This is a genomic window from Xylanibacter sp. (genome assembly GCF_057607445.1).
This window is the reverse complement of the sequence record NZ_DBLZAX010000005.1, coordinates 173,014-230,684: the sequence shown is the minus strand read 5'-3', so window position 1 is coordinate 230,684 and position 57,671 is coordinate 173,014. Positions and strand designations below refer to the sequence as shown.

Annotated in this window: 35 protein-coding genes and 2 pseudogenes (2 of these 37 only partly in view); 20 read left to right on the top strand and 17 right to left on the bottom strand. The window is 44.4% G+C overall.

Annotation, left to right across the window (positions count from 1 at the left end; translation table 11 throughout):
- The 12 genes and pseudogenes from ACZMIG_RS06130 to ACZMIG_RS06075 form a co-directional block, all read right to left on the bottom strand.
- Window positions 1–88 (bottom strand): annotated as a pseudogene (locus ACZMIG_RS06130) (hypothetical protein); its annotated part reaches 594 nt to the left of the window's first position; the annotation flags it as partial.
- Complete coding sequence (locus ACZMIG_RS06125; protein ID WP_487889265.1) at window positions 85–1,185, bottom strand: polysaccharide pyruvyl transferase family protein; 1,101 nt, start codon at window positions 1,183–1,185, stop codon at window positions 85–87. The pseudogene ACZMIG_RS06130 and the gene ACZMIG_RS06125, both read right to left, overlap by 4 nt.
- Window positions 1,185–2,375 carry a Coenzyme F420 hydrogenase/dehydrogenase, beta subunit C-terminal domain gene (locus ACZMIG_RS06120; protein ID WP_418873983.1) on the bottom strand — a complete coding sequence of 397 codons (1,191 nt, stop codon included), beginning with the start codon at window positions 2,373–2,375 and terminating at the stop codon, window positions 1,185–1,187. Before ACZMIG_RS06120 ends, ACZMIG_RS06125 begins: the two co-directional genes overlap by 1 nt.
- The gene (locus ACZMIG_RS06115; RefSeq protein ID WP_418873984.1) at window positions 2,359–3,462 is read right to left on the bottom strand and encodes a glycosyltransferase; all 1,104 of its coding nucleotides are present in this window, start codon (window positions 3,460–3,462) and stop codon (window positions 2,359–2,361) included. Before ACZMIG_RS06115 ends, ACZMIG_RS06120 begins: the two co-directional genes overlap by 17 nt.
- A 91-nt stretch (window positions 3,463–3,553) precedes the next feature.
- Entirely contained in the window at window positions 3,554–4,114 is a 561-nt protein-coding gene (locus tag ACZMIG_RS06110; protein WP_418873985.1) for an acyltransferase, read from the bottom strand.
- A 9-nt stretch (window positions 4,115–4,123) separates the two neighbouring features.
- Window positions 4,124–5,278, bottom strand: a complete 1,155-nt coding sequence (locus tag ACZMIG_RS06105) for a glycosyltransferase (RefSeq protein ID WP_418873986.1) — start codon at window positions 5,276–5,278, stop codon at window positions 4,124–4,126.
- A 56-nt stretch (window positions 5,279–5,334) separates the two neighbouring features.
- Entirely contained in the window at window positions 5,335–6,348 is a 1,014-nt protein-coding gene (locus ACZMIG_RS06100) for an acyltransferase family protein (RefSeq protein WP_487889264.1), read from the bottom strand.
- Window positions 6,349–6,375: 27 nt separating this feature from the next.
- On the bottom strand, window positions 6,376–7,698 hold the full coding sequence (locus tag ACZMIG_RS06095; protein WP_487889263.1) for a hypothetical protein: 1,323 nt from the start codon (window positions 7,696–7,698) through the stop codon (window positions 6,376–6,378).
- A 12-nt stretch (window positions 7,699–7,710) separates the two neighbouring features.
- Window positions 7,711–8,949: a lipopolysaccharide biosynthesis protein gene (locus ACZMIG_RS06090; protein WP_418874890.1), complete on the bottom strand. Its 1,239-nt coding sequence runs from the start codon at window positions 8,947–8,949 to the stop codon at window positions 7,711–7,713.
- A 31-nt stretch (window positions 8,950–8,980) separates the two neighbouring features.
- Window positions 8,981–9,715: a sugar phosphate nucleotidyltransferase gene (locus tag ACZMIG_RS06085; RefSeq protein ID WP_487889262.1), complete on the bottom strand. Its 735-nt coding sequence runs from the start codon at window positions 9,713–9,715 to the stop codon at window positions 8,981–8,983.
- Window positions 9,716–9,738: 23 nt separating this feature from the next.
- On the bottom strand, window positions 9,739–10,926 hold the full coding sequence (locus ACZMIG_RS06080; protein WP_487889261.1) for a GHMP family kinase ATP-binding protein: 1,188 nt from the start codon (window positions 10,924–10,926) through the stop codon (window positions 9,739–9,741).
- A 973-nt stretch (window positions 10,927–11,899) separates the two neighbouring features.
- Window positions 11,900–12,631, bottom strand: a complete 732-nt coding sequence (locus ACZMIG_RS06075) for a hypothetical protein (RefSeq protein ID WP_487889260.1) — start codon at window positions 12,629–12,631, stop codon at window positions 11,900–11,902.
- 511 nt (window positions 12,632–13,142) lie between these two features.
- On the opposite strand from ACZMIG_RS06075, the gene ACZMIG_RS06070 reads away from it, so the two are divergent.
- Entirely contained in the window at window positions 13,143–15,278 is a 2,136-nt protein-coding gene (locus ACZMIG_RS06070; RefSeq protein ID WP_487889259.1) for a VapE domain-containing protein, read from the top strand.
- A gap of 984 nt (window positions 15,279–16,262) precedes the next feature.
- On the opposite strand, the gene ACZMIG_RS06065 is transcribed toward ACZMIG_RS06070, so the two are convergent.
- Window positions 16,263–16,481, bottom strand: a complete 219-nt coding sequence (locus ACZMIG_RS06065) for a DUF4248 domain-containing protein (RefSeq protein ID WP_021853817.1) — start codon at window positions 16,479–16,481, stop codon at window positions 16,263–16,265.
- A 703-nt stretch (window positions 16,482–17,184) separates the two neighbouring features.
- Here ACZMIG_RS06065 and ACZMIG_RS06060 point away from each other — a divergent pair.
- The 3 genes from ACZMIG_RS06060 to ACZMIG_RS06050 all read left to right on the top strand — a co-directional run bounded on the left by ACZMIG_RS06060 (window position 17,185) and on the right by ACZMIG_RS06050 (window position 18,418).
- On the top strand, window positions 17,185–17,613 hold the full coding sequence (locus ACZMIG_RS06060; RefSeq protein ID WP_302698970.1) for an HU family DNA-binding protein: 429 nt from the start codon (window positions 17,185–17,187) through the stop codon (window positions 17,611–17,613).
- A gap of 291 nt (window positions 17,614–17,904) precedes the next feature.
- Window positions 17,905–18,006, top strand: a complete 102-nt coding sequence (locus tag ACZMIG_RS06055; protein WP_021853815.1) for a smalltalk protein — start codon at window positions 17,905–17,907, stop codon at window positions 18,004–18,006.
- Between the two features lie 13 nt (window positions 18,007–18,019).
- On the top strand, window positions 18,020–18,418 hold the full coding sequence (locus tag ACZMIG_RS06050) for an N-acetylmuramoyl-L-alanine amidase (RefSeq protein ID WP_021853814.1): 399 nt from the start codon (window positions 18,020–18,022) through the stop codon (window positions 18,416–18,418).
- Between the two features lie 684 nt (window positions 18,419–19,102).
- On the opposite strand, the gene ACZMIG_RS06045 is transcribed toward ACZMIG_RS06050, so the two are convergent.
- Entirely contained in the window at window positions 19,103–19,726 is a 624-nt protein-coding gene (locus ACZMIG_RS06045; protein ID WP_053399322.1) for a UpxY family transcription antiterminator, read from the bottom strand.
- A 1,738-nt stretch (window positions 19,727–21,464) separates the two neighbouring features.
- On the opposite strand from ACZMIG_RS06045, the gene ACZMIG_RS06040 reads away from it, so the two are divergent.
- A complete protein-coding gene (locus ACZMIG_RS06040; protein WP_487889258.1) occupies window positions 21,465–23,297 on the top strand; it encodes a DNA polymerase III subunit gamma/tau in 1,833 nt (610 codons plus the stop codon).
- Window positions 23,298–24,147: 850 nt separating this feature from the next.
- On the opposite strand, the gene asnA is transcribed toward ACZMIG_RS06040, so the two are convergent.
- Both asnA and ACZMIG_RS06030 read right to left on the bottom strand, forming a co-directional pair.
- Window positions 24,148–25,185: an aspartate--ammonia ligase gene (gene asnA / locus ACZMIG_RS06035; protein ID WP_487889257.1), complete on the bottom strand. Its 1,038-nt coding sequence runs from the start codon at window positions 25,183–25,185 to the stop codon at window positions 24,148–24,150.
- Between the two features lie 803 nt (window positions 25,186–25,988).
- Window positions 25,989–28,199, bottom strand: coding sequence for a glycerophosphodiester phosphodiesterase family protein (locus ACZMIG_RS06030; RefSeq protein WP_487889256.1), 2,211 nt, complete (start codon window positions 28,197–28,199; stop codon window positions 25,989–25,991).
- 488 nt (window positions 28,200–28,687) lie between these two features.
- Between ACZMIG_RS06030 and ACZMIG_RS06025 the strand changes: the two are divergent.
- The 11 genes and pseudogenes from ACZMIG_RS06025 to ACZMIG_RS05975 form a co-directional block, all read left to right on the top strand.
- A pseudogene (locus ACZMIG_RS06025) lies at window positions 28,688–29,575 on the top strand (glycoside hydrolase family 43 protein); the annotation flags it as partial.
- Window positions 29,549–32,800, top strand: coding sequence for an MGH1-like glycoside hydrolase domain-containing protein (locus ACZMIG_RS06020; protein WP_482694210.1), 3,252 nt, complete (start codon window positions 29,549–29,551; stop codon window positions 32,798–32,800). The pseudogene ACZMIG_RS06025 and the gene ACZMIG_RS06020, both read left to right, overlap by 27 nt.
- The gene (locus ACZMIG_RS06015; RefSeq protein ID WP_487889255.1) at window positions 32,797–34,089 is read left to right on the top strand and encodes an alpha/beta hydrolase family protein; all 1,293 of its coding nucleotides are present in this window, start codon (window positions 32,797–32,799) and stop codon (window positions 34,087–34,089) included. Before ACZMIG_RS06020 ends, ACZMIG_RS06015 begins: the two co-directional genes overlap by 4 nt.
- A gap of 48 nt (window positions 34,090–34,137) precedes the next feature.
- Window positions 34,138–36,546 carry a glycoside hydrolase family 95 protein gene (locus ACZMIG_RS06010; protein WP_487889275.1) on the top strand — a complete coding sequence of 803 codons (2,409 nt, stop codon included), beginning with the start codon at window positions 34,138–34,140 and terminating at the stop codon, window positions 36,544–36,546.
- 358 nt (window positions 36,547–36,904) lie between these two features.
- The gene (locus ACZMIG_RS06005; RefSeq protein ID WP_125104600.1) at window positions 36,905–38,338 is read left to right on the top strand and encodes a glycoside hydrolase family 140 protein; all 1,434 of its coding nucleotides are present in this window, start codon (window positions 36,905–36,907) and stop codon (window positions 38,336–38,338) included.
- A gap of 402 nt (window positions 38,339–38,740) precedes the next feature.
- Entirely contained in the window at window positions 38,741–42,595 is a 3,855-nt protein-coding gene (locus ACZMIG_RS06000; protein WP_487889274.1) for a family 78 glycoside hydrolase catalytic domain, read from the top strand.
- Window positions 42,596–42,719: 124 nt separating this feature from the next.
- Window positions 42,720–45,299 carry a glycoside hydrolase family 2 protein gene (locus tag ACZMIG_RS05995; protein ID WP_487889254.1) on the top strand — a complete coding sequence of 860 codons (2,580 nt, stop codon included), beginning with the start codon at window positions 42,720–42,722 and terminating at the stop codon, window positions 45,297–45,299.
- A 532-nt stretch (window positions 45,300–45,831) separates the two neighbouring features.
- The gene (locus ACZMIG_RS05990) at window positions 45,832–50,169 is read left to right on the top strand and encodes a CusA/CzcA family heavy metal efflux RND transporter (protein ID WP_418877440.1); all 4,338 of its coding nucleotides are present in this window, start codon (window positions 45,832–45,834) and stop codon (window positions 50,167–50,169) included.
- Between the two features lie 45 nt (window positions 50,170–50,214).
- Entirely contained in the window at window positions 50,215–51,150 is a 936-nt protein-coding gene (locus ACZMIG_RS05985; protein WP_302024259.1) for an efflux RND transporter periplasmic adaptor subunit, read from the top strand.
- Window positions 51,150–52,166, top strand: a complete 1,017-nt coding sequence (locus tag ACZMIG_RS05980) for a sensor histidine kinase (RefSeq protein WP_302024260.1) — start codon at window positions 51,150–51,152, stop codon at window positions 52,164–52,166. The genes ACZMIG_RS05985 and ACZMIG_RS05980 overlap by 1 nt, the downstream gene beginning before the upstream one ends.
- A 12-nt stretch (window positions 52,167–52,178) precedes the next feature.
- The gene (locus ACZMIG_RS05975) at window positions 52,179–52,952 is read left to right on the top strand and encodes a LytR/AlgR family response regulator transcription factor (protein ID WP_487889253.1); all 774 of its coding nucleotides are present in this window, start codon (window positions 52,179–52,181) and stop codon (window positions 52,950–52,952) included.
- Between the two features lie 502 nt (window positions 52,953–53,454).
- On the opposite strand, the gene ACZMIG_RS05970 is transcribed toward ACZMIG_RS05975, so the two are convergent.
- On the bottom strand, window positions 53,455–53,817 hold the full coding sequence (locus tag ACZMIG_RS05970) for a hypothetical protein (RefSeq protein WP_487889252.1): 363 nt from the start codon (window positions 53,815–53,817) through the stop codon (window positions 53,455–53,457).
- Between the two features lie 425 nt (window positions 53,818–54,242).
- Between ACZMIG_RS05970 and ACZMIG_RS05965 the strand changes: the two genes are divergently transcribed.
- The 4 genes in view from ACZMIG_RS05965 to ACZMIG_RS05950 are tightly spaced (at most 4 nt apart) and all read left to right on the top strand, a layout consistent with a single transcriptional unit that may run on beyond the window.
- Complete coding sequence (locus ACZMIG_RS05965) at window positions 54,243–55,496, top strand: DNA cytosine methyltransferase (RefSeq protein WP_487889251.1); 1,254 nt, start codon at window positions 54,243–54,245, stop codon at window positions 55,494–55,496.
- Window positions 55,496–56,467, top strand: coding sequence for a hypothetical protein (locus ACZMIG_RS05960; protein ID WP_487889250.1), 972 nt, complete (start codon window positions 55,496–55,498; stop codon window positions 56,465–56,467). The genes ACZMIG_RS05965 and ACZMIG_RS05960 overlap by 1 nt, the downstream gene beginning before the upstream one ends.
- A 1-nt stretch (window position 56,468) precedes the next feature.
- Window positions 56,469–57,113 (top strand): hypothetical protein, encoded by a 645-nt coding sequence (locus ACZMIG_RS05955; RefSeq protein WP_487889249.1) that lies wholly within the window; start codon window positions 56,469–56,471, stop codon window positions 57,111–57,113.
- Between the two features lie 4 nt (window positions 57,114–57,117).
- Window positions 57,118–57,671: the start of an McrB family protein gene (locus tag ACZMIG_RS05950; protein WP_487889248.1), read on the top strand. The gene runs 1,051 nt beyond the window's last position; only the first 554 of its 1,605 coding nucleotides appear in the window; it begins with the start codon at window positions 57,118–57,120; the stop codon falls past the right edge of the window.

The window sequence follows — 57,671 nt, the reverse complement described above, 5'->3', positions numbered from 1 at the left end:
TTGACATATGGGTAACATAGTTCCATGAAACGGAGAATTCGGACCCTCTGTAAGGCGAACACGGATATGTGATAACTAATATTTTCATTGTAACAAGTTTTTCAATATCTGTATCGACTTTTCCCTTTCGTTTGCGATAATAGAGTTTACGTTGTTGTAATCAATTTTATCATTAACTAATGAGAAGTTATTGAAGTTTTGTATTATCCTGTTTTCTAATCCTGTAAGTCTTAATATACTTTGGTTTCTGCTTCCGGTCTTGTTATTTGGTAATATTTCAATAAATTGTTTATTGAAATTTAATGCGAAAGCAGTTCCATGAAAAGAATCTGTTATAAAATAAGTACAATCTTTTATATATGATAGAAAATCTCCTAAGTCTGGTAAATATAAAAAATTACCGCCTCTTTTTATTTGATGGAGTGTTGGTGATACTCGATATAAGGGAAGGCCTAAACGTGAAGCTAGTTGTATTGCATAATTGTTTAATGCCGGGTTATTATGAAGTTGATATACAAGTATATATTCACCTTTTATTTTATTCTTGTTGACAATTAGATTTTGCCATTCTTGCCCAGTTAATAATAATGTAGGATCTAATACTTGACCTAGGCAATTAATGCCCATATCACTAAGAAGTTGTACAGCCGAGTCTTCTCTTACAGCAATTGCATCATATTTTGAAAGAAGTTTTTTATATTCGTTTTTAGTTTTATCCGTGAACTCTGTCCTTCCGAAACTTGCTGCATACGCGGTTTTTTTTGACTCTTTTACAAAAGAAAGGAAATAAGCTTCGTCATATTTTCCATTTAGAGTTGGTCCCCAAACTTGGTCACTACCGGTCATGAAGACATCTGCTTTCAGTCTTGATAGTTCACTAAGAGTTGTGCAATGTTCAGTTAACTTTAAGTATTTTGAACGCATCTTGTCAAATTTCCTTTCCGCAATGCTTTCTTCAGGATATCTCAGTAATATATATGCAATTCGTTTTATTATATTGCCACTCCACTCTTTTTTATTTTTCAAAGGTGTCGTTATGGCTCTTAAACCTCTTTCATCGTTTCTTATATAGTCAATTATTTCACACTTATGACCAAGCCTTTCTATTATCTTTATTGTTGCTATAGATTGTAACAACGAGCCATAGTTTGAAGGTGCATGGCGAGTAATAACCTTTATATCCATTATTTTAATATTTTGTTTCTTAAATCAGGAAACTTACATAGAACACGATAAAACAAAATTGGCATTCGAGGAAGTTTTTTAGCTATACAGCTTAGTATTTTCCGTTGCCTAAATTCTGCTTTTCCAGCCTTAATAATTTTATCACCACATTCTTCCCCTCTAAAGAAAGGAACCAGTTGCTGTTTTCTCCATACATCTTTTAATGACAATGCCGGCTCTACTTCTGTGTAGCTTTTTGCTTCTAAAACAATATTGGGGATATCTTTTAGAATATCCAATCCTTTTTCTGTATGTACAGTTATTAATGTTTCTCCTAATTCATTACTCTTTCTGATAATCCAAGGATCCATTAATGTTATGTCTGCATTGCTCTCAATACCATAAGAGTCACCGCATACATCACAGCCAGGCACAGTCCATAGCCTCCGACCAAATGGTAGTTGTGCGGCACGATGCCATGGTAATGAAGAGTTGTTTATTTTAACAATACCCGGCCATCCCGTACCTCTATATTGTGCATCGAACTCCTTATCTTTGTTTATCTTTTCTCCAATAATTTTAGCTAAGAAACGTGTTGAGTCTAGAGTTTTCTGTTGCTTACAGAATATGCAAATCTTTATCAATTCATTACATTTATTTTTTGCAAACTTCTCTAAGGCTCTAAGTTGACAAGAAGTGCCGACTATCATTAATCTATTGCATTTTTCTATTCTGTTAACATTAGTACACGCCATAACAGAATGATATATAGAATTTGGCAAGTCGCAATAATCGGGTATATTCTCTTTTGTGTAAAATTCTCCTTCAGCATAAGGATATTTATCTGTCTTTTTTAATGTGTATACACCATCTATATACTCGCTTCTTAATCCTTCTATTATTAATGTTTTGCATACGCCACCAGAAGAAGATTCTCTTCTAATTTTATCGTTTGAATTGAATCCTAAAAAGTATTTTTTATTAGGAAATTCATCAGAATAATCACGATAATTACATTCCTTATTTGCAGGGCATATATTAACACATTTCTTACACAAAATACATTTATCTATATCAATAATAATATCTTGCAGACCATTCTTTCTTAACTTAAAAGAAATAGCTTTTTGAGGACAAGCAGTTTTACAAATACCACATTGTTGACAATGTTCATATGAAAATAATATTAAACCTTTATTTAGAGTCAGCATTTGATTTAAATAAATTAATATATTTATTAACCATGATATCTAATGAAAATTTTTGTTTGACAGTGTCTTTCGAATTATTACTTAAATATTCCCATAATTTATCATTATTAAGTAATATTTCTATTTTATCCACAAGAGCATTTACTGAAAATGGAGGTATGATAAATCCTGTCTTCCCATTTTCTACAATCTCATTTGTTCCACCTCCCGTAGTAGCGATAACAGGTATTCCATAAGCCATAGACTCTAATATCGTATTTGAGACACCTTCTCTGTGAATATTGTTATTGGTACATAAAACAGATATATTAGATATATTTAGTATCGAATCTGTATCATTTCTAAAACCTGTAAATAATATATATTGTTTTTCTGCTTCTGAAAGTTGATTCTGATAAAAATCAATTAATTCCCCTTTTCCTACGCATAGGAATGTAATATCTTTTCTATATGAGATTATTTTTTTTGCTGCATCAATAAATGTTTGATAATCTTTATGTCTATTTATTCTTGCAACCATTGAAACCACATATTTTGTTTTTATATTTAACTCATTTAAAATATCATTTTTTTCTTTTATTTTTTTCTGACGATCGAAATCAAAACCATTATATATTACCAAAGATTTGTTTTTGGGAGCTTTATAAGCAATAAGTCCTGCATAGGAATTTCCAACAACAATATCTGAAATTTTAAATGATATATATTTTACAATATTAGAAATTGAGAAAAATTTTATTGGCATAGCGGCTGTTACTATAGCACTAATATATTTACACTTTATAAAAGGTTTAATAAAGCATAGATAAAAAGAAAATTTCATCAAACTCCAACACATTATATAGTCTGGCTTGATTAATTTTAATGTTTTATACAACTTATAAAATACATTCAAATCGAACCTCCCTTTTCTACCAATAATATGTATTTGCGCATATTTATATAAATCAGTATAATCAACAACGTTATCTATTAATATTACATGAACATCTTTTATATTATGCTCATTTAGCCCTTTAATCATCTGAAGGCATCTTCGTTCCTTTCCACCTCCAGCAAAGACATCTATTAATATTGCTAATCTCATTTTTCACTTTAATTTTCTAGACTTATATTTTTTATAAAATAAGCCTACAAATGCCCAAAATAATTTAATTATAAGCCTGTTAAAAATAATTTTATTTCATATTAAAATTATCAGGAAAAATCATCTTTTTTTTAGTTATAAATTTTTCCTCTGATAATGAAATTAAAAATCTTGCTTTTTCATCTTCAGACATTTTTTTAGAATTTAAATTAAAACGTTCATTTTGTTTTATATACTTTTCAATAGTTGAAATTATTCGAGCAGGATTACCACCTACGACAACTTTTGGTGGAACAGATTTTGTAACAACAGAGCCTGCCGCAATTAATGCGCCATCACCAATTGTAACACCAGGCATTATTAAACTATTAGTTCCAATATATACCCAATCACCAATTGTAACTCTTCCAAATACATCAAAATTAGGCAACACATTTCTTACAACATTTCCACCGCCATGAGTAAAAATTCTGACTCCTGTAGTGATTTGGCAATTACTACCTATAGTTATTAAATATGGTTCTGATGACCAACAATTTTTATCTGGAATGAAATTATTAGTTCCAATTTTAACACCAATGAATTTTGCATACCTTTCTGGCGACATAAAGAATTTAACAATTCGCTTTCTAATATTTGAGATGATTTTCATAATTATAATTTATAAATCCATATAAAATTCAGATAGCCTACGACCTTGATATATTGGGTCAAAAAATTTCATTGCTATTTCTTTTCCTTTTAAACCTATCATACGAGCTTTTTGAGGATCATCTAATATAAACTTCATGTATTTGATAAGTGCATCTTCATCATCCGGATTAAATATCAATGCACTTTTCTTGTCTTCTAAATATAAATTAGCATCACCTATTGTCGTTGTTATCACAGGAGTTCCACAGATAAGCATCTCTCCTAATTTTGTAGGAAAGCAATTTCTCGTTTGTAGATTATCACTTTTATAGATTATGGTCATAGCTGCAAAATACTGTAATGCAGCAACACGTCCTGTTGGAACTAATCCTAATAAATCCACATCTTTTTCAATACCTAATTTCTTTATCAATGGCAAATAACTACATTTTTCTGTTGCCTGAGGACCTGTAAATACTAATTTACAGGTTGTATTTGTTTCTCTTTTCAACCTTGCAAAGGCGTGTAATATTTTAGAAATGCTATCCTTTTGCTCAAGCATTGTTCCTGTATGGATAATATAAGGAACATTGTATTCATTTTTTAGGTTACTCACATCTTTATCGCAAAAAGGATCTTCAACTAATATAGGAACAATAATACTCTTTGCTTTTTTTGACTTATATTTTTCAACAAATTTGTTTAAATCACGAGATATGGCTATAAATCCATCATAATGAGGCATAACGAATCTATATTCAAACCATTTACAGAATTTATGCCACTTTGAATTAACATTCCCTAATGCAGAAGGATGCTCGCATGTTTCTTTTACAACTTTTGCTCCTTTTATTTTTGCAGCTAACAAGATCAATATTTGTAGAAATATAGGATAATAATATACATATACAATTTCTTTTCTGTGTATGTGTTTTAATGCATAAAAGAATGAACGAATATAGTCTATCACTAAATAATCTAATCTTCTAATTATTTTATTTTTCTTGGAGAACTTATACTTTCCACATACATAGATATATGATATTCCTTTATAGATTCCTTCTATTGGCAAACCATCATCATTTTCTTTTTCTAAACACTTTTGACATATAACAACATCTATAATATGTCCTTCGGCTAAAAGACCTTTTGCGTAACAAAGACGTCTTTTGGCTGCAGCCATTCCATAAGGGAAAGTATTATTTATATAAAAATGAATATTCATGTTAATTATAAATATTATATTTTTGTATTTATTATTAATGCAGAAATTTTGTTTATTAATATTGCTATTATTATTCCTAATAATATTATGCACAAATATTCCAAATAATGTCCGTAGAATAGACTGCAATACCCAATTCTATTTACTACATCTTTAATAACTTCACATAAATATCTATTTGCTAAATATGATTCTAATGATAGGATTCCAAGCCAAGATATAAATTTAAAGACCACGCTATCTTTTATATAATCAAAACATGTTGCTATTACAATAAGAATAGCAGGAACAATACACCACCATGCAAAAATGTTTGCATTTATTTGATGAATTATCAAATAAGATGAAATGGATAAAATAAGTATTAATAGAGTATTAATTTTAATGTTTTGTTTGACTAATGAAGCCAATGCCATTCCAATTACGAAACTAGGAACTCTTACAAATGTCCATTGAATATTTTTTAATATTTCATAAAATGGTTTATCATGAACACTTTCAATTGATATATTACATAATATTAATATAAAAATAATAATAAATATCGTCTTAAATAGCTTATATCTACCATTATATAAAATTCTATATATTAAAGGTGTTAATGCATATAATGGAATTAATAATGCAATATACCATGCTCCATGATGCCAAACCCAAAATCCAAATGTGGAATAAATTAAGATTTCATGAAAAAAATTAAAATCACCAATAATAATATAATATAACCAAAAAGGTAATTGTATTAATGTATATGGTACAAATATTCTATAAAAACGCTTTTTATACCATGCTTTTAATTTTTTTGTTTTCGATAAAGAATAATAACAACCTAAGCCTGATAAGAATAAGAATATGTCGACCCCAATATTTCCGTAAGCTAAGATGAAACGTAATAATCCATCAACATTTACTCCATATTTTGGTATATGACATAATATAATCATTATGGTAGCAACCCCCATTAAAAATGTTCTTTGCCTACTTAAAAGACCAAGATTAAAAACATTTAGCTTGTTAATAAGTATCATATTTATTATTTGTATTATAACATAAAATTATGTATTACTATATTTTTTCATATCCAATTTCTCACAACTATGAATATTAAAAAATCCATAAAACCAAAATGATGTAAATACTGGTATTGATAGAATTGGATAAGATATTGCTGATAAGCATAAAATTAATAATAATGCCATTTTCCTTTTTACCACACTATCTTTAGCAATTTTGATTGAAGATATAAATAAAATATAAAAAAATATCACACCTAAAATTAAACCAAATGATGATAACACTTTAACAAGACCGTTTGCTAATACATAATTTGTAGAAATATTAGTTCTAAAATATGAATGGTCTATATTTCTACCATATCCTAAAATAGGATCATTTAGGAGATTTAACCACTCAAAACTCATTGCATCAAAACGATCCAAAGAACCTATATATTCTCCTTCTGCATATTTGTTTGTATTCCATACAAACGATTCTTCTAATCTTGACAAATCTTTGGCATTAGATAATCTTGAAGAAATTTTATCACCCATAAAATCTAATTGCATAAAGCCATAAGTTATTGGAGCTACAACAAATAATAGAAATAATATATTTTTTATATTTAATTTATTTAATAAAAAAACTATGTATAAAACAATTACAGAAAAATATCCTGTTGTAGATTGTGTTGTAAACAACGCTATCAATAGCCACCATATATTTTTATTCCTTTTAAATTTAACACCATATTGACATAAATTACAAAAAATAGCTAAAGAAATCATAATTGCAAAACGCCCAGGTTCCCAAGAGCATCCAGCATTCCTTATAATACCAGAATAAACCTGGCCTTTTGCAGGATCCATCCATGTAAAAAGATACAAAACACTATTTCCATAAGTTGTTTCGGGAAATAACCGAAATATGAATGATGAAGCTGGAACTAAAACTGATATTGCCCATAACCAAACTGCTATTTTACATAAGAAAACCATAATATTCTCATATATTGGAACAATCTTATATCCAAATACTTTATTATGTATATAAGCAATTATAATAGCATATATCATAAAAAAGTGATATGATAGTTCTTCTGTGGTATAAATACCATATTTGACTAAAGAACAAATAGCCCATATTAAATATAAGATAATAACAATAAATAATTTTTTATTGTTAAAAGTGATAGGATTCTTCCTACATAAAATAAATGTTAATACTATTGGCATCAAGAAAGGTATAGGATTTCCTGATAGACTAGCAACCATACGGCTCGTTTCTGGTGTTGCTTGAGCCATATAAATAATCATGACAAACATATAAAATATGCTGTAACGATTGTATTCTTTTTTCCTTTTTGTATTAAAAAAAATCATTATATTTCATCCTTAACAAACTACATTCCGATTCATTCCACGAAATTTTCTATAATAGAATAATAAAGAAAAATAATAAATTGAAGAACTCAAAATTCTTGTTATGATTGCTGCTGTAATTCCATAAAAATATATTCCTATTGTATAACCTACCAACGATATAAATCCACTAATCCATGCTGCATTACGTAAATATGTACCTTTACCATGAGCACCTAAAAAACGATTATATACATCACCCAATCCATGAAGTGTAAATCCAATAGCCATTACACTTGCATAAAATGCTACGTTGGCATAAGAATCATTATATAATATATCCACTATTGGATAAATCAATATTATAAAAGCACATAAACTTGCAATAGACATTAAATATGTTCCCAATAAAAGCTTACGAGGAATAAAAGATTGATGTGCAAATTGCTTAAAATAAGTTGTTCCAATAACATTTGGCAACATCATTAAAGGCGATGTTACTGTTAAAGCTAATGTGTAATACCCAACATTAGTATTATCATTACCAAACACTCCTAAGCTTACTCCTGCAATATATTGAATAGACACATTTGCCAATGAACCATAATATACCTGCAGACCATATTGTTTGTTTTCATCCTTTAATTTATAAAGTGTTTGTTTAAGAGAAGAAAAATTGGGAGAATTCTTAAAAATTAAGAATAATAATATTATTAGCGCAATACCATTTTGCAATAGAAGCATTTTCTCTGCTGATGCGCCACTATATTTATAAACAAGAAATGCAATAATTAAATATATAAATTGTGGCAATAAACGTGCAAAGGCTATTGTTGTTATGCTGTTGTCCCCTTGAGATGAAGTATTAATATAATTAAGTAAAAGAGTTGAACCGCATACAGGTACAACAAGATAAAAAAGATAATAAAACTTTTTGTGGAGACAATAATCATGTATAAAACCGCTTATTAACATCACCACAATCATTAATATTATAGTAATGCCTAATATAAAAACCAATCCTCCTTTTATTTTGTTTGCTTCATCTTTATCCTTTGCCAATGCTAAAAGCCTACTCCCCGAAACAAAATATCCAAATAAAAATATTCCAGAAAAAAAAGCAATTATATTATTAACATAACGTACATCACCATAACTTGAAGGTTCTAGAAATCTTGTATTTACAATAGATACTAAAACTCCTAAGAATATACCAATTATTGTGCACGAATACAATAAAATTACTTGCCGTTTAGATTTATTTAAATTCATTATATAATATATAAACTATCAATCCTATAAATTACAAATTAAACATTTTCTTCGCCTCTTCATAACTATCCAAGCTACCTATATCAAACCTTTTTCCCGGCATTACCCAGGCATGCATATCGGTATTCTCACAAAGATAATGGGCAAGATTACCCGGAGCATCAAATCCACAGCCGTGGCTCATGCAGTCTTTGATAAGCGGCAAGTCCTTTTTGCTGTATATATAGAATGGAGGAACAGCCCAGTTTGATACAGGTTTTTCAGGCTTCTCCTGCATCTGCAGCACTTTCATATTTTCATCAACGGCAATCACTCCTGTACGCTGCAGCTTCTTCAGTTCAGGTTCGTTATGGCACATTATCACAGACGTACCTTTCTCCTTGAAGAAGTCTACAAAGCCCTGCAGCGAGAAGTCGAGTATGTTGTCTGCCGCTACGACCATCATGTCGTCATCCACATTGCAGCTGTCAATGGCCAGCAGCAGATCCTTAACGGCTCCAAGGCGTGTCTCGTTAGTCTCTGTCCCGTCGTCAATAATTCTTACGGGCTTTGACATTTTATGCTCTGCCGCCCACTTCTCAAAATGACCTGCAAACTTATGATTTGTTACAATGATATGCTCGTCAATATCATCAATCTTATCTATATCGTCAAGTAGTCTGCCTAAGATAGTGCTGTTGCCTATTTCCAACAGCGGCTTCGGAAAATTCTCTGTCAACGGATAAAGCCTCGTTGCATATCCGGCTGCTATTACTATATTTTTCATATTTAGCTTATTCTGTTATAATTTTAAAGAAACTCAACACCATTACTCGGGTTGCAGAAGTACACTTCAAAGGTGTCTTTATATTGTGGAAAACGCTTCAAATATTCTTCACTTACATATTGTTTTATCTGTTCCTCCTTCGATGGATCAACCAAGGCTATACATGCTCCTTTAAATCCCGCTCCGCTGAACCGTCCGCCGTATATGCCATCAGTTGTCCGCATTATTTCATATAAGGCAATCAGTTCTTTTGAGCCACATTCATAATTGTTTATCGAACTTTCACAGCTCTCAAATATGAGCTTTCCAAAAGCTTCTATGTCACCACGTTTCCATGCTTCAACACCTTTTCTCACCCTCTCACATTCTGTATAGAAATGCCTTCCACGCTTGGCAAATCTTTCAGGCATCCGGTCGGCATATTTCACGAAGTCAGCTTCAGGTACATCTCTAAGACGTGTATCTTCCAGTTCCTTCAGCGGCTTGTTCATGTATGCTTCTGTAATCCATGCAGCTGTTTTACATTCAGACACACGCAAGTTATAGTCGGTGCCCGTCAGCTTACGTGTCACTCCACTGAAGAATACTCCTATTTTGAACGGCATCTGCACATTGCCGCTACCAAAAGGAATAAGTTCATACTCTGATGTCTCTGTGTCAAGATACAGCAGTTTGTCTGACTCACACAACACCACGCAGGCCTGATCCAATATACCATTTCGCAAGCCTACATATTCGCGCTCTGCCTTGCTTGCATAACTTATCACATGCATTTTGTCAAGGCTTATGTTGTTTACTTTTGCTATAGCCATTACAAATCCGCATAGCAATGCTGCCGACGAGGATACTCCGCCTACCGGCATTGAGCCTTTAACTATTCCGCGCACACCTTTTTCCAGATGATAATCCTGCTGCAAAGCCCATACAGCCCCACGCAGATAGTCGCCCCAATTGTTTTGTTTTTCATCCACAGGCTTCTGAACATTGAAAGTCATCAGTCCTTCAAAACTCAACGAGGCCATTTCTACCTTTCCCGTATCTGTAGCCGAAAACAAGAAATCAATGCCATTGTCAAAAGCAAAACCGCTTACCAATCCGTGCTGATGGTCAACATGCGCGCCTAACGGACAAATGCGGTATGGCGAAAATAACTGATATAAGGCATCACCCTTACCAAAGAAGGTACGATACGCCTGATGTAAATCTTGCATGATTAATTCTATTATTTTCTATTGAAAACTATTTATAAACCATTGATTTTTTAATCAAAACTCAGTGGTTTTCTTTACAAAAACAAATGAGTTATAAGAAGAGTAGGCGCAAAAGCGCAATTAAAAATTAATAGTTAAAAGTGAAAAAACAAAATTCGACGTTAGTCAATCCAAATGCTCTGTTAGTTCTTTTAGTAAGAGTTGGGGTTGCTATTGACTCTAACTTATAGCCAACTTGTTGGCGATAACTTCTATAACTACTTTAACTCCTATCCGGATTCTACATCTGTCCTTCTTTTTTCACCTCTGTTCTTAGTAATTTATCTTTACATATTGAAAGTATAATCACCTTGTAGTAAGGTTGTATATATTTTGTTCGTTATGCAACATTTATTGTCCCATATCAGAAAATCTTTTTCCAGTTTTGAAAAAGATTTTGAAAATAAATATTTACATTTTATTTTTCGGTTTTATTTTTTTATTTCAAAAAAGATTTGGACTTTTTCGCGTTTTTTGCTACAGGTAGTGATTAAAGCCTGCAGTGCTCTGTTAAAGGGTAACCACACAGATGTAAGTCGCTGTATATATGCGTGTTACATTCGTTTCTTATGCCATTTTCAACCTTCAAGAGCACTGTAAGAGTGATAGGGTGGTAAGCTGTTTTCAAAACTTTTTATATATATGCAATAAAATAAATTATCGGCATGTATATATATTCATTTTATTTTTTTTGCGCGTATATAATATAAAAAGTTTATAAAGTAGGTGGTAACCCTGTCACTGTGTGAATTAAAAAGCCCCACCAAACCTCCCCCGTGGGGAGGCTTTTGTTTAGCCATATGCCTTTATTGCTTCTTGTCAGCATCTGGACTAACTTTCTTAATTTTTAATTGCTCAAGCCTGCTCTTCACTTAATAATGCTTCTTTAACTCCTAATTCTTTGTTTTCTTCTCATTTTCGCCCGAACTGCCATTCACTTTATTTCCTCTTCCGTCTTGAAGTTGCCGCGCCAGGCGATGGAGCCTTTGGTGATGAGGCGCTCCATGGGGAGGCACTCGTAATAGACGAAACTTCTGAGGAAGGCCAGTATGCTGTTGTCGTTAGACTTTCTGGTACCGGTAGTGAGGTCCATAGTGTATGACTCAATGAGATGGCCGTGATCCCATACTTCATAGTCGATGCGGCACTCCGGTGTATGCGAAAGATCCATGGTCCATGTGCCGTCGGGACGGCCTTCGGCATCACAGCGGCCGGTGAAGATCTCGCCGGAGAAATGACCGTTTATGGCACCACAGGGATGACCGTCGCTCATTTCCACAAAGAGAAGATTGTCAACGCCATTTCTGCCGTTCTTGCCGGATGACTTATACTTATAGATGCCATTGTGACGGCCCTCGAAATAGTCGACGTAGAGCAGCTTGTTGGAACCATGGCGCTTATGGTGGAACTTCCAGCGGCCATGTTTGCTGCTGTGCAGATAGGTGCCGCTGACATAGTCTGTCGTCTTGCCGTGAGGGTGGTAGTAATATTTGCCCAGATAATAGAAGCTGCCTTCGTAAATGCGGCCGTCGGCACGCTCGTCGTAGTAATAATAGGCCTTTCCGTCGAGATAGCGGCCGGCATAGTGCTTGCTGCCGTTACGTATTTTGTGGATAAAGGGAAATTTAAGTAGTTCCTTAAACTGCCTGGACAGTGTGTCAAACATATTTTTTCTTTTTGTTTTATTTGTGCCCTCCCGGCTGTGGAGAGCATTAAACATCTACGATGGCGTCAGCCGCAACGGGTCAGCAGAAAATAGTCAGTAAGAATGAATTAACCGATGTCGATGATTGATATTAAGAGTTAGTCGGTTTTATATTATATGATGTATTTGTTTTTCTGTACTGCTGACACGTCATTACGCCAGATTTATCATTATTGCAATATTGTTATTTGTATATTGTTGAAGGCAAGACCTTAGCATCAGGACAAACTTTCTTAATTATTAATTGCTCAAGCCTGCTTTTCGTTCTTCACTTAGAAAAATCGAAATATAAGCCTCCACACGGGGGAGGTTTGGTGGGGCTCTTTAGTTGCGCTTTTGCGCTCTCGTACTATAGTTTTAAAACTTTTTGTCCCCGTGGGGACAATTTTGTTAATGCTACAAAATGTTGTTATATATTTGTGGCCATCGCAGACAGTCTGCGTGGCAAAAAAACTAAATCTAAAAGAATAATATGCAATCTACTATCTTCAAAAACATGTACAGCCAAGACTGCCGGAGCATTGAGTGGCAGGAGATATTTAACATCATTACCGGAAACACTCTTGCCGGAGATACTGCAAAATACAGATATTACTTAAGCTGCAAACTGGACGATGACGCACAAAAGCTGAAAAAGCGCATGCCGGCATTTACGCCTGCCGTGGTGTGCAACGGCGGCAGAAAGCCAGAAAACTTTGTAAGCCTGACAGGCGTGGGTATGTGCGACTTTGACCATGTGGACGATGTCGAGAAAGCCATGGCTGCTGTCGCAGACGACATTCACACGATGATGACTTACAGGACTATATCGGGCAATGGTGTAAGAGTGCTGTTTCGCTATGAGCCTTCAAACGGTGAAGCATGGCCGGCCAACGGCGACGCCAGAGGCATGGCAGAGATGTATGACAGGGCCTTTGCCGAAGGTAATGCATATTTTGCGCGTCTGCTGGGATGCGAAGCCGACGGACAGTGTAAGAACCTTGGGCGGCTGTCGGTGTTATGTCATGACGAAAAAGCAGTCATGAAGCCTGACTGTGTGCCTTTTGTGATAAGCCGCAGCAAGGACGGCACGAAAAAGGAAAACAGAAAGGCCCAGGGACGGCGCCCCGTGTTGGGCAACGCCATATATGCCATAGAGCAAAGACTCGATGCCGACGGAGTAAGGTATATTAAAGGCTCATACAACAGATATGTGTCGCGCACAGGATATTATCTCAACATGCTCGGCATAGACGAGAACGAGGCTACACAATGGGCGGTAAGCAACTTCAGCGACTATGACGAAAAGGACGTGAGAAGTATATTCAGATCGTGCTACTCACACACTGACGAGTTTGGCTCGCTGTCTATCAATGCCTTAAAACGCCATGACCAGACCGACGGCAAGCGCAGGCGCAAGGCTGACGCTAAAAGCGGCAGGCCGAAGGCAGACTATGCGTCGGTGGACGATATTGAGAGTTTTCTTGACAGTCAGGCAAAATTCAGATTTAACATCATCACGAGAAAGATAGAGACTAACTTCAACGACAACGGCGACAGAGCCGGACGCTTCAGAGAGCTTACTGACCGCGACGAGAACACGCTGTGGTCAAGGATGTGCAAAAGCGGCATAAAAGCCAAGAGCTGCGATGTGCACAGTGTGCTGGGGTCTGAATTTGTGGCTGAATGGAACCCGTTTAAAGAGTATTTTGACAATCTGCCCGAATGGGACGGCACCACTGACCATATAGGCACGCTGACGGCTATGGTGCACGTCAGGAAGGGCGACTTATGGGATGACACCGAAGACCCGCAGGGCCTGTTTGACATGTGTTTCAGAAAATGGCTCGTGGCCATGGTGGCGTCGCTGCTCGACAAGGAGGTGGTGAACAACGTGATAATGGTGCTGATAGGCCGTCAGGGCATATACAAGACCACGTTTTTCAACTATCTGCTGCCGGAGGAGCTGCGCCCGTATTTTTATACTAAGACCAACAGCGACACGATGACGAAGGACGACAGGCTGTCGCTGGCGGAATATGCTATCATTTGTCTTGAAGAGATCGACTCGATGCGCACGCCGGAACTGAACCAGCTGAAGGCTCTCGTAACGACGAAGACGATAAACGAGAGGGCGGCTTACAGCAGGTATAAGGAGAACAGGGCGCACATAGCCTCGTTCTGCGGCACGGGCAACAACATGCAGTTTCTGACGGATCAGACGGGCAACCGCCGCTGGCTGCCCTTTGAGGCTGACTATATAGACGACCCGCGCACCGTGAGGTATGACTACCAGGGCATATACAGTCAGGCGCTGGCACTATGGCGCAGCGGCATGGCTTACTGGTTTAACGGGTCGGAGATTAACACCATGGCGCGCCACATAAAGTCGTTCGAGGTGCCTAACGTTGAAGAGGAACTGATAGTGACCTACTACAGGCTGCCGCTGGAGAACGAGCCGTATAAGCTGGTGAACGCCACGAATATCATTGAGCATATCAACATCTTCATCAAACGTGCCCTCTCGACCATCAAAGTGGGCGTAGCCATGAAAAAACTTGGCTTTAAACAGAAAACAACCAGTCGCGGACGGATGTATATGGTGGTAGAGAGGGAAAGGGCGAATTAAAAGCCCCACCAAACCTCCCCCGTGGGGAGGCTTTTGTTTCGCCAATTGTATTGTGCCAGCGGATCTGTGCTCCATGAGTTTCTTCTCAGTAGTTAGAGTAGTTATAGGAGTTATCGCCAACGGAGTTGGCTAGGAGTTAAAGTCATATGCAAACGTAGTACGTGTGAAACAGACCAACAAAGCAATTGGATTTTTCACTCTTCGTTCTTCACTCTTCACTTTCGTAAGACGCACTACGTTTGCTAATGTGCCGGCTGATTTGCAATCTGCCGGAATTAAATATAAGGATCTGTGATCCGATTACTTCCTATTTTGTCATTATCATGTTGTTTTAAACTCCGATTACTTCCTATTTTGTCTTTATCATGTTGTATTAAACCTGCTTAGACATTTTGATTTTTCACTTTTAGTTGCGCTTTTGCGCCTACTTTTCGTTCCTTATTTTCGTAAAACAGCGGTATTTTAAGCGGATCAGGAGATCCTCCAAATGCATTGTAGCTATCAGTCTTTTACGCCAGACATTTTCACTTTTAATTTTTAATTGCTCAAGCCTGATTGAGCTCAGCGCCTACTTTTCGTTCCTTACTTTCGTAAAAACAGCGGTATTTTAAGCGGATCACAGATCCTTATATTCAATTCCGGCCGATTGCAAATCAGCCGGCACATTAGCCTTGTTGGTTATTTTCAATTGCAATGCATTGGCAATAGCCTCCGTTCCTTACTTTCGTAAAACAGCGGTATTTTAAGCGGATTGAAAATCCTTATATTTAATTCCGGCGGAGCGCAGATCCGCCGGCACAATAGCCTTGTCGTTTATTATCAATTCTATTACAAAGAAAAGAATCAACAAGGCATATGACTTTAACTACTAGCCAACTCCGTTGGCGATAACTCCTCTAACTACTTTAACTACTAATTACAATATCCAACAAAGCAATTGAATTTTTAATTCTTAATTTTTAATTGCGCAAGCCTGCTTGCGCACTACGGTTCCCCTAATGCCTCTACGATCAGTTTTACCTGTGCGGGCGTATAGGTGCGCGACTTTGGCGATGCGCCTATGGCTGCGAGTTGTTCACGAAGGTTAGGATAGCGGTCTATCCATAACGAGAGCTTATGATAGGCGGCACGGGGATTCATGTCGGGGCAGTAAGCCTGGGCAAGTTCCATGCGGCCGTATGTGCGTATCTTGAAACATTCCATATCTGCTTTGACTTAAAGACTCCGTCGCTCCGTAGAAAGGCGTGAGATGCCTACGGCAACGGGGACTGTTATTATGTAGCTAAGATACGAAAAATTTGCAAGATAAGCAAAGGTTTATGTAACTTTAAGTCACTGTAACTCATCATTTTACACATTATCTCATTTCTGACTTTTGCTGCTTTGTATCTTTGCAAAAGAAAGTTCAGTAAATTGATAATTATGAAACGTAGTTCAGCGTAAGCTAAAAGAAGTTCAGCATAAGCTAAATGGTGAAACAGGAAGTAAGCGGATTGAAAATCCTGATACTCCTTTCCGGCGGAGCATAGATCCGCCAGCACAATAGCCAACGTAGTGATTGCGAGAAGAATCAATAATGCATTTGATTCTAACTACTAGCTCACCTTAGTGAGCGATAACTACTCTAACTCCTGACAAGAAACGGAGTTCGGCGCAGCTAATTTGTGAAATAGGAAGTAAGCGGATTAATAAATTCTGATACTCCTTTCCGGCGGAGCACAGATCCGCCGGCACATTAGCAAACGTAGTAGTTGCAAGAAGAATCAACAATGCATTTGACTTTAACTACTAGCCTGCTCCGCTGGCGATAACTCCTATAACTACTTTAACTCCTGACAAGAACGGGTAAATTAATTATGAATTGTGAATTATAATCGTATTATTAATCTTTAAAACTTAAAAAACTATGATTCGTTACAAATTGTACCAGAACAAGATGGAAGGCAACACGGGGTATAACCTATGGTACGCCCGCGCCGTGTGCGACGAGACTTACGACACGGAGATGCTTGCCAAGCACATGTCTACTCACAACACTCCCTACTCGCCCGGAGTTATACACGGTGTGCTGAAAGACATGATTGCATGTATCAAGGAACTGCTGCTCGACGGCAAGAACGTTAAGCTGGACGACCTGGCTATATTCTCCGTTGGTATAAGGAGCAAGGGTGCCGCCTCTGTTGCCGCCTTCAACGTGGCCGAATATGTCAGCGGTCTGAAACTCCGCGCACGTGCCACCGGTAACCTCTCGACCTCTACCCTGAAACAGGACGCCGTGGTGAAACAGCTCACGAAATACTCGGTAAGCGACACCGGCGAAGGAGGAGGAATTTAAGTGAAAAGTGAAAAAACAGAGTTTGACGTTAGTCTATCCAATTGTATTGTAGGTCCTTTTCGCAAGCATTATGTTTGCCGTTGACTCTAACTTTAACTCATGGTTGAATTGAACCCACAAGACATATGGATTTTCATTCTTAAGTTTTCACTTTCGTAATACTGCGATAGTTTAAGCGGATTGAAAACAGCCCTACGCAGAGTGACGAAAAGAAGCCACTTTGAAGCCTCCCCACGGGGGAGGTTTGGAGGGGCTCTTTTTCTTTAACTTAATATTAAATTTATAATAAATATGAACGACCAGAAGAAAACTATCTTTAAGATTATTATTCAGACTGTAATCAGTGTGCTGTCGGCCGTAGCTGCAGCTTTCGGCTTACAGAGTTGTATGTAAACTTACATGACCGATGAGAACAATTACTCTTATCATCATTCACTGCTCGGCGACTCCCGAAGGGAGGAGCCTGAGCTTTGAGGAGTGCCGGCGCGACCATATAATGCACAGACACTTCAGGGATATCGGATACCACTTCTATATCACGCGCGACGGCACCGTGCACGACGGACGGCCCATAGAAAAGGTCGGGGCGCACTGCGAAGGCCATAACTCCCACTCTATCGGCATCTGCTACGAAGGCGGACTTGACGCCAACGGCAAGCCGGCCGACACCAGGACTGAAGCCCAGCGCAAAGCCTTGAAATCTTTAGTAGAGAGAATGCACCGTCTGTTTCCTAAAGCCCTTATCGTAGGGCATCATGACCTAAACCCACGCAAAGCATGCCCGTGCTTTAAAGTGGAGCCATAATTGGGTTGGAACGAGGATTCCGTAATGTCTATGTCAGGAGTTAAAGTAGTTATCGCCAACGGAGTTGGCTAGGAGTTAAAGTCATATGCAAACGTAGTACGTGTTTAAGTGAAGAATGAAAAGTTAAGAGTGAAAAATCCAAATGCTTTGTTGTCTTTCTTCGCAAGCACTACGTTGCTTATGTTCCGGCGGATCTGCGCTCCGCCGGAATGGAATATCAGGATCTGAGATCCGATTTCTTCCTATTTTGCATTATCATGCTGTTTTAAACTCGCTTAGACATTTTAATTTTTAACTTTTAATTTTCTCTTCGTTCTTCACTCTTCACTTTCGTAAGATGCACTACGTTTGCTAATGTGCCGGCTGATTTGCACGAGTTGTTGAGCACAGCGAAAAATCTGCCGGAATTTAGTATCAGGATCTGAGAGCCGATTACTTCCGCCGGAACATTAGTTAAAGCCATGTGCCTTTATTGCTTCACGTCAACTGCAAGACTAACTTCCTTAATTTTTAATTGCGCAAGGCCTGATTGCGCTTTTGCATCTGCTTTTCCTTACTTACTTTCGTAAAACAGCGGTAGTTTGAGCGGATCAGGAGATCCTTATATTCAATTCCGGCGGAGCGCAGATCCGCCGGCACATTAATTAGCTAACCCAATTGTGAATTATGAATTATAAATTATTTTCATATTTTCTCCAGATCCGTTGGCGATATGTTCATGCGGGCACAGCCGAGGATGTCGAGCTGCACTACGATGTCGAGGTTGGCGGCATCGGCTGAGTCGTGGCTTTCGCATCTTACGATGTTGCCTTCTAGTCCAAGGAGTTTGCCGCGCACGACACGCACCTTGTCGCCAAGACGCAGCGGCAGGGGCTCGATAGTGATGGCGGCATCGGAGTTGTAGAGGATAAAGCGGAGCTTCTCTATTTCACGGTCGGGCACGATGGCTACGGGATGCCAGCCGTATTGATTGGTGGCAGCGGCGCGATTGACCATAAAGCGCTTTACGAAAGGAAGGTTGACAACATGATGGCGGCGGTCGGCCTCGGTGCAGCGCACAAAGACGGCAGCAGGAATAACAATACGGTCGATGATTTTACGGCGCCCGTTCTTCCAGCGGCGCAGCTCTTTTTGTGTAGGAACGTATGTGTCGTAGCCCAATGCAGCTATCTTTTCGGCACACACTTTTTCGGTGTTATTGCTGACTATCGCGACGTACCATCTGAAAGGTTGAGATACGCCTACGGCGTCGCCAGCGTCATTATTAGCCGTCGCAAGATTGTCGTTCGAATTTACATTTCCGTCCATGAAAGTCCGGTTTATGTTTGCTCTTTTATGATGCCCCACGTTATTATATAATATGTGAAACACCGGTGCAAAAGTAATATTTTTTATATAAATAAGTAAACAAAAGCAGCATTTTTTTTGAAGCCGTACTGTAGGCGGAACAAACAAAACGAAAAAACAGACAGCAACGCATGCACGTAAGTATCTGACATAAAAGAATTTACAGGCACAAGCATCCAGCAACCAACCGCCTTGGTGCATAATGGTTCATTTGCATCGTGAGAAAACAAAGGTGCTGAGAGCCACAGACAATAATGGTATTGTAATTGGGAGTTAAAGGAGCATTTTCTAAGTGAAGAGTGAAGAATCCAAATGCCTTGCTGGGTATTGTAATTAGTAGTTAAAGTAGTTAGAGGAGTTATCGCCAACGGAGTTGGCTAGGAGCATATTTAAGTGAAGAGTGAAGAATTAAGAGTGAAGAATCCAAATGCCTTGTTGGGTATTGTCATTGGGAGTTAAAGAAGTTAAAGGAGTTATCGCCAACGAAGTTGGCTAGGAGTTAAAGTCATATGCCTTGTTGATTCTTTTCTTTGTAATAGAATTGATAATAAACGACAAAGCTAATGTGCCGGCGGATCTGCGCTCCGCCGGAATTGAATATAAGGATCTCCTGATCCGCTTAAAATACCGCTGTTTTTACGAAAGTAAGTAAGGCACGAAAAAAATTAAAAGTGAAAATAAGAATGCTAAGCTAGCATAAGACAACATGATAATGACAGAATTGGAAGTAATCGGACAGTTCTGGCGAAAATTAAAAATTAAAAGTTAAAAATCTAAATGTCTAAGCAGGTTTAATACAACATGACAATACAAAATAGGAAGTAATCGGATCACAGATCCTTATACTTTATTCCGGCAGATTGCAAATCAGCCGGCACAATAGCAAACGTAGTGCATCTTACGAGTTAAAGTCATATGCCTTGTTGATTCTTTTCTTTGTAACAGAATTGATAATAAACGACAAGGCTATTGTGCCGGCGGATCTGCGCTCCGCCGGAATTGAATATAAGGATTTATTTAATCCGCTTAAAATACCGCTTGTTTAAGTGAAGAGCAAATGCAAAAGCGTAACTAAAAGTGAAAAATCTAAATGTCTAAGCGAGTTTAAAACAACATGATAACGCAAAATAGGAAGTAATCGGACAGTTCTGGCGAAAATTAAAAATTAAAAGTTAAAAGTTAAAAATCTAAATGTCTAAGCGAGTTTAAAACAACATGATAACGCAAAATAGGAAGTAATCGGATCGCAGATCCTGATATTTCATTCCGGCGGAGCACAGATCCGCCGGCACATTAGCAAACGTAGTGCTTGCGAAAAAAGACGACAATGCATTTGGATTTTTCACTCTTCACTTTTCATTCTTCACTTAAACACGTACTACGTTTGCATATGACTTTAACTCCTAGCCAACTCCGTTGGCGATAACTTCTTTAACTACTCTAACTACCGATGATAACCATCAAAGCTCATGGAGCGCAGATCCGCAGAAATAACACCAAACGTTGTGCTTATTTAATTTCTAACAAGAACCACAAAAACGTCAGACATAAATCAAAACATTTGATAAGATTTTGTTTTTCGTACGATTTGAAGTATCTTTGCATAAGATATACTGCATCTCTGCATAACATTCAAGCATGGCTTGAAGATTACGCACACGCAATGAGGACGTTATCTTCGCTTTGATTTTTTTGTATTATGAAAGAATATATTGTTTCTGCGCGCAAATACAGACCTATGACCTTCGACTCGGTTGTGGGACAGGCGGCTCTTACAACAACGCTGAAAAACGCGGTGAAGAGCGGAAAGCTGGCTCATGCCTACCTGTTCTGCGGACCAAGAGGCGTGGGCAAAACAACATGCGCACGTATCTTTGCCAAGGCCATCAACTGCCAGAACCCTACTGCTGAAGGTGAGGCCTGCAACGAATGCGAAAGCTGCAAGGCGTTCAACGAACAGCGCTCGTATAACATCTTTGAGCTCGACGCTGCCAGCAACAACTCGGTGGAAAACATCAAGGTTCTGATGGAACAGACAAGAATACCGCCGCAGGTGGGTAAGTATAAGGTGTTTATCATCGACGAGGTGCACATGCTGTCGACAGCGGCATTCAACGCCTTTCTGAAGACTCTTGAGGAACCGCCTGCACACGTGATATTCATCCTGGCGACAACAGAGAAGCACAAGATTCTGCCTACCATCATATCACGCTGTCAGATTTATGACTTTGAGCGCATGACGGTGCCCAACATCATCAACCACCTGAAGATGGTGGCCGACAAGGAAGGCATAACTTATGAGGAAGAGGCGCTGAACGTGATAGCGGAGAAGGCCGACGGCGGAATGAGAGACGCGCTGTCGGTGTTCGACCAGGCGGCAAGTTTCTGTCAGGGCAACATCACATATAAAAAGGTGATTGAGGACCTGAACGTGCTCGACGCCGATAACTACTTTAACATCATCGACCTGTGCCTGGAGAACAAGGCGGCAGACGTGATGGTGCTGCTAAACAACATAATAAACAAGGGCTTCGACGGCGGACACCTGATAAACGGACTGGCGGTGCACGTGCGCAACGTGATGATGGCAAAGGACGAACAGACGCTGCCGCTGCTGCAGGCGAGTGCATCGCAGACGGAGAAATACAAGGCGCAGGCTGCCAAATGCAGTTCGGCGTTTCTGTATAAGGCGCTGCGTATTATCAACGACTGCGACATAAACTACCGCCAGAGCAGCAACAAGAGACTGCTGGTGGAGCTGACACTGATAGAGATAGCGCAGATAACTCAGCCTGACGACGAAGGGGCAGCCTCGGGGCGTTGCCCTAAGAGACTGAAATCCCTGTTTAAAAGACTTATGGGCGAAAGGCCAAAGGCGGCTATGCAGGTGGCCGCGGCCGAGCCCAGCGTTAACCGCCATACGGCCATTGCCAAGCACAATGCCGAGAAGGCGGCAGAGAGCGTCGTGTCTGCAAGCGAAGGCAGCAGCACCGACAACAGCATGAGCAACGGCGACGGAGCAAAGGCAGCACAGCCGGCTATAACGACGAATCTGCGAAAACTAAAACTGGGCAGCATCGGCAAGACGTTTGCCAACCTGAGACGTCAAGGCGAAGAGCCGCAGATGGTGGCGGAGCAGGACGTAGAGGTGGTGGACAACGGTGAGCACAACACATTCACCGAGGACGAGATGCTGACGCAATGGGTAGGCATGTGCAACCGTATGCCGCAGCAGATGACGGGAATAGCGGCACGCATGAAGAACATGATGCCGACAATAAAGGAGTTTCCGAACATCGAGGTGGTGGTTGACAACGAGATTCTGCTGGAAGAGATAAACAAGATTAAGGGCAGAATACGCAACACGCTGATAAAGGCCCTCAGAAACAGCGACATAACACTGACGCTAAGACTGGCAAAGCCTGAAGAGATAAAGCGCATACCGACAAACCGCGAACGCTTTGACGAACTGAAAAATACAAACAAGGCCTTCGAACGACTAAGCGAAATACTCGGACTGGAAGTAAGCTAGAATTTCATAATTACGTTCTTGTCAGGAGTTAAAGGAGTTGGATTAGGAGTTAAAGGAGTTATAGTAATTATCGCCAACGGAGTTGGCTAGGAGTTAAAGTCATATGCAAACGCAGTGCGTGTTTAAGTGAAAAATGAAAAGCGAAAAACGAAAAATCCAATTGCTTTGTTGGTCCTTTTCGCAAGCACTACTTTAGCACATGGATTTTTCACTCTTAGTTCTTCACTCTTCATTTAAATATGCTCTTCACTTCCGTAAGACTCACTACGTTTGCTAATGTGCCGGCGGATCTGTGCTCCGCCGGAATAAAGTATAAGAACCGAAGGTCAGCGTAGCTAATTTGTGATCCGATTACTTCCTATTTTACGTTATCATGTAGTCTTATGCTATCTTGGCATTCATATTTTCACTTTTATTTTTTTAAATGCTCAGGCCTGATTGCGCTTTTGTACCTGCTTCACATAAATAATCGGTATTTTAAGCGGATCACAGATCCTTATATTTAATTCCGGCAGATTGCAAATCAGCCGGCACATTAGCATTGTTGGTTATTATCAATTGCAATGCATTGACAATAGCCACAGGACATTTGGATTTTTCACTCTTCGTTCTTCACTCTTCACTTAAATATGCTCTTCACTTCCGTAAGACGCACTACGTTGCTAATGTGCCGGCGGATCTGCGCTCCGCCGGAATGGAATATCAGGATCTGTGATCCGATTACTTCCTATTTTGCGTTATCATGTAGTCTTATGCTAGCTCGGCATTCATATTTTCACTTTTAATTCTTAATTTTTAATTGCTCAAGCCTGCTTGCGCTTTGCGCCTGCTCTTCGTTCTTCACTTAAAATTATATTATCGTCATTCCCAATTCTTCACACTCTTTTCTCATCTCTTCGGGCCATATGCTGGCCTGTATCTCGCCTAAATGGGCTTTGTGGAGCAGCACCATGCACAGGCGGCTCTGCCCTATTCCGCCGCCGATGCTCAACGGAAGTTCACCGGCAAGGAGCTTTTTGTGGAAATACAGACTCGAACGATGTTCCTGACCAGTGAGCTTCAACTGGTGCAGCAGTGCTTCTTTGTCAACACGTATGCCCATTGACGACAGCTCGACGGCACGGGCGAGCGTGGGATACCAGATAAGGATGTCGCCGTTGAGACCGTTGCGGCCGTCGCTGTTGGGCGTGGTCCAGTCGTCATAGTCGGGAGCACGACCGTCGTGCGGCTTGCCGTCAGACAGGTTGCCGCCGATGCCAATGATGAACACGGCGCCATACTTCTTGCATATCAGGTCTTCACGTTCTTTCACGCTCTTGTCGGGATACATCTGCAGCAGGTCTTCGCTGTGGATGAAATGGATGTCGGAAGGCAGAAACGGCTTAAGGGCCGAATAATGCTCGCACACAAGATACTCGGTGCGGAGGATGGCGGCATAGATGCGGCGGACAACGCTTTTAAGGAAATCGAGATTGCGTTCGGCGCGCGTCATAACCATCTCCCAGTCCCACTGATCGACATAGAGCGAATGAAGATTGTCAAGCTCCTCGTCGGCCCTGATGGCGTTCATGTCGGTGTAGATGCCATAGCCCGGCTCAACAGCATACTCTGCCAGGGTGAGCCGCTTCCACTTGGCAAGCGAGTGGACCACCTCTGCCTGAGCGTCGCCAAGATCCTTAATGGGAAACGTCACGGGGCGTTCCGTGCCGTTGAGGTCGTCGTTTATGCCAAGACCTTTAAGCACAAACAGCGGTGCTGTTACACGGCGGAGGCGAAGCTCCGTTGAAAGATTCTGCTGAAAAAAGTCTTTTATCATTTTTATGCCCTGCTCCGTCTGCCTAACGTTCAGCAGCGGCATATAGTCTACAGGCCTTATCAATTTGCTCATATTCTCTCTCATTAATCATAAAATACGGCAGCAAAGATAATAATTTATTACCAATATGCAATAATAATGGATAATTTATTGTCATTACTTCAATAAATACACAAACAAAGCAACACAAAGACTACAGAAAAGACACAAAGAAAGCATAACCGTAATTTATCTTACATATTGATTTAGCAAAATGACATTAAACGGCGACAGAATAAGATTTAGGTGAAACAGTGCCATTTTTTGCGCAAAATTGTGTGCAAAAATAAAATGCAGTACATCAGAAAGATATAGATATATAACGCCTGGATGTGCAACAAGAGGAATGACGACGCCGTGCAAAAAGGCACAAACGGGAAGCCGAAAGACCGCAAATCAGAAGGCGAAAGACGGCATAACGCAAAGCGAAATGTATAGTAATAAAACGGCAAAAGCATGCCTTTTGCAGACCGACGGCCATAAACCGGCACTCAAAACGCATGAAAACAGGCAGCAAAAGGCACAAAGCAGACTTACCAGAAGACTAATACGGCAACAAAAGCGCGCATACGCAACATGTCATTATGAAAGAACAACGCGCCATTTACTTACATTTTAACATCACACAAATCATCAGAAAACAGCCCCCGACAGCCTGACCCGCATACACAAGGCACGAACCAGGCGCAAAGACACGAAAAAGGGCCGGGGGCTGAAAGCCCGGCCCTGTCATCACAAGAAGAAAATTCAGCAACGCTTTGCTTATATTATGCAAAAAAAATATATGTTCATAGCATTAAACCTTGGTGCAAGCCACATGACGGCAGAGCCGCTGTCTACTTGCCTATCCATCCGAACATCCTGTCGGGATAGTTGGTTATGATGGCATTCACGCCCGCCTTAACCATCTTCTGCGCATCGGCCTTGGTGTCTACGGTGTAAGGAATGACGCGCATTCCGGCAGACTTTGCCTTTGCTACGAAGGCTGCGTTGACCATGGGATAGTCGGGACCGACGGCATAAGGCACGAAGCCGAGCTTGGTCATGGCAGCATCATAGCCGCCCGACGTATTGTCTATCAGGTAGAGCAGGCGCATCTGCGGATACTTGGCATGAAGATACTTCAGCGTGCGCACGTCGAAGCTCTGCACAAGCAGGCGCGAACCGAGGTTGCGGGTGCTGAGAGCCTTTACACACTGGTCGGCAAAGGTCTTGTATTCGGGCGTGAGTTTGCCGTCGAGAGCGGCGTCAGACTTGATTTCTATGGTGTATCTTACAGGCGCAAGGCGGTGCTGATGGCAGTAAGTTTCAACAGAATCTATGAGCGCCGTCACCATAGGCACATGGGTGTAAAGGCGCTTGCTGTCGGGTAAGGCAGGGTCTTTTACGTTGCCGATGACCTTTGCCGAAAGCTGTTTCCATGTGAGCGAATAGATGGGATACTTCTGTCCGTAGCCTTTGACATAGGGATCGTGCGAAACCACCACTACCCCGTCCTTGGTTACATGCAGGTCCATCTCAAGGTCGGTTACGCCGAGCTTCACGGCATTGAGCATTGCCTCGATGGTGTTCTCGGGATAAAGTCCGGCACCTCCGCGGTGAGCTATGACAGAAACGCGAGGTCTGATGACGTCAGAGACGGTGCGACCGAAGCGGTTGGTCATAACCACCTTTATCTCCTTATAGTTGCCCACGGGCTTGCATCTGAACAGGTGCGACGTGTTGGCGGGGCGTCCGGCAGCAAGCGTGCGCGAGCCAAACTCAAAGTCGACGCCAGTGAAGCGCTGCATGGTGCCCATCAGTTTGCCGTCCTGATACCATTCAACCTTGCATGCAGGGTCGTAGTCCCAGATGTTGGCAACGACATATCCGGGCTGCGTGCCGAAGTCGCCCTTGTCGTAGAGCGTCATCTGGCGCGAGAAGGGGAAGCCCGTGGCCTTATACTGCCACTCGACAGTGTTGCCGTTGACATCTACCACCATATATCCGTTAGGCGCTCCGCAACGGTTTAGCCATCCGTTCCACCATGCTCCGCTGGCAGCTCCTATGTTGTGCTGATAGAGGTTGCTGTTGACCACCACGTTCTGAAAGTAATGTGTATGGCCGCAGAACACATGCACCTTGTAGCCCTCGAGCAACTTCTGCAGCGAGGCAGCCCCGCGCATGTTCTGGGCAGGGTCGTCCTTGTTCCATGCGGCAGCGTGCATGTTGAGGATGACGAGCGAGCCCTTGGGCACAAACTTCAGGTCGTTGGCGAGCCAGCGCAGCTGATTCTCCGTGAGCGTCTCAACATACGCCTTGTTGCCCTTATAGTTGATGTTCTTCAGCGTAACGACGTGAGCCTTGCCTATGTTGAACGAATAGTCGGCAGGTCCGAACATAGCCGCATAGGCCATCTCGCCGTAGACTCCGGCACCAAGGCGCGAGTTGTTGAGTCCCTTGTAGCGCTTGTCGAAGTCGTGGTTGCCGATACACTGAAACATGGTTATCTTCATGTTCTTGAACGACGCGGCATAGCTGCGCAGCAGCGGCAGGTTGTCGAACACGATGTCGCCCACGGTGATGCCCACCACCTCGCGCGTCTTGCTCAGCGAGTCGACCACGGCACGCATGTCGGGCACCAGTTCGGTGTTCCATCTCTTCATGTCGGCAGCATCGAGCATCTGAGGGTCGGATATGGCTATGTAGCTGAACCTGTCGGCAGGCTTGGTGCGCTTTTCGAGCACAAAGTTGCAGCTCTTAGAGCTTACGGCCGTCCTGACGGGCACGTAGAAGCCGGAGGCTATGCCGTTCTTAGAAGGCAGCTTGTAGGCGGCCGGCGTGGAGATGCTTATAAACTTGCTGACAAACGTGTCGGTGCGCAGCGTCCAGTAGCCATTGGCGTCGGTACGGGTGAAGGCCATGCCGTTGTTGACCACCACTCCGCTGATGCCCCTGCCCGCCTTGTCGGTAACGCGGCCCTTTACGGTAAACACGTTCACACTGGCCTGACCATTGCTCAGAAGCATCATGGTGGCCATAAGGAATAAACATATTCTCAACTTCATAGGCTTTATGTTTTTGTTTTTATACGTTCGCTCTCTGTTATGCCGCACCCGTCATCGGCAGACAACGCCCTGCGACGTGCCGCTGCATAGGCAAAACACGCACACGCCATACTGCAAAACTGCGACTGCTGGCGGCGCAAATCCGGCGGCTTGTAAATTTTTGTACAAAATTACCAAAATATGTTTACATTGATGATGCATAAAAGGTTCAATTGCTTTAAAAAAGTATAACAAAAACATTTCTGCCGTGAAAAAGCCGTCAGAATGACCGATTTTTAAGTCTGCCAGGCACATAGGGGCACTGACGGCACGGCACAATAAGGAGCGGAGAAGATGAAAACAGGCTACGGAGGAGAAGAAAAGCACGCATTGTTACAATAAAAAATTTAAAGTTACATTAATTAATATGATTACAAACCTAAAATCTGAGCGTCATAACATAAACAAGAAAAACTGAAATGAGAAAACTTTTTTTGTCTGCCATCGTTATGTTGACAACGACGGCACCAAATCTTTCTTACGCGAAAGACATTTACGTTTCCACATCATTCCATGAGCCGGCCAACGAAGGCCTGCGCTTTATCTACAGCTATGACGGACTGAGATGGGACACCATACAGGGCACATTCCTGCGCCCGGCGGTAGGAGAACAGAAGGTGATGCGCGACCCTTCGATAGTGAAAGGACCCGACGGCACGTTCCATCTGGTATGGACATCGAGCTGGAAGGGCGACAAGGGTTTTGGTTATGCATCATCAAAAGATCTTATCCACTGGAGCAAGCCAAGACTGATAAACGTCATGACAGACCCTACAACGGTGAACGTATGGGCACCGGAACTGTTCTACGACGACGTGAAGAAGCAGTACATGATTATATGGGCATCATGCATACCGGGCAAGTTTCCCGACTATAAGGAAGACCACTACAACAATCACCGTCTGTACTACGTTACAACAAAGGACTTCAAGAAGTTCAGCAAGGCCAAGGTGCTTATCGACCCTGACTTCAGCAGCATTGACGCCACTCTCGTAAAGAGAGGCAAGGACGACTACGTGATGGTGCTGAAAGACAACTCGAGAGACCAGCGCAACATCAAGGTGGCTTTTGCCAAGTCGCCCTACGGCCCATGGAGCAAGGCGTCGGAGCCGTTCACAGAGAGCTTCTGCGAAGGTCCGTCAACGGCAATGGTCAACGGATGGTATTACATCTACTACGACTCTTACCGCCACGGCATATACGGCGCGGCAAGGACAAAGGACTTCAAGAACTTCCAGGACCAGACAGGTGCCGTAAAGTTCCCTGTAGGACACAAGCACGGAACGGTGTTCATGGCCGACGAGGAGATTGTGAAGAACCTGATAAAGGAGAACCGCGATGCCGTGCACTACACCGGAACAACCGTGGCAACGCCTGCACGCCATGACGGCGGACTGTCGCCCGTGGTTGGCGTACACAGCATTCAGACTATGAGAGGAGAACAGGGATGGCTCTATAACCATCAGCCCATGATGGCATACTGGAAAGGCAAGTTCTACATGCACTACCTGACCGACCCGAGAAGCGAGCATGAGCCGCCCGGAAAGACCATGCTGCAGACTTCTGTAGACGGATACAAATGGACTAAGCCCGTTGAGCTGTTCCCTGAATACAACGTGCCCGACGGATACACCAAGCCGACATGGCCGGGCGTTGTGGCAAAAGACCTGAAGGCCATCATGCACCAGCGCGTGGGCTTCTATGTGTCTAAGAGCAACCGCCTAATTGCAATGGGCAACTACGGCGTAGCCCTCACTCCGAAAGACGACCCCAACGACGGCAACGGAATAGGCCGCGTGGTAAGAGAGATAAAGGCCGACGGCACATTCGGTCCTATATACTTTATATATTATAACCACGGATTTAACGAAAAGAACACCGACTATCCTTACTACAAGAAAGCAAAGGACAAGGAGTTTGTTAAGGCCTGCGACGAGATTCTGGCTAACCCGATGTACAGAATGCAGTGGGTTGAAGAGGCAGACAGAAACGACGACATACTGCCGCTGAAGACTCCCTACAAGGCGTTCAGCGGATACACTCTGCCCGACGGACGCAAGGTGGGACTGTGGAAGCACGCGCTGACAAGCATAAGCAGCGACGGCGGAAACACATGGAGAGAACCGGCAAAGAGAGCTCACGGCTTTGTGAACTCTAACGCGAAGATATGGGGACAGCGCCTTTCTGACGGCACTTATGCCACTGTGTACAACCCGGCTGAGTATCGCTGGCCGCTGGCTATATCGCTGAGCAACGACGGACTGGAATACACAACGCTCAACCTGGTGAACGGCGAGGTTACGCCTGAACGCCACTGGGGCAACTACAAGAGCTACGGACCGCAGTATACACGAGGCATACTGGAAGGCAACGGAACACCGCCGGACAAGAACCTGTGGGTTACTTACAGCAACAACAAGGAAGACATGTGGGTGTCGTGCATACCCGTGCCTGTAAAGATAAAGGCTACGGAACATGCAGGAGGCAGCTTCAGCAAATATGCCAAACTGCAGGACATGAAAGACTGGAACATCTACTCGCCGCTGTGGGCGCCCGTAACGCTCAACGGCGAATGGCTGACACTGAGCGACAAGGATCCGTATGACTACGCCAAGGTGGAGAAACTGATACCGGCTACGAAGGAACTTACTGTAGACTTCGACGTTAAGCCCGCACAGAACGACCACGGACAGCTCAACATAGAGTTCCTTGACGACAAGGGCAACATGTGCGCCCGCATCGTGCTCGACTCTGCCGCAACAATGAAGGTAAAGGGCGGAGCGCGCTATGGCGGCATGCTGAAGCACTATGACGCCGGACAGACATATCATATCACGGCCAAGCTGTCGGTAGACGGACACGTGGGAACATACTTTGTGAACGGCAAGAAAGCAACGGCACGTATGTTCGACACACCCGTTGACGCCATAACACGAATAGTATTCCGCACAGGCGACCTGTTCACTGAGCCGAGCATTGAGACTCCTGCCGACCAGTATGTTGACATGCCACGTGCCGACGAGCAGGACAAGTTGGCATCATTCTCTATTGCAAACGTGAAGACTGCATCGGCAGACGCCGATTCAGCATCAACAGTGCTGAAATATGACGACTTTGCACACTATGCCGAATACTTCAACAACATGGAGGACGAGAACATCGTTACGGACATACCCAACAGCAAGTCGTCTGAATGGATGAGCAAGAACATACCTCTGTTTGAATGTCCCGACAAGGACATGGAAGAGATCTACTACTTCCGCTGGTGGTCGCTGCGCAAGCACATCAAGCGCACTCCTGTAGGACTGGGTATGACCGAATTCCTCGTTCAGCGCTCTTATGCCGACAAATACAACCTCATTGCCTGCGCAATAGGACATCACGTGATGGAGACACGCTGGCTGCGCGACTCGACATATCTGCACCAGATACTGAACACATGGTATCGCGGCAACAACGGCAAGGCAATGCAGAAGATGAACAAGTTCAGTTCATGGAACCCTGCTGCCATATATGAGGCTTACAAGGTGCTTGGCGACACATCATTCGTAATGGCACTGAAGCCGTCGCTCGAAGAGGAATACGCACGCTGGAAGAGCACCAACCGACTGAAGAGCGGACTCTACTGGCAGGGCGACGTGCAGGACGGAATGGAAGAGAGCATCAGCGGCGGAAGACGCAAGCAGTATGCACGTCCGACAATAAACAGCTACATGTACGGCAACGCCATGGCTCTGGCAGAACTGAACAAGCTGGCAGGCGACACAAAGAAGGCGAAGGAATACACAATGGAGGCCGACACGATAAAGAGCCTGATACAGACAAACCTCTGGAGCGAGAAGCAGTCGTTCTTCGAAACTATGAGAGGCGACACTCTGGCTGCCGTGCGCGAGGCTATAGGATTTATTCCATGGTATTTCAACCTGCCTGACGCAAAGAAATATGACGAGGCATGGAAACAGGTGGAGGACGAGGAAGGATTCTCAGCTCCCTACGGACTTACAACGGCAGAGAGAAGACATCCTGAATTCCGCTCGCACGGAGTGGGACGCTGCGAATGGGACGGCGCCGTATGGCCTTTCGCAACAAGCCAGACGCTTACAGCCATGGCAAACTACATAAACACATATCCCGAGCCTGTTGTTGGCGACTCTACATTCTTCAAACAGATGAAACTGTATGTTGAGAGCCAGCACCACAGAGGACGCCCGTATATCGGCGAATATCTCGACGAGAAGAACGGAGCATGGCTGATGGGCGACCGCGAGCGCAGCAGATACTACAACCACTCTACATTTGCCGACCTCGTGATAACCGGTATAGCAGGACTAAGACCGCAGGCCGACGGCAGCATAGTTGTCAATCCGCTCATACCGGAAGGCACATGGAACTACTTCTGCCTGGACAACATAAGCTATCGCGGCAACAACATAGCCATCGTCTACGACAAGGACGGACAGCGCTATCACCAGGGCAAGGGCCTCATGCTCTTCGTTAACGGCAAACTGGCCGCCAAGAGGGACGGTCTGGGTAAACTGACTTATAAAATAAACAAGAAATGAAACGTGTTATAATTCCGGCACTTATGCTACTGAGCATGAGTGCCGGAGCTCAAACTTTTGAAAACAAATTTACAAGACCGCTGAGCGATGTGCTCAACGACGTGTCGGCGAGATTCGGAATAAGACTGAAATACAACGTTGACACAACAGGACTGAAACTGGCGTATGCCGACTTCCGCGTGCGTCCCTACTCTCTCGAAGAGACTCTCAACAACATATTGTCGCCCTTCGACTTCAAGGCTGTTAAGCAGAACGACAAGCTGTATAAGATAAAGCCTTACGAATATCCGCGCAGACAGCCTGAGGACGGACAGAAGATGATAAGCTGGCTGACATCGCTTTACAGCAATAAAACAGAATGGGAAGCACGACGCGACACGCTGCGCAAGGAAGTGAGAGAGCGCCTCGGCATAGACAAGCTGCTGCCGCTCTGCTCAAAGGAGAAACCCGAATACTCGAAGATAAGAAAGTTTGACGGATATACCGTGCAGAACTTCAGACTGAAGACAACGAACGGCCACACTGTGTGCGGCTCTATCTATGCACCGACGAGCAAGGGAAAGCATCCGCTGATAATATGCCCCAACGGACACTTCAGCAACGGACGCTACGGCAAGGTGCAGCAGCTGAGACTGGGCACGCTGGCACGCATGGGCGCGATATGTGTAGACTATGACCTGTGGGGATGGGGCGAATCAGCCGACGAAGTTGGCAGCAAGGCACACCAGACACCTGAGGCTCACGTGATGCAGGCATTAAACGGTATAAGGATACTCGACTGGATGATACAGCGCAAGGACGTAGACACCAAGCGCATAGGCGTAAACGGAGGCTCGGGCGGCGGCACTCAGACCGTGCTGCTGACGGTGCTCGACGACAGATTTACGGCTGCCAACCCTGTGGTGAGCGTTTCGTCGTGGTTCGACGGCGGATGTCCGTGTGAGAGCGGAATGCCGATACAGCTGGCAGGAGGAGGCACATGCAACGCCGAACTGGCTGCAATGTTTGCCCCGAAGCCGATGATGCTGGTGAGCGACGGCGGCGACTGGACATCGACAACGCCCGAACTGGAATATCCTTACCTGCAGCGCATATACGGATTTTATGGTGCTACCGACAAGGTGAGCAACATCCACCTGCCGAAAGAGCGCCACGACTTTGGCGACAACAAGCGCAACGCTGTTTACAAATTCTTTATTGACACCTTCAACCTCGACGCATCAAAGCTCGACGAGAGCAAGGTTACGATTGAAGACGAGAACGCACTAAGATTTACACCTAAGAAATAAATGAAAAAAACACTACTAAAGACAACATTGCTGGCGGCCGTATGCCTGATGACAACAACAGAGGGAATGGCCGAAAACAAGCATGTGCTGTGGTATGCCAGACCGGCATACACATGGACAGAGGCTCTGCCGATAGGCAACAGCCGCCTGGGCGCCATGATATACGGCACGCCGGGCTCTGAGCGTCTGCAGCTCAACGAGGAGACAATATGGGCAGGAAGGCCCAACAACAACGCCAACCCGGAGGCAAAGGAGTATCTGCCGAAGGTGAGACAGCTGGTGTGGGAAGGCAAATACAAGGAAGCGCAGGACCTGGCCACGGCACACGTGCAGGCAAACACCAACAGCGGTATGCCTTATCAGCCGTTTGGCGACCTGTATATCAACTTCCCGGGCAACGGCGAGTACACCAACTACTACCGCGAACTGAGCCTTGACTCTGCCCGCGCCATAACAAGATACACAAGCAACGGCGTAACATATCAGAGAGAATACATTTCGTCGTTCGACGGAAACGTAATAGCCATACACCTCACTGCAAGCAAGAAGGGCATGATAACCTGCAACGCGCAGATGACATCGCCGCAGCAGGACGTAACCATTAAGTCGGAAGGCAACGAGATTGTGCTGAGCGGCATAAGCGGATGGCACGAAGGACAGAAAGGCAAGGTAACATTTACCGGCAGGGCTACGGCAACCGTAAAGGGCGGAAGTATGTGCAGCCGCGACGGCGTATTGCAGATAAGCGGTGCCGACGAGGCTACAATATATCTGACAATAGCCACAAACTTCAACAGCTATAAGGATATCAGCGGCAACGACACGCTGCGCTCTGAGACGGCCCTGAAAGAGGCACTGGCTAAGGACTTCAACACGATGAAGGCCGCACACGTAAAGAAATACAAGGCTCTGTATGACCGCGTGAAGCTCGACCTCGGCAAAGACGCATTTGCGTCAACCACAACCGACAAGCGCGTGGAGCTGTTCAAGAAGCAGACCGACCTGCATCTGGTTGAGACCTACTTCCAGTTTGGCCGCTATCTGCTGATATGCACATCTCAGCCGGGCACACAGCCGCCCACGCTGCAGGGTATATGGAACGACAAGATGCTGCCGTCGTGGGACAGCAAATATACATGTAACATCAATCTTGAGATGAACTACTGGCCGGCAGAGTCGACCAACCTGACCGAACTCAACGGTCCGCTGTTCAGTCTTATCAAGGACGTGAGCGAGACAGGACACAAGTCGGCCGACATAATGTATGGTGCCGACGGATGGGTGCTGCACCACAACACCGACATCTGGCGCGTAACGGGAGCCATAGACAAGGCTCCGTCGGGTCTGTGGCCTACGGGCGGCGCATGGATGTGCCAGCATCTGTGGGAGCATTATCTCTACACAGGCGACGTGAAGTTCCTCGAGAGCGTATATCCGATAATGGAGAACGCGGCACGCTTCTTCAATCAGATTATGGTGCGCGAGCCTAAGAACAACTGGTGGGTTATCTGCCCCAGTCTGTCGCCCGAGAACCAGCACCCCTACAAGGCTACAACGGCAGCCGGCGTAACGATGGACAACCAGCTGCTATACGACCTGTTCAACCACGTAATTGACGCTGCCGACATACTGGGCAAGACCAAGACGGCTACAATAATCGACAGTCTGAAGCAGAAGCTCACGGAGATGGTGCCCATGCAGACAGGCCGCTGGGGGCAGCTGCAGGAATGGATGGACGACTGGGACAATCCGGAGGACGTGCACAGACACGTGTCTCATCTGTACGGACTCTTCCCGAGCAATCAGATTTCTCCGTTCCGCACACCCGAACTCACTGCCGCTGCACGCAAGTCGCTCATACACCGCGGCGACCCGTCTACGGGATGGAGCATGGGCTGGAAGGTGTGTCTGTGGTCACGACTGCTCGACGGCAACCACGCATGGAAGCTAATCGGCGACCAGCTGACACTGGTGCGCAACGAGAAGAAGAAGGGCGGAACTTATCCTAACCTCTTTGACGCTCACCCGCCATTCCAGATTGACGGCAACTTTGGCTGCACGGCCGGCATAGCAGAGATGCTCATGCAGAGCCACGACGGCTTTGTCTATCTGCTGCCTGCCCTGCCCGACGCATGGAAAGACGGCTCCGTAAGCGGACTGAAGGCGCGCGGAGGCTTTGAGGTGAGCATGACATGGAAGGACAACAAGATAACAAAGACAACTGTTAAGTCGGAACTTGGCGGCAACCTGCGCATACGTTCGGCTGTGCCTCTGAAGGGCAAGGGCCTGAAGGCTGCAAAGGGCGAGAACAAGAACAGACTGTTTGAAACTCCAACGGACATCCGTCAGAAGATAAACTATCCTGACGCCATCGAGAAGATGCCGGAGGCTGAGAAGACATATCTGTATGACATAAGCACCAAGAAGGGCGCTGTGTACACATTTGAAGCAGAATAATATATGTGGCGGAATATGGGAAAAACAGAACAAAGCCCATATTTCCGCCACTTTACGTATATAAGCCGGGCATGGCCAAGCGGCACAAAATCGGCCATGAAGCAACCGGCTCTGCAACCTACTGATATTCAACGGGTTGCAAAAGGCTACCTTTAACATCGCAAAAGGCGGCCTTTTGGCGTGTAAAAGACCATGTTTCGCAACGCGATATGCCGTCTTTCACAACGCAACGGCGATAAGCTGGAACATAAAGAGGCAAAAGCAACTTTACAAAACTAATTGAAAAGTGATTGCAAACCTTATGAATTAACCGAGAAAAAGAATAATATTAACTAACAAAAATCAATAAAAAAGTAGTATGAATAAAAGCAGAATACTATTTATCGCAACCCTGCTGCTCAGCACTTTGGCTATAAATGCGGCAGGCAAAATCTACAAGCCGTGGAGCAACGGACGGCTCGTAGTGTCTGAGAACAACCGTTACATAGTGCACGAAAACGGACAGCCGTTTTTCTGGATGGGCAACACGGCATGGCTGCTGCCCGAACGTCTTAACCGCGAGGAGGCCGAATATTTCCTCGAGAAAGACCGCCTGGCAGGATATAACGTAGAGCAGATACAGGTGCTCAACGCCATCCCTACGTTCAACGTGTATGGTCATGCTGCCAACAACGCCGAGTTCGACTTCAGCAAGGTGTCTAAGCCGGGTGTTTACGGCTACTGGGAGCATCTCGACTATATCGTAGACGTGGCTGCCAACAACGGCATCTACATCGCCATGGACTGCATCTGGGGCTCTATGATCGACAAGATGGACGTAAAGAAGGCTGCCGCTCTTGGCAAATTCCTGGGCGAGAGATACAAGGACAAGCCTAACATTATATGGATGATCGGCGGCGACATCATGGGCGACAAGAAGCCTGAGGTGTGGGACGCTATGGCAAGAGCCATAAAGAAGGTGGACAAGAACCACATCATGACCTTCCACCCGAGAGGACGCACAACGTCGGCATGGTGGTATAACGACCGCGAGTGGATGGACTTCAACATGTTCCAGAGCGGACATCGCCGCTACGGACAGCGCAACGGCGACGGCGACTACACTATTAAGGAGAACACCGAAGAGGACAACTGGCGCTATGTTGACATGAGCTTTGAGAAGAAACCGCTGCGCCCTGTTATCGACGGCGAGCCTTCATACGAGGACATTCCGCAGGGACTTCACGACTTCTCGGCTCCGCGCTGGATGGACTACGACGTACGCCGCTATGCTTACTGGGCTGTGTTCGGCGGAGCTTTCGGCCACACCTACGGCCACAACTCTGTGATGCAGTTTATACGTCCGGGCCTGAAGGCATCGTTCGGCGCTGAGAAACCTTGGTGGGAGGCTATGGAAGATCCGGGCTACAACCAGATGAAGTATCTCAAATGGCTCATGCTTAGCTTCCCGTTCACTGAGCGCGTGGCTGACCAGAGCATCATCTCAGGACAGAACGGCGAGCGCTACGACCGCATAATAGCTACCCGCGGCAACGACTATCTGCTCGTATACAACTACAGCGGCAAGCCCATGAGCATCGACCTGACAAAGATAAGCGGCGCAAAGAAGAACGTATGGTGGATGAATCCGGCCGACGGCAAGCTGACTTATCTCGGCGAATACGACAGCAAGGTCGTTGAGTTTACTTACGATGCAGCCTATCTGCGCGGCAGCGACCGTGTGCTTATTGCCGTTGATTCAAGCAAGAATTATATCGGCAAGACAGACGTAATGCTGAAGGAAAAGAACTAAGAAATTAAGAAGTAAGAGTTAAAAAATAAGAAACGATGTTCAGCGCAAGCTGATTAAGTAGTAAGGAAATTACTTTTGAGGAGAAGAAAAGAGGAAGTTAGCGGATTGAAAATCCTTATACTTAATTCCGGCGGATTACAAATCCGCCGGCACATTAGCTAACGTAGTACGTGCGAGAATAATTTAATTAACAATGCAGTTGGCGGATTAATTCTATTGATTGTCGGCTGCGCTCGGCATAATCAAATAAGATTTGCTTCCGCTCTCACTTGCACGGCAATTGCAAATCCGCCGGCACATTAGCTGACGTAGTGCTCGCGAGAAAAAGCTACAAGGCATTTGGATTTTTCACTCTTCACTTTTCGTTCTTCACTTAAAAATGCTACTTTAACTACAATATATATAAATATTATGTTTAGAAAAATATTATTGGCGGCCCTGGCCTTGTGTCTCTGCATGACGGCTCCCGCGGCAAAGAAGAAGAACGGACGTAAGGCGTCGTTCCCCGTTGCCGTGACCGGACTGAAGACAGAGCGCATGGTCAACCCGATGAGTATCGACACATCTACGCCGCGGCTGGGATGGATGATAACATCGGACGAGAACGACGTGATGCAGACGTCGTGCCGCATAATAGTGGCCTCAACACCTGAAAAGGCCGCAAAGCTTGAGGGCGACCTCTGGGACGCAACGCTCGAGGGCGACCAGTCGCAATGGATAAGATATGCGGGCAAGGAGCTGCGCAGCAACACACCATGCTACTGGCGCGTGAAGGTTACAACGACAAAAGGCGAGTCTGACTGGAGCGAGACGGCAATGTGGAACGTCGGACTGCTCAACGAAGCCGACTGGAGCGGACAGTGGATTGGTCTGGAGAAGGCCATGCCGTGGGACGTAGAAGACGTGCACAGCAAGCTCAGCTCGCGTTATCTGCGCACCGAATTCGACCTTGACAAGCCCGTAAAGCGTGCTACGCTCTACATCAGCGGACTGGGCATGTATGAGGCATACATCAACGGACAGAAGGTGGGCGACCAGGTTCTTGCACCTGCTCCTACCGACTATCGTAAGACTGTGCTGTATAACGCGTTCGACGTTACACAGATGCTGACCGCCAAGAACGCCATTGGCGTAACTCTTGGCAATGGCCGCTTCTACACCATGCAGCAGAAGAAGAAGCCTTACAAGATAGCCAACTTCGGCTATCCCAAGCTCCGTCTTAACCTCGTCATTGAGTTTGCAGACGGCAAGAAGAAGGTTATCTCGTCGAGCAACAAATGGAAACTGAATCCCGACGGTGCGATACGCTCCAACAACGAGTACGACGGCGAGATATATGACGCCCGCAAAGAACTGGGCGCATGGACCTCTGTGGGTTACGATGACTCTAAATGGATGGCGGCAGAGCGCGTGGGCATACCTACGGGAACACTGCGCGGAGCGATGAGTCCCAACATGAAGGTGGTGAAGACCATGAAGCCCGTGAGCGTAACTAAGCGCGGCAAGGGCTACATCATAGACATGGGACAGAACATGGCGGGCTGGATTAAGCTGCGCATCGGCGGCGTAAATGCCGGCGACAGCGTGAAGATTCAGTATGCCGAGAAGCTCAACGAGGACGGAAGTCTGTTCACAAAGAACCTGCGCAACGCATTTACAACCGACTATTATGTTGCTGCCGGCAATGAGGACGGCCGCTGGTGGGCTCCTACTTTTGTATATCACGGCTTCCGTTATGCCGAGATTACAGGTCTTGACAACGTAACTGCTGACGGCATCGTGGGCGAAGTGGTAAGCGACGAGATGGAGTTGACAGGCTCATTTGAATGTGCCGACACCATACTCAACAAGGTTTACAATAACGCCATGTGGGGCATCCTGGGCAACTATAAGGGCATGCCCGTCGACTGTCCGCAGCGCGACGAGCGTCAGCCGTGGCTTGGCGACCGTGTTCGCGGATGTTTCGGCGAGGCTTTCATATTCAACAACAACGCTCTCTATGCCAAGTGGGCACGCGACATAACCGAGGCTCAGCGTGAAGACGGCTGCATACCCGACGTGGCTCCTGCCTACTGGAACTATTATTCTGACAACATAACATGGCCTTCAGCCCTGCCCTTCTCGCTCGAGATGATGTATAACCAGTATGGCGACGCCGAACCTATGAGCCGCTACTACGGCAACGTGAAGCGCTGGCTCGGCCACATGAAGTATCAGTATGGCAAGGACGGACTGATGCCGCGCGACAAATACGGCGACTGGTGCGTGCCGCCTGAGGACATAAAGCTGATACACAGCCGTGACCCCAAGCGCGTAACCGACGGCACTCTCATTGCTACGGCCTACTATTACAGACTGAATAAGATGATGGAGAGGTTTGCCACGATTCTTGACAAGCCGGCCGACGCTGCTGAGTTCAGCGCAGAGGCAGCACGCGTGAAGGATGCTTTCAACAAGAAGTTCCTCACCATAAACCGCAACACGGCTGAGGTGCCGGGACTTATGCTCTATCCCGACAGCACGTTCTATGGCAACAACACGGTAACGGCCAACCTTCTTCCACTGGCGTTCGGCATGATTGACGACGACTATGTGCGCGGTGAGGTTGAGAAGAACATCATACACAACATCATCACCCTTAACAAGGGAGCCATATCTTGCGGCGTGATAGGCGTGCAGTGGCTTATGCACGGACTAACCGACATGGGCCGCGGCGACATGGCATGGCTGCTGGCAACCAACAAGAAGTATCCGAGCTGGGGCTACATGGCCGAGAACGGAGCCACAACGATATGGGAACTGTGGAACGGCGACACTGCCAATCCGTGGATGAACAGCGGCAACCACGTGATGCTGCTTGGCGACCTCGTGTCGTGGATCTATGAGGATGTGGCAGGCATTAACTCTGACGAGAACAAGCCGGGCTTTAAGCATATCGTGATGAAGCCTGCGTTCAACGTTGACGAGATTGACGACATCAACGCGTCTTACAAGTCAATCTACGGCACAATAGTAAGCCGCTGGCACAAGAAGTCAGGCAAACTGATATGGCACGTTGAGATTCCGGCCAACACCACTGCCGAACTGCACATGCCCGACGGCAGCATCAGGAACATCGGTTCGGGCAAATACGACATTACTGCCGACATGCCCATGACCGGCAAGGCTGTAGTTTCTGACGAGTTTCTGTATAAGTCGGCATCATTCCCCGAGTGCCATTCTGCCACGATAGCCGAGACAAGCAAGGGCGACCTTGTGGCAACTTACTTCGGCGGAACAAAGGAGCGCAACCCTGATGTGTGCATCTGGGTGAGCCGTAAGCCTAAAGGCTCTACAGAATGGCTGGCGCCTCAGCTCGTGGCCGACGGCGTGTTCAAGACAGGAAGTGAGGAAGCTAAGCTGGCTGGTCTGTCAGGACTCGACAGCACCAACGCCCCGGCTGCCAAAGGACCAATACTCGACAAGAAGATAAGAAAGAATCCTGAGGGCTATCAGCGCAAGGCCTGCTGGAATCCGGTGATATATCAGATTCCCGGAGGCGACCTTGTTATCTACTTCAAGATTGGCAACAAGGTGGCCGACTGGACAGGCTGGATGGTGCGCTCTAAGGACGGCGGCAAGACATGGAGCAAGCGCGAGCCGCTGCAGGAGAGCTATCTCGGTCCGATAAAGAACAAGCCCATAATGAGCAAGGGCCGCATCATTGCGCCTACAAGTATTGAGGAAGGCGGATGGCGTCTGTATTTTGAATACTCTGACGACATGGGCAAGACATGGAAACGCACCGACTTTGTTAAGGCCGACGAGGGCGTAAAGGCCATTCAGCCGGCTGTAATGGTGCTCAGCGACGGCCGACTGGCAGCCGTCGCACGCACACGCAGCGAGCACATAGGCATAACCTACAGTTCAGACAACGGACTGACATGGAGCAAGCTGCAGCTTATTGACACTCCAAACAATAATAGTGGCCTTGATGCCGTTACACTTAAAGACGGCTCTCATGTGCTTATCTGCAACGACCGCCCGATACCAAAGGGCATAAAGAACGGCAAGGGAGCGCGCACTCCGCTGTCGGTGATGAAGGCTGACAACGGCACCGACTGGAAGCACTGGATAACGCTCGAAGAGTCGCCCGTAAGCCAGTATTCTTATCCTTCGATAATCCAGACATCCGACGGTAAGATTCACTGCATCTACACATGGCGCCGCCAGCGCATCAAGCATGTGGTGATAGACCCAAAGGTGTCTGCCGAATAACTTTAAAGACATACCCGCAACCGCGAGCCATGGGAATGTACACGAGGCAGACGGCCGCAGTGATATTGCACCATGCCCGGTGCGGGTTTTCTTTTTATCAAAGCATCAATTTAATCAGCATAGCATGAAAAAGATTTTTCTTTTATTATTGTTGTTCGTCTCGCTGACGGCCGGAGCCTACAAAGGCTCTTCTGTGGCAGGGCTATTTCCCCTGCAGGGCAGCGGACGTGTTATCTACAACTTCAACCAGGGCTGGCGCTTTCATCTTGGCGACGCCCAGGGTGCCGCTGCTGCCGACTTTGACGACAGCCGTTGGCAGGTGGTGTGCGCCCCTCACAGCGTAAGACTCGAGCCTGCCGAGGCAAGCGGATGCCGCAACTATCAGGGCATTGCCTGGTATCGCAAGCATTTCACCGTGCCTGCCGACATGAAGGGCAAGGACATCACGCTGCACTTTGAGGCCATTATGGGCAAGCAGGAGGTGTATGTCAACGGCAGAAAAGTGAAAGAGCATCTGGGCGGATATCTGCCCATAACCGTCAACCTGACAGAACTGGGCGTAAAAGCCGGCGACAAGTGCGTCGTGGCGGTGAAGGCCGACAACAGCGACGACAAGACTTATCCGCCGGGAAAGAAGCAGACGGCTCTCGACTTCTGCTATCATGGCGGTATGTATCGCGACGTGTGGCTCATAGGCAAGTCGCCCCTGGCAATAACCGACGCGCTCGAGGCCAACAAGGTGGCCGGCGGCGGCATTTTCCTTCACTACGACAATATATCTGAAAAGAGCGCCGACGTGTTTGTCAACGTCGAAGTGGGCAACACATCAGCCTCAGCGGCTCAGCCTACAGTGGCCGTGGTGGTGAAAGACAAGAGCGGAAAGCGCATCAAGTCGGTTACAAAGAAGATTAAGGTTGGCGCCAAGTCGAGCGCTACGGCATATCTTGCCATGAAACTGAAAGACCCTGAGCTGTGGTCGCCCGAGTCGCCCTATCTCTACAACGTCGAGATAAGCGTCATGCAGGGCGGCAAGAGTGTAGACGGCGGCATGGTGCGCATGGGCATCCGCAAGGCCGAGTTCCGCGGAAAGGACGGCTTCTGGCTCAACGGCAAGCCTTATCATCAGCTTGTCGGCGGCAACCGTCATCAAGACTTTGCCTACGTAGGCAACGCCATGCCAAACAGTCAGCAGTGGCGCGACGCCAAGCGCCTGCGCAAGGCCGGCATGGTGATTGTGCGCTGTGCCCACTACCCCATGGACCCTGCCTTTATGGATGCATGCGACGAGCTTGGATTGTTTGTCATCGTGCCCACTCCGGGCTGGCAGTACTGGAACAAGGACCCGCACTTTGGCGAGCTTGTTCATGAGAACACGCGCAACATAATACGCCGCGACCGCAACCACACATGCGTACTGATGTGGGAGCCCATACTCAACGAGACGCGCTATCCCGAAGACTTCGCCATCAAGGCGCTGCAGATAACCAAAGACGAGTTTCCTTATCCCGGCCGTCCTGCTGCCGTGGCCGATGTGCAGTCGGCAGGAGTGAGAGACAACTACGACGTGGTGTACGACTGGGCCGACAACATTGGCAAGGGCAACTGGCCCGAAGACAAGTGTGTATTCACCCGAGAGTTTGGCGAGATGGTAGACGACTGGTATGCTCACAACAACATCAACCGCGCGGCGCGCTCATGGGGCGAGCGTCCTATGCTCATGGCAGCCCTCTCGCTCTGCGACACCTACGGCGAGATGTACCACGGCCAGCGCCAGTTTATAGGCGGTTGCCAGTGGCATCCGTTCGACCATCAGCGCGGCTATCATCCTGACACTTACTACGGAGGCATATACGACGCCTTCCGTCAGAAGAAATACGCCTTCGAGATGTTCCGCTCGCAAGACCGCAACGCCGAGCCTATGGTGTTCATCGCCAACGAGATGACTCAGTTCTCCGACAACGACGTTACGGTGTTCTCCAACTGCGACAGTGTGCGCCTTACGATGTTCGAGGGCGACAAGGTGATGACTCTTCCTGTTGTTCACAACGACAACGATAAGCCCTGCGCCCCTGTGGTGTTTAAAGACTTCTGGAACTTCTGGGCAGCACGCGAATACAGCTACAAGCAGCGCAACTGGCAGCGCGTGTCGCTCCTGGCAGAAGGTATCAAGGACGGCAAGGTGGTTGCCGTACAGAAGAAGATGCCGTCGCGCCGCTCTACCAAGCTGCGTCTCTATGCCGACGACATGGGCCGCAAGCTCAACGCCGACGGCAGCGACTTCATTGTGGTTGTGGCCGAAGTTACCGACGACAACGGCAACGTGAAGCGTCTGGCCAAGGACAACATCTACTTCACCGTTGAGGGCGAAGGCCGCATAATAGGCGACGGCGAAAACATCATGGCCAACCCGCGCATCGTTGAATGGGGAACGGCTCCCGTGCTGATACAGGCCACCGACAAGCCGGGCAAGATAACCATAAAGGCACGCTCATACTACGACGGCGTGTATGCTCCGGCTGCAGCCGAGCTGACAATAGAGAGCGTAGCCCCCACTCTGCCGGCATGCTATACCGACAAGCCCACGGCAACCGTAAGCAAGCCCGTGCGCACAACAGGCGAGACAAAGCAGACGATGACCGACGAGGAGCGTCAGCGCACTCTCGAAGAGGTGAACAAGCAACAGGCTGAGTTCGGCGTACAGTAAGATAAGAACCACAGGCATCCCGCACAGGGATACTTCTGTAAAGAAATTTATTTCAAGAATTATCCCGTCAACATCCCCAAGAGGACGTTGGCGGGATTTTTATTTTATAGTCTGCCGACACCCCACCATACACTCGCCTGCCCTATCGTCCGCAGCATAATTGTCCGTCAGCAGCCATTTCAACCACCAGTCCATTTTTCAATACAAATCAGATATTAGAATTCGGTCTGCATTTTTGCAGTTTTATCAAGAAAACAGGCAAGCCGGCTATATCATAAGAAAAACAGACAACAAGATACGGACAGACAGCTGACGGTATCAATATTTTTATAAAAGCAAGCAATAGGCAACACAATGATTAACTTGGATTAAACACATATAAACAATAAAGAATAATATTCACCGCGAACATTTCATTCTGGAAAATAGACCATTCACCCGTTTATTTATACGGCTCAACACAAATAGGGCAATATTAACCATAATGATTTTTAACTTTGTAAATCAAAAATCACATAATATAATTAATAATATGTTTAGAAATATCGTACGTTTTTCTATCAGAAAAAAGCTATTTGTGGTGATAACCACAATTTTTCTGCTTGCAGGTGGAATTTATTCTATGCTCACCCTGCCCATTGATGCGGTTCCGGACATAACAAACAATCAGGTGCAAATAGTAACCGTATCTCCAACTCTTGCTCCTCAGGAAGTGGAACAGCTTATCACGTTCCCGATAGAAACAGCAATGAGCAACATAATGAATGTAAAAGAAATACGTTCAGTATCTAGATTCGGTCTCTCACTAGTAACTGTAGTATTCGACGACAAGGTGCCAACGCTTAATGCCAGGCAGCTTATTAACGAGCAGATACAGTCTGTTGCAGGAGAAATACCTCCCGAGCTGGGCACTCCCGAGATGATGCCTGTTACAACTGGTTTAGGAGAAATATATCAATATGTTCTAAAGGTAGAGCCTGGATATGAAGACAAATACGATGCCATGAGCCTCAGAACTATACAGGACTGGATTGTCAAGCGCCAGCTCTCAGGCATCCCCGGAATAGTTGAGATAAACAGTTTCGGCGGTTATCTTAAACAATATGAAGTGGCGGTTAATCCTGAAGCGCTTTACTCGTTGAATATCACAATAGGCGAAGTGTTTGAAGCATTAAGCAAGAACAACCAGAACACCGGAGGAAGCTACATTGAAACTGTCAACCATGCATACTATATCCGCTCTGAAGGAATGATAAGCGACTTGTCGGATATAGAAAAAACAGTTATAACCAACAGAGACGGTGTTCCTGTACACATTTCAGACATCGGAAAAGTCAGGTTTGGAGCTCCCAAACGCTTTGGTGCGATGACTAAAGACGGCGAAGGCGAGTGCGTCGGGGGTATTGCCATGATGCTCAAAGGCGCAAATGCCAACGTTGTAACCAAAGAGCTGCAGGGGCGAATAGACAAGGTGCAGAAAATGCTCCCTGAGGGAGTAAAGATAGAACCGTATCTTAACCGCTCAGAACTCGTAAACCGCAACATTTCAACGGTTATAAAGAATCTTATCGAAGGAGCCATCATCGTGTTCCTTGTCCTCATTATCTTTCTCGGAAATATCCGGGCAGGTCTCATTGTGGCATCCGTCATACCGCTGGCCATGCTGTTCGGCTTTATTATGATGAGAATTTTCGGTGTGTCGGCCAACCTTATGAGTCTTGGTGCGATAGACTTCGGTATCGTGGTCGACGGCTCCATAGTCATCCTTGAAGGTATTCTTGCCCATATATACAGCAAGAAAATGATGGGCCGTAAATTCACAATAGACGAGATGAACCATGAGGTGGAAGTAGGCGCAACCAAGGTTGTAAGAAGCGCAACATTTGCCGTACTCATCATCCTGATAGTGTTCTTCCCTATTCTGACTCTTACTGGCATTGAGGGCAAATACTTCACCCCGATGGCTAAGACTCTTATATTCTGTATTATCGGAGCGCTCATTCTTTCGCTCACCTACGTGCCTATGATGGCGTCTCTGTTCCTTAAGAAAGAGGTGGCCATAAAGCCTACTCTGACCGACAAATTCTTCGACCGCCTCAACAAGGCATATATCAAGACGCTAAATTTCTGTCTTAACCATGTGTGGACGACATTGGCAACAGCCTTTGCGGCATTAATAGTTTCATTGCTTTTGTTCACAAAGATTGGAGCCGAATTTATACCAACCCTCGACGAGGGAGATTTTGCCATGCAGATGACCTTGCCTGCCGGAAGTTCGTTAACCAAGAGTATTGAGACATCTCTAAAGGCTGAAAAGATTCTGAAAGAAAAGTTCCCTGAAATCAAGCACGTTGTCGCTAAGATTGGTACGGCTGAAGTGCCTACCGACCCGATGGCTGTTGAGGATGCCGACATTATGATCGTAATGAAGCCCTTCAGCGAGTGGACCTCGGCACGTAGTCGCGACGAGATGGTTGAAAAGATGAAGGCTGCCTTGGCTGACATAAAGGATGTTGAGTTCAACTTCAGTCAGCCAATCCAGCTGCGTTTCAATGAGCTTATGACAGGTGCCAAGGCCGACATAGCCATCAAGCTGTATGGTGAGAACATGCAAGAACTTTACTCAAAGGCCAAGGAGGCAGCACAATATATCGAAAAGATTCCGGGTGCCTCTGATGTGATTGTTGAGCAGGCTATGGGTCTGCCACAGTTACTGGTTAAATACGACAGAGACAAGATTGCGCGCTACGGCATAAACATTGAAGATCTTAACACAATAATCAGAACGGCTTATGCCGGCGAGACAGCAGGAGTTGTCTTTGAGAACGAAAGAAGATTCGACCTCGTTGTGCGTCTTGACAAAGACATTGTTAAGGACTTCGACATTGACCGCCTGTTTGTCCGCACAGCCGACGGTGCAAAGGTACCTGTAAGCGAAGTTGCCGACATCACTCTACAGACTGGTCCGCTGCAGATAAACCGTGATGCTACAAAGCGCCGTATCGTAATTGGCGTGAATGTCAGAAACGCAGACATCAAGCAAGTGGTGTCAGACATACAGGACACTCTCGACAAGAACATAAAGCTGAAGCCCGGATACTATTTTGAATACGGCGGTCAGTTCCAGAATCTGCAGAATGCCATCAACACTCTCATCATTGTCATTCCGCTGGCATTAGGCCTTATCATGCTGCTGCTCTTCTTTGCGTTCCGCAGCATTAAGTATGCCATTGTGGTGTTTTCAACGGTTCCGTTGTCGCTTATAGGCGGAATAGTGGCCCTGTGGCTGCGTGGTCTTCCCTTCAGTATTTCTGCCGGTGTAGGCTTCATAGCACTCTTCGGTGTGGCTGTGCTCAACGGTATTCTTATGATCAACCATTTCAACGACCTCAGGACAAGTGGAAAATATCACATGTGTACCAACAGAATTATCCAGAACGGATGTCCGCATCTGTTGCGCCCTGTGTTCCTTACAGGTCTTGTAGCCTCTCTCGGCTTTGTGCCCATGGCTGTGGCCACATCTGCCGGAGCCGAGGTTCAGCGTCCGTTGGCAACAGTGGTTATCGGCGGTCTTATCGTGTCTACAATCCTTACACTGGTGATAATTCCTGTTTTCTATAAACTTGTAAATTCAATAACACGCTTTGTTATGAGAAAGAGACATATAACGATGATACTTGTCGCTCTGCTGACATTTGCCGGCACTGACCTGTATGCACAAACGCCCGACACTGTTTCACTGAACGAGGCTGTAAACATAGCCATACAAAACCATCCGCGACTGAAGATGGCCAATGCCGACATAGAGCGCATAAAGGCCAGCAAAGGCGAGATATGGGACGGCGGAAGCACTAACGTTCAATATTCGTGGGGACAGCTCAACAGCGACTATAAGAAAGACTACGAACTGAGCATCGAACAGTCGCTGGGCTCTTTCCTTACGCCGGTATACAAGAACGCGCTTGTAAAATCGCAGATTGCCACAGGCCGGAGCTATATGGAGATGGTTAAGAAGGAGATTACGGCAGAAGTGACGCGTGCATGGGCTTACTACCAGTATGCAAGATCTGCCTACGACCTTTACAACGAGCAGGAAGAAATAGCAAACAAACTGAAAGCAAGTGCCGAACTGCGCTATGAGCAAGGCGACATCGACAAGGTGCAGAAGGACATGATTTCAACGATGGCAGCCAACATACACGCCTCCGCACTGCAATGGCGTGAGGAAGTGGCTCTGGCTGAAAAAAGATTTACATGGGTGTGCTATTCTGACACTAAGATTGTGCCTGAGTATGAAACAGGACGCGCCCCCGGTCTGCTCAGGAGCATCAACGAGCTTGACGCTGAGTCGGCCATCCCGTCTCTTGCCCACATGAGCTATTTTGCAGGTCAGGTAAACGAGAAGAAAGACATGCTGAAGATAGAGAAGAGCAAGTTCTTCCCCGAATTCTCCATAGGCTACAGCCGACAGAAGATTATGCCGCTGAAGAATCTTAACGCATGGACGGTGGGCGTTTCGTTCCCTATCCTGTTCTTCCCGCAGAGCAGTAGAAACAAGCAGGCCAAGATGGAGCTGCAGAAGGCACAGTGGGAGGAGCTTGACAACAAGAAACAAATAAACAACAAGATAGAGGAGCTGAAGACAAAGATAAGACAACAGAACGAGACTCTTGACTTCTATCATAAAGCGGCACTCAAAGAGGCCGAGTCGCTGCAAAGCAGTTCGCTGCTGAAATTCAATGCCAACGACATTGACATCACCGAATTTGTGCAGGGCATCAACTCTGCCGTCGACATAAAGAAGCAGTATCTCGAAGCCGTCTACAACTATAACGTGTCTGTTCTGGAGTTTGACCTCTACACAGAATAAAAACTTTATTAAACAAATGACAAACAAAAAACATATAACAGGAATATGAAACAGATATTATCTTTAATCGCCTTTTCATCAGCATTAATAATTGCATGCACAGGAATCACATCATGCTCCAATAAAGCCAATGCACCTGAAAAGCAGGCACCTGCACAGGCAAAGGCAAAGGAAGACACCACTGATACGGCCGGACAGCCTGAAGATATATTCAGCAACAAAAATCAGATAGGCCTGAACGGAATGATAACCACGTCGCCGCAGAACAACGTAACCATAACGCCTACCATGGCAGGCTCGATACAAAACATATATGTCTTTACAGGCGACTATGTAAAGAAGGGCCAGACGATTGTAACGCTAAAGAATCCTGAGTTTATCAGTCTGCAGCAAGAGTATCTTACGGCTTCTGCCCAGGTTGAATATCTTCAGCAGGAGTATCTGCGCCAGAAGACGCTTGCATCACGCGAAGCTGCATCACAGAAAAAATTGCAGCAGTGTAAGGCTGAATATCTGTCGCAGAAGAGCACACTCGAAGGCGCAAGGGCACAGCTCCGACTGCTCAACGTAAACACTGCCCGACTCAGAAAGAGCGGCATAAGTCCGTATCTTAACATAACGGCTCCGGCAAGCGGATATGTCACTAACATGAACATCAACAAGGGACAGTATATCAATACGGGAGAAACAATATGCAACATCCTCAACAAGGCTGAAACCATGATTCAGCTGACGGCATACGAAAAGGATCTGCCATACATCAAGAAGGGCGACCTGATAACGTTTACCGTCAACGGCATTTCTGACAGAACTTTCTCTGCCGTAATTTATGCCATCGACCAGATGGTCGACCAGAAGAAAGGCTCTATCAGCGTGTATGCCAAGGCGAAAGAGTCAGACAAGTTGTTCAGACAAGGTATGTATGTCAACGCAATAATCAAAAAAAATAGTAACTTTGCAGAGCATACAACTGACAAGTAATGATCAAAAGCAAATACATACTCTTTAAGAATGCCATCAGCCTGCTGGTGGCATTCGCCACTAACCTTCCAGAACTCATCGCACCTAATAATGTAAAATGGACATACGTGGCAAACGAAATACTGTTCACTTACATATCAATACTGATTCTGTTTATCATCAACGAAAAGATATTCAGGCCCAACAGCTCTGCTACAAATCTAAGCAAGACTAAGATTTTAGCATCGTTCGTCGTCGCATGGATATGCAACGACATTCTCGGACAATGCTTTGTCTTTATAAACAAGTATTATGGTCTGCCTGCGCTCGAATCAACGATGCATGTGTACACTCACCCGATAAGAGACTTTATCATTTCGAGCATCGTGGTGACTGCGGGATATCTTATCAACCAGAATCTGAAAAACCAGAAGATAATGGTTGAGAACCAGCAACTAAAGACTGAAAACCTGAAAAACCAGTATGAGACCCTGAAAAACCAGCTTAACCCGCACATGCTGTTCAACTCTCTTAACACGCTCTATGCCCTGGTGAGAGAGAATCCCGACAAGGCGCAAGACTATATCAGTCAGCTGTCCAAGGTGATGAGATACACCCTGAAACAGGACTCTGACTTTGAGCGGAGTACGATAAGTCTGCAGGAGGAGCTAAACTTCATCAACTCTTACATCTACTTGCTGAAGATGAGATTTGAAGACAACATCTCTTTCATGTTCGACATCGACAATTCGCTCTTAATGAAAAAAATACCGCGCATGGCCATACAGCTGCTGGTTGAAAACGCGGTGAAGCACAACGAGATAAGCAACAGAAATCCGCTGCACATAACGATCAGGACAATTGACGACGAGACTCTTGAAGTGGCCAACAACCTGCAGCCGCGCAGAGGGGCAACCACAAGCACCGGCATTGGTCTCAGCAACCTGAGAAAAAGATACCGGCTGCTCTTCAACAAGGACATCGAGATACAGGAAAAAGAGAATAATCTCTTCAGCGTAAAAATACCCCTAACATAAAACATCACGCAAATGAAAATATTCATCGTAGAAGACGAGAAAGCTGCACTGAACAACCTGAAGGCCTTAATATCTGAAATAAATCCGAAGGCTGAAATCATTGGCGAGTCGGACACTGTATGCAACACCATAGAGTGGTTTAAGGGCAACGCCATGCCCGACCTTGTCATCATGGACATACATCTGGCTGACGGATCGGCTTTTGAGATTTTTGATTATGTCGACATCACCTGCCCCATAATATTTACCACTGCCTATGACGAATACGCCCTGAGGGCATTTAAGGTTAGCAGCATCGACTATCTGCTGAAGCCAATCAACAAGGATGAACTCAGAAATGCCTTTGCCAAATACGAACTGCTCTTTAACGGCAACAAGACTACTAAAGATGAAGACGACTCACTGATAAAAAAGATTATCAAAGAGATAAAGAAGGAAAACAACTACAAGACACATTTCCTCATACCCGTAAAGGGCGACAAGTTCATTCCGCTTGAAGTAGAGTCAATCATGCTGATATACATATCCGAGGGAGTTGTAAAGGCCGTAGACAACGACAACAATCAGTATGCATTCTCGCAAACGCTCGACGAGCTGACCGAAATGCTCAACCCCAAACTGTTCTTCAGGGCCAACAGGCAGTTTCTCGTCTCTAAGAAAGCCATAAGGGATGTCAGCATATGGTTCAACGGACGCCTCGTGCTGAACCTGAAAAACAAGGGTCTGGTAGACGAAAGGATTATAGTGAGCAAGGCCAGAGCCGCTGACTTTAAGGAATGGTTCTGAACACATCATAATCTTAATAATTTGTTATCTTTTCTATCTGTTCCTCCCGTCGACATCCCCAAGCGGACGTTGGCGGGATTTTTATTTTATAGTCTGCCGACACACTGCCATGCACTCGCCTGCCCTACCGTCCGCGGCATAATTGTCCGTAAGCAGCCAACCGTTTCAACAACCCGTCCATTTCTCAAAAAAAACTCTATTGTTTACGCATAAAAACTCGGCCACTTTTGATGCAAAAGTGGCCCATTTACGGGTCGTAAACAGGCCATTAACAGTTTGAAAGCAGTAAGACTGATTTTGCTTAATAAACAGCTCTATTGCAGATAATTTTAATGCGAACTATAAGAAAAACAGCATAAAAATGTTTCAGATTTTCGAGATATCTTCATCATGGCTGCATTTTGTGGATAAAAAACATTGGACGCACCTTGAAACTGTGCCGTTCCGAGGTGCGTCCAACATCAAGATTATTATTTCTTCAATTATTCTTCTGAACAGATTTTTACATCAATACAGCAATGATATTTTTCAGTTCGCTGTCGATACCTTCAAGATACGACACCACATATTTATCTTCGCCAAATCCCTTGTATTGCTGCCACGGGTCTTCATCAATATAGGCATCCATGTTTTCGTATGCATTAGGGTGTTTGGCATAATATTCATCAAGTAATGCTGAAGCCTCATCCATCATCATATAAGCCATTTCCCTTGTAATTTCGTCATGGCCACATTCGTCCATTTTCCATTTGAAATAAGGCTCAAAGACAGATGAATGTGGTATCGCTCCATTCTTATAATCCTCAATCATGCGATTATAAAACAAATCTTGTTTTTCAAACGTGTCGGTTGCTGTCATTTCCATACTTTTGTCGTTTTTGCAAATATACATATTTTTATCTTTACTTTGAAAAATATTGATGAATATTTTTGCTAAATATTTGATTTTCAGACAGAAGCATAAGATAATACACAAGATTACGGATAAAACACTTTGGAGTATTACTCTCGCCATGCCGCATTGTCAGCACAATTTTATCAATCAATTTTTAATGCGTATTTATTAAATATTGTTTTTACCAAACAAATATATCTGATAAAATGATTACCTTTGTATCCGCAGAAAATAAAAATGGCGTATCTGAAACCATAAAATTTGAGTGAACAACTTAAACATAATATACAACTGTGTCCCAATTAAAATTTGAGACACTGTTAAATAATGCCTAAATTTCAACCGGATAAAAGTTTCTTGATACAAGTAAATTTCAAACAAGGGATAATCCAATAATGACAAAAAAAAACAAATATACATTTATTGATCTATTTGCTGGATGTGGGGGGCTAAGTGAAGGATTTCTTCAAACAGGAAAGTTTGAAGGAATCGCTCACGTTGAATGGGAAACTCCGATGATAAATACTTTACGTCAACGATTAATAGACAAGTGGCATCACACTGAAGATGACGCAAAAAAACGTGTTATTAAATTTGATGTTCAAAAAACAGAAGAACTTATTCATGGTAATTGGAGCGACGAAACAAAGAAAATATATGAAAAGGAAAACCATATAGACATAGTGAACGGAGGTTTAGAAGCTTTGGTTAATGGTCATAAAGTAGATTTAATAATTGGCGGGCCTCCATGCCAAGCTTATTCTATTGCAGGACGTGCACAGGACCCAAATTCTATGAAATATGACTACAGAAACTATTTATTTGAAAGCTTTGTAAAGATTGTTGACCACTTCAAGCCAACAGCTTTTGTCTTTGAGAATGTTCCTGGCCTACTAAGTGCTTGTCCTGGTAACATACCTGTAAGAATTAGAATATATGAAGCATTCAAAGCTATAGGCTATGATATACGCACTCCAGAATTATTAAAAGATTCAGTATATTGCGCAGAAGATTTTGATGTTCCACAAAAACGCAATCGTATTATTATTTTTGGAACCAAGCACAATACAAAATTTAATACGGAAGATTTCTATGATTCGCTAACACGTCATAAGAGCAAGTTGCCTCATAAAACAGTCCGCGATGCCATTGGGGATATGCCCAAACTAACCCCAAAAGCTCAAATTGAAAAAATTGGCAGAAGTAATGTTTCGCATGAACAACTAACAGGTGAACATATAAATCTTCATATTCCACGTTATCATGGTGAACGTGATCAAAAATTATTTGTAGAGTGGCTTGCAAACAATATGAATAAATCTTCTCAGAAAGAGAAAATGGATTTCTACACCAAAATAACAGGACATACATCAAATCATGTTAAATATAGAAACTTAGAATGGGACAAGCCATCACCAACAATTGTTGCCCATTTAAATAAAGATGGATATATGTTTATACATCCTGATATCGAACAATTAAGGAGTATTACTATTAGAGAAGCTGCTTTATTACAATCATTCCCTATGGACTACAAATTTATAGGATCAAATTCGTATTGTTTCAAAATGATTGGAAATGCCGTACCCGTACTATTTGCAAAAAGTATTGCAGAAGCAATGTATGATGTCTTAAATGAAAAAAGTTAATGAAAAGAAAACTTAATATATTAATTGCATGTGAGGAAAGTCAGGCATGTTGTCGTGCATTTCGTAAACTAGGACACAATGCATATAGCTGTGACCTATTTCAGTGTAGCGGTACTATATTTGGAACTAACAAAGAAGATCCTCATCCTGAATGGCACTTCAACCATGATGTGACAACTGTACTCAATAAAACAGACCTTACATTACAAAATGGTGAGCAAGCTATAATTGACGGAAATTGGGATTTAATGATAGGACATCCTCCATGTACATATCTTGCTGTCAGCGGCGCTCAATGGTATTATCACCCAGACGACAAGGACCTCCCTATAGAAAAAAGGAGACCACATCCTCGTTATCCCAATCGCGTACAGGATAGAGAAGACGGTGTAAATTTTTTCCTTTTTCTAGCAAGAGCAGATGTAAAACGCATTGCCATAGAAAATCCTGTTGGCATCATGAGTACTCGTTGGAGAAAACCTGATCAGTCTATACAACCTTATATGTTTGGAGATCCATATTCAAAAAATACATGTCTTTGGATAAAAAATCTTCGTCCTATTCATCCTTCAAAAGAAACTGAAGATCATGGGGAGCGCATTTACTTTGGCAGTGGTAAATCTCAACCAAAATGGTATTCTGATGGTTTTACTAAAACCAAAAGTGCGGTTGAACGACAAAAATGGAGAAGCAAAACATTCCCTAATATTGCTAGAGCATTTGCTGAACAATGGACTATTCAGATAGCAGCAGAAGAAAACATTCTTGATGAAAAAGAATGGGATATATTAGGAAAAGACTATTTAGATGTACTTGACAAGATGACAGGAGGTATTAGATATACGTCTGTCAAAGTTGATAAATTAATTGAAAAGAAAAAATATCCAACTCATTTTGATGATGAATTACTTCATCAAATAGAAAAAAGAGAACAGGCTTTAATAAATTATTGGAATAACAAAAATAAATAATATGGAAGAATACCATACAAGCACAAAAAATCAAAGTGGTCGTAACATGATTAAATATCCAAAAACAAAATCAGACCCACTTTGTAAATGGAGAAACGCCTCAATCGACACGGTAATAGAACTTGTGAGCATTTTGCCCAAGACAAGATTAACCAAAGATAAATTTCGTGAATACATGAGTGAGTTCTATAATGGAGCATTTTTTAGAACACCTTATCAACTTGCATTACAACTTGGTTTATATTATGAAGATGACAATGAGTATATTCCACGCTTCGATCATGATATTACAGAAAAAGAAGCAATTGCCTATATGGAGAAATGGATGCAGAGGTATTACGTTCCAAATCCTTTTACCAAGAGAGGATTCATTAACATTACCCCATCTATCAATTTATTATACGGTTTAGTTGATTACCTTGAAAACCATCCTGATAAGCCTAATCTTATTACTGCCGGTGCCGCATTGTTTGGAGGCGAAATGGGCAACGTTGGATGTGTAAAATTTGTTCTCAATGAATATTCTCAAATTATAGAAGTGGATCATAATAATGATATGAAACTTCTTGTTCATAAAAGCGGTAAAATAGATGTTTTAAATAACCGCGATGACAAACAAGCATTTTTTAAACATTTTAATGGATAATAATATGAACGTAATATATGTTTGTAAACTTTCAAAGATTCAAGCCGAAGGAAAACAAATAGACATACCTAAATATATAGCTATCAATTTTTTTAATGTTCCAAAATCAAATATTGATAAATTCCAAAATATAGGCATAAACATTTGTCACATTAGTGATCTTCGCTCATTCGAAATTATAGATATTCAACCCGCAACAAATGTAAGATGGAGTACAAAACTTAACACTTTTCTTACTGAAAAAGGTGAGAAACTACATGAAGGAGATCTTCTAATCTTCGAAAAATTAGGTAGAAGTTTTTGCGTTCGTACTATACCACGTGATGACAAAAAATATGATGCTCTTCTTGACTTATTTGAAAAAGATGAGAAGCATATGCTTTTATCTTTAAATTTAGGATCACAACCTGAACATACAGAAAACATATGCCCAAGTTATCGTCCATACATTACAGCAATTAAATCAAAACCATTCCTTTTACTTGCAGGAATTTCAGGTACAGGAAAAAGCCGTATAGTACGTGAATTAGCTCGTGCTTATTGGGATAAAGATTCTGA

Bases quoted from the DNA above. Each gene is read 5' to 3' on its own strand.
- ACZMIG_RS06125 (WP_487889265.1), bottom strand. From the start codon at position 1,185: ATGGATATAAAGGTTATTACTCGCCATGCACCTTCAAACTATGGCTCG.
- ACZMIG_RS06120 (WP_418873983.1), bottom strand. From the start codon at position 2,375: ATGCTGACTCTAAATAAAGGTTTAATATTATTTTCATATGAACATTGT.
- ACZMIG_RS06115 (WP_418873984.1), bottom strand. From the start codon at position 3,462: ATGAGATTAGCAATATTAATAGATGTCTTTGCTGGAGGTGGAAAGGAA.
- ACZMIG_RS06110 (WP_418873985.1), bottom strand. From the start codon at position 4,114: ATGAAAATCATCTCAAATATTAGAAAGCGAATTGTTAAATTCTTTATG.
- ACZMIG_RS06105 (WP_418873986.1), bottom strand. From the start codon at position 5,278: ATGGCTGCAGCCAAAAGACGTCTTTGTTACGCAAAAGGTCTTTTAGCC.
- ACZMIG_RS06100 (WP_487889264.1), bottom strand. From the start codon at position 6,348: ATGATACTTATTAACAAGCTAAATGTTTTTAATCTTGGTCTTTTAAGT.
- ACZMIG_RS06095 (WP_487889263.1), bottom strand. From the start codon at position 7,698: ATGATTTTTTTTAATACAAAAAGGAAAAAAGAATACAATCGTTACAGC.
- ACZMIG_RS06090 (WP_418874890.1), bottom strand. From the start codon at position 8,949: ATGAATTTAAATAAATCTAAACGGCAAGTAATTTTATTGTATTCGTGC.
- ACZMIG_RS06085 (WP_487889262.1), bottom strand. From the start codon at position 9,715: ATGAAAAATATAGTAATAGCAGCCGGATATGCAACGAGGCTTTATCCG.
- ACZMIG_RS06080 (WP_487889261.1), bottom strand. From the start codon at position 10,926: ATGCAAGATTTACATCAGGCGTATCGTACCTTCTTTGGTAAGGGTGAT.
- ACZMIG_RS06075 (WP_487889260.1), bottom strand. From the start codon at position 12,631: ATGTTTGACACACTGTCCAGGCAGTTTAAGGAACTACTTAAATTTCCC.
- ACZMIG_RS06070 (WP_487889259.1), top strand. From the start codon at position 13,143: ATGCAATCTACTATCTTCAAAAACATGTACAGCCAAGACTGCCGGAGC.
- ACZMIG_RS06065 (WP_021853817.1), bottom strand. From the start codon at position 16,481: ATGGAATGTTTCAAGATACGCACATACGGCCGCATGGAACTTGCCCAG.
- ACZMIG_RS06060 (WP_302698970.1), top strand. From the start codon at position 17,185: ATGATTCGTTACAAATTGTACCAGAACAAGATGGAAGGCAACACGGGG.
- ACZMIG_RS06055 (WP_021853815.1), top strand. From the start codon at position 17,905: ATGAACGACCAGAAGAAAACTATCTTTAAGATTATTATTCAGACTGTA.
- ACZMIG_RS06050 (WP_021853814.1), top strand. From the start codon at position 18,020: ATGAGAACAATTACTCTTATCATCATTCACTGCTCGGCGACTCCCGAA.
- ACZMIG_RS06045 (WP_053399322.1), bottom strand. From the start codon at position 19,726: ATGGACGGAAATGTAAATTCGAACGACAATCTTGCGACGGCTAATAAT.
- ACZMIG_RS06040 (WP_487889258.1), top strand. From the start codon at position 21,465: ATGAAAGAATATATTGTTTCTGCGCGCAAATACAGACCTATGACCTTC.
- asnA (WP_487889257.1), bottom strand. From the start codon at position 25,185: ATGAGCAAATTGATAAGGCCTGTAGACTATATGCCGCTGCTGAACGTT.
- ACZMIG_RS06030 (WP_487889256.1), bottom strand. From the start codon at position 28,199: ATGAAGTTGAGAATATGTTTATTCCTTATGGCCACCATGATGCTTCTG.
- ACZMIG_RS06015 (WP_487889255.1), top strand. From the start codon at position 32,797: ATGAAACGTGTTATAATTCCGGCACTTATGCTACTGAGCATGAGTGCC.
- ACZMIG_RS06010 (WP_487889275.1), top strand. From the start codon at position 34,138: ATGACAACAACAGAGGGAATGGCCGAAAACAAGCATGTGCTGTGGTAT.
- ACZMIG_RS06005 (WP_125104600.1), top strand. From the start codon at position 36,905: ATGAATAAAAGCAGAATACTATTTATCGCAACCCTGCTGCTCAGCACT.
- ACZMIG_RS05995 (WP_487889254.1), top strand. From the start codon at position 42,720: ATGAAAAAGATTTTTCTTTTATTATTGTTGTTCGTCTCGCTGACGGCC.
- ACZMIG_RS05990 (WP_418877440.1), top strand. From the start codon at position 45,832: ATGTTTAGAAATATCGTACGTTTTTCTATCAGAAAAAAGCTATTTGTG.
- ACZMIG_RS05985 (WP_302024259.1), top strand. From the start codon at position 50,215: ATGAAACAGATATTATCTTTAATCGCCTTTTCATCAGCATTAATAATT.
- ACZMIG_RS05980 (WP_302024260.1), top strand. From the start codon at position 51,150: ATGATCAAAAGCAAATACATACTCTTTAAGAATGCCATCAGCCTGCTG.
- ACZMIG_RS05975 (WP_487889253.1), top strand. From the start codon at position 52,179: ATGAAAATATTCATCGTAGAAGACGAGAAAGCTGCACTGAACAACCTG.
- ACZMIG_RS05970 (WP_487889252.1), bottom strand. From the start codon at position 53,817: ATGGAAATGACAGCAACCGACACGTTTGAAAAACAAGATTTGTTTTAT.
- ACZMIG_RS05965 (WP_487889251.1), top strand. From the start codon at position 54,243: ATGACAAAAAAAAACAAATATACATTTATTGATCTATTTGCTGGATGT.
- ACZMIG_RS05960 (WP_487889250.1), top strand. From the start codon at position 55,496: ATGAAAAGAAAACTTAATATATTAATTGCATGTGAGGAAAGTCAGGCA.
- ACZMIG_RS05955 (WP_487889249.1), top strand. From the start codon at position 56,469: ATGGAAGAATACCATACAAGCACAAAAAATCAAAGTGGTCGTAACATG.